The following is a 57,671-nucleotide window of genomic DNA, read 5'->3' as shown; positions in this document are numbered from 1 at the left end:
CACCCTCGGCCCCGCTTGGTGGAACGCGGAACTTCTGGCCGGGCCCCGGCTCCAGCAGGCGCGCGAGGCGGTCCGCGTCGGCACCTGGGACCAGAACCTCCGCACGGGCGATGTGGTCTATGACGAGGCGACGCTGACCATTCTCGGCATCGACCCGGAGACCTTCGACGGACGAGTCGACACCGTTGTGGGGCTCGTCCACCCGGACGACCTGCCGCGTGTTGTGGCCGCGGTGGAGCAGGCCATCCGCCAGCGCGGCGAGTACGCAGCGGAGTACCGGCTGTGCCGGCCGGACGGCACCGTCGTTTGGATACAGGCCCGCGCCCAGGTCGTCCTCGGCGAGGACGGCGAGCCGGCTCACTTCGTGGGCACCGTGTGGGACACGACGCAGAAGCGGGCGGCGCTGGATTCGGTCGGCCATTCCCTGCTGCACATGAGCGATGGATTCCTCACGGTGGATACCGACTGGCGCATCGAGTTCGTCAACCTCCACGCCGAGCGCCTCCTCGGCCCCTCGCAGCAACTGTTCGGCCGCGTCCTGTGGGACGTTCCCGGTGCCCACGTTCCCGATCTGGAGGACCGCTGCCGGCAGGCCGCCGCCGCGGGCACTCCGACCGGCTTCGATGTCCAGTGGCCGACAAACCGGCGTTGGTACCACCTACGTCTGGTGCCTTCGCCAGACGGTGTGACGGTTTACCTCACCGATGTGACCGAGAAGCGACTGGCCGACGAGCAGCGTGAGGCAGCACAGCGCGCCGCCGCCCAGCGCACCACGTACATCGGTCACCTCAACGCGGCGCTGACCGAGGCTGTCACTGTGAGCGACGTCGTGGATACCGTTGCAGAGCGTGTCCTGCCCCTCTTCGGTGCCACCGGCCTCGTTGTGCAGCTCGTGGACGGCGAGAGCCTCCGGGTGGCTGGAAGCGTCGGGTACCGCCAGGAATTTCTGAACAGCTTCCCCGACAGGATCAGCCTGGCCGATCACAGCCCGCTCGCTGACGCCATCCACCACCGCGCCCCGCAGTACCTCGTCTCCAGGCTTGAATTCCGCGAACGCTACCCAGAAGTCGCCGACCTCGCATTCTCGGGAGGGAAGCATGCCTGGGCGTACCTGCCCCTGATCGTCTCCGGTCGTCCCGTCGGCTGCCTGGTCATCTCGTTCTCACGGCCGCGTCGGTTCAGCGAGGAGGACCGGGCCCTGCTGACCGCGCTCAGCGGGCTGGTAGCCCAAGCCCTGGAACGGGCCCGCCTGTACGACGCCGAGCACACCCGCGCCCAGGAGTTGCAGCGCGGCCTGCTCCCGCTGGTTCTGCCCTCCCTGCAGGCCGTCACGGCCGCGGCCCACTACGTGCCGGCCACCGAGGGTCTGGAGGTCGGCGGCGACTGGTACGACGTCATCCCACTGTCTGCCGACCGAGTGGCGCTCGTCATCGGCGACGTCATGGGCCACGGATTGTCCGAAGCCGCCACCATGGGGCGCCTGCGCACCGCAGTACACACGCTGGTAGGCCTCGAACTGCTCCCCGACGAGCTGTTCTCCCACCTCAACGACCTGGTCAGCGACCTTGGCGACGACTTCTACGCCACCTGCCTGTACGCGGTCTACGACCCCACCAACCGCGTTTGCACCATCGTCCGGGCCGGGCACCCCCCGCCTGCCCTCGTCCAGCCTGACGGCACCGTCCACTTCCCGCAGCTGCCTCAGAACCCGCCGCTCGGCGCGGCCACGCCACCCTTCGAGACTGCGGAGCTGACGGTGCCCGAAGGTAGTCTCCTCGTGCTCTACACCGACGGCCTGGTCGAGTCTGCGACTCGCGACATCGACAGCGGCATGGCCCACCTGGCCAAAACGCTCACCACCGCCCAGATTCCCGATGGGCACGATCTGGGCGCCACGATCGCCGACCGGGATGCCGACGCCCGGCGCCTCGACCAGCTGTGCACCGCGCTCGCTTCCACTCTCCTCCCTGCCAAGGAGCAGACCAGCGACGATACCGCGGTGCTCGTGGCCCGCACCCACGCTCTCGCCGCTCGGGACGTGGCCTTCTGGGAGCTTCCCGAGGATCCGATCGCCGCAGCCCAAGCCCGCGACCACATACGACAGCAGCTCACCGACTGGCATCTGGACGACCTCATGTGGACCACAGAGCTGATAGCCAGCGAGCTCGTCGGCAATGTCATCCGTCACGCGAGAGGTCCCACGGGGCTGCGCCTCATCCGCAGCCGCTCGCTGATCTGCGAGGTCACCGACGGCAGCCTGACCACCCCCCACATTCGCCGCGCACTCGAGACCGACGAAGGCGGCCGCGGCCTGCAGCTGATCGCCGCACTCTCACAACGCTGGGGAACCCGCTACACCTCCACCGGCAAATGCATCTGGACCGAGCAGCTCCTGCCGTAGTCAAGTCGGCGATGTGCTCGTGGACCCGAGCGCAAGGGCCGGGAGACAGGATCTCTGCACGCCGATCACCAGCACCCGCTGCTGGTACTGCGAGGGCACCGCGACGCCAGGCGGAAGGTGGGCGTGCGTGAGCCACAGGGCTCCGAATCTAGCCGTAGACCACCGACCACGGGCGCGGGGAATCATCCGGTGGGCGAGGGACGCCCTCGCGCCGCGAGGCTGCGGTGTGGTCGCGGGCCAGGACGTCGGCCGCGAGTTCCGCGAAGCGGCGGGCGGCCGGGTGAGCTCCGCGCCCGGAGGGCCAGGCGCCGCTGATGCGCAGGGTGAGGGGACGGTCGGCCAGTGGCCGCCAGGCGACGCGGGGCTCCTTGCGGGCCACCGGCCCCTGGTCGAAGGCGACTCCGTGCCCGGCCGTCACCAGGGCGAGCAGGAACTCGGGGTTGGAGGCGTGTCGAAGGCGGCCGGGGACGAAGCCTTCGGCGCGGCACACGTCGAGGATCCGGTCGTACCAGCCGGGTGCGTGCCCTTGCGGGCAGAGCACCAGGTCGTGCCCGGAGAGCTCGCCGAGCGTCACCTCCGGCAGCCGGGCCAACGGCGAGGTACGAGGCAGGACGACACCCAGGTCCAGTGAGATCTCGGGGCCGAGCTGCAGTTCGGTGGCGTCGACGGGATGGTGCACGAGTCCGACGTCCAGGCCGCCGGAGGAGAGCAGCCGCACCTGCTCCTCGGTGGTGACCTCCTGCAGGTCGACGGAGAGCCCCGGAGAGTGCTCCGCGCAGGCGGAGAGCAGCGCGGACAGCACCGCGGCCGTGGTGTCGGGCGGTACGCCCGCGCGGAGCGTGCCGAGGCCACCGTCGGCGGCGCGGCGGGCCAGCGTGCGCAATCTCTGCTCCCGGGCGAGGAGTTCGTGGGCCTCCTCCAGAAGCGCCGCCCCAGCGCGGCTCAAGCGGACGCCGCGCTGCGAGCGGTCGAACAGCTCTGCCCCGAGCTCCCGCTCCAGCCTGCGGATCGCCTGGCTGAGCGGCGGCTGCGCCATGCCCAGCCGCTCGGCTGCCCGACTGAAGTGCAGCTCGTCGGCTACGGTGACGAAAAGACGCAGGTGGCGTAAGAGATCCACGGTCAAGGATCCTACGTGAGCACCGCTGCGAGGGCGATGGATCAGTTGGCCGGGGCCGACGATCCGATGACGGGACGAACCAATGGCAAGGGGGAAACAGTGATCGAGGAGCGGATCCGACAAACCTTCGCCGATGCGGGGGCCGAAGGACAACTGCACGCGATCCCCGTTCACGTGCCCACGGGGGGCGACGCAGAGCCGGGTAGCCGTGAGGTCGCCGTGGGCGCTGACGACCCCGTTGTGATCGCCTCGATCTTCAAGGTGCTGCTGGTGCTGGAGTTCGCCCGGCAGGTCGTCGCCGGCCAGCTCGACCCGCGGGAGCGGGTGCGGGTGACCGCGGCCGACCGGCTCGGTGGCTGGGGAACCGCCGGCTGTCTGGACGACGTCGAGCTGTCGCTGCGCGACCTGGCCCACTTCGCGATGTCGGTCAGCGACAACTCGGCGGCCGACCTGTTGCTGGCCCGCGTCGGCCTGGACACCGTACGACTGCTCGCGGAGGAACTCGGACTTCACCGGACCCGAATCGTGGGCGGACCGCGAGATCTGCTGGAGTCGATGCTCGCGGAGGTCGGGGCACGCGACGAGCGGGAGTTCGCCGTCCACTACCCCGCCCTGCCGAACGACCGCAAGAGACGGCTGGCCGTCCTGGATCCCCGCCACACCACGGCGAGCACGCCCCGCGAGATCACCCTGCTGCTCCGGCTCATCTGGAGCGATGCGGCGGGGCCGCCGGAAGCCTGCGCGATCGTACGTGACTTGATGGGCCGCCAGGTCTTCCGCCACCGACTGGTGTCGGGCTTCCCGGACGACGTCACGGTAGCGGCCAAGACCGGAACCCTGCCGGGGCTGCACATGGAGGCGGGCGTCGCCCGCTACCCCGACGGCGAGTGCTACTCGATCGCCGTGTTCGCCCGCACTCACGACCTGGCCGCATCCCGCCCCACAGTGGACGCCGCGATAGGCAAGGCCGCAGGAATGGCGGTCGGCTTCCTTCGCGGTGGCGGCCGGTGACCAGATCACATATGCGTTCGCATATCACCAGGGCCCGATTCTGGTCTTGGACAGGGGAGTTCACGCTTTGATCTCCTGACGCCATGACCCAGGACACACATGTCACGGACGGATCAGTTGCGCCCTCAAGCCGCGGGCTCAACCGTCGTACGGTGCTGCGCGGTGCCGCCCTCGGTGCGGCCGCCCCGCTGATCCCGGCCACGGCCGCCACTGCCTTGGCCGGTGACCGCGGTCGAGGCAATGGCGCAGCCGCGGGTTCCGCATCGTTCCGCTGGCTCGGCACCGCCGGCTGGCGCATCGACGTCGGAGACCGGACCGTACTCTTCGATCCGTACCTCACCCGCTTCACCACGGGCCTGTTCGACGGCGGCTTCGACGCGCGCACTCCCCTGCAAACCCGGCCGACGGTCGTGGACGCGCACATCGGCCGCCCCGAACTCGTCCTGGTCAGCCACTCCCACTGGGACCACCTCGCCGACGTGCCCCACATCGCCAAGACCACCGGCGCCCGCGTCGTCGGCACCGAGACCACGTACCACCTGCTGGTCGCCCTGGGGGTCGACCCGGGACAGATCTCCGTGGTGAAGGGCGGTGAGGTGCTGGACTTCGGCGGGATCACCGTCGAGGTCGTGCCGAGCCTGCACAGCCGCAACAAGAAGTGCGCCTACTTCGCGCCGGGCACGCTGAACGCCCCGCCCGCCACGGTCCCGAGCACCATCTCGGACCTGCCGGAGGGCGACACCCTCGCTTTCCAGGTAACGGCGGGGGACAGCGGCCCGTCGGCGTTCCTCATGGGGGCCAGCGACTTCTCCGAGCGGGCTGTCAGGGGCCTGCGCCCCGACCTCGCGATGGTCGCCGTACCCTCCAGCACCGCCACCCACCAGTACGTACCCCGACTGCTGCGCGCCCTCGACACCCCTGGTGTCGTCGTCCCCGTCCACTGGGACAACTTCGAAGTGCCACTGAGTGGTTCCCCCGTACGAGACCCGTCGATGGACTTGGAAGCGTTCCTCGCCCAGGTCGAGAAGGTGGCTCCGGCAACTCGGGTCGTCTTCCCGGACTACCACACCGTGTACGACGGCGACATGCGCTCCGGAAGCGACTGAGCGAGACCGAAGATCGGAACAATCGTCCGGAGCCCTGCGGCAGTGATCGATGGCGAACAGGTACGACATGGCTGAGCGCGCCTGTGCCGCGTACGGCCGTTCGGTCACCTGCCGGAACAGCCAACAGGAGAATCGCGATGACTTCATCACCCCGCCACGAAGGCATGACCGGTTGTCTCACCAGGCGTCGCTTCGGCCAACTCGCCGCTCTCGGACTCGTGGCCGGTGTCGGCTCAGTGGGTCCCATCTCCTCGGCCGTGGCCGCCGGAGCGGACGCGCGGGTTCACTACGACCGAGCCCGCAGGCTGGCCGGCAGCGACCCGGTCCTTCGGGCCCTCGTGGCGGCGCTGACCCCTGGCTTCGACTTCCCTCGTCCGCCCGCGCCGGCACCGATCAAGCTTTTCGACAACCTCGCCATGCTGAGCGTGGGCTGGGTCTCCGCGATGGCGGTGCTGACCGACGACGGGATCGTGATGATCGACGCGCTCACCTCCCCCGCGGAGGCCGAGAGCGTGCTCGTCCCCGGGTTGCGGGAGTTGGGAGCCGATCCGGAGACGATCAGGTATGTCGTCGTCACCCACGGCCACGGGGACCACTTCGGAGGAGCGCAGTATCTCGCCGACCACTACGGAGCACGTGTGCTGATGTCGCCAGCCGACTGGGACCTCGTCGCCCGCACCCGGCCCGCCAACGCCCCCACCAGGGACCTGGACATCGCGGACGGGCAACGTCTCACACTCGGCGGTACGACGATCCAGCTGCACCACACTCCCGGTCACACACCGGGCACCGTCTCGCCGATCATCCCGGTTCGGGCGGGCCGTGAGCGTCACACGGCCATGCTGTGGGGCGGCACCAACCCGCTCACCACGCCCACGGAACTGCGCACCTACCTGGGCTCCATCCACTCCTTCCGGGCGCGGATGAGGCAGGCGAACGTGGACGTGGAGTTGTCGAACCACCCGGGCGACTACGGCCTCCAGCGTGCTGAGCAGCTCCGCAGCCGGCCGGGCAGGGCGAATCCCTTCGTACTTGGCCGACCGCGGACGCAGCGGTTCATGGCGGTGATGGAGTCCATGCTGCGTGGGCGGCTCGCCGACGCCGAAGCGGGCAACGCGCGAGGCGCCTCACGTTCGCACGGCGGTGCGGTGCAGGGGTGCTGCTGAGCACTGCCCTGGATCCCGGCGATCGCGGCGCGGCGCAGCAAGTGAGCGGCAGCGGGGCGAAGTCATGACTCTCCCGCAGGGGGAGACACGAAAGTGGGGTCATGGACGGCGGCACGCTCTACTCGATCGGTGAACTGGTCTGGCGCACCGGGCTGGTGTGGTGAGTCTGTGTGGCGGGGTTTCCGCCCCAGTGGGCGTGTTGGGGGACTTCTTCGCCTTTCATGAGGAAGGAGTCGGGGGCGAGGACTGCGCTTTCGCCCATGGTGACGCCGTAGTGGACGTGGGCGGCGACTCCGAGTGTGGATCCGGGGCCGATGGTGCTGTGGTCGGATTTGAAGGTGCCGTCTTCTTGTGAGTGGCATTGGATTCTGCTGCCTGCGTTGAGGGTGCAGTCGTTGCCGATGGTGGCGAGTGTGCGGTCTGTCAGGTAGCAGCCGTCGTCGAAGACCCTCTTGCCGATGCGGGCGCCGAGCAGCCGCCAGGCCAGGGGCTTGAACGGAGTGCCGTTGAATACGTGGAAGAATTCGACGGGCAGCTTCCACAGGCGCTCGTGCAGCCAGAAGTCCGGGTGGTAGATGGAGCACAACTGCGGTCGTGGCCTGCGGAACGCCACGATGGCACGCTCCACGAGCACGAGGTAGACGGCGGTGAACACCAGGGCGAGGGCCGAGGACCCGGCGACCATCACCTCTCCTGCCACACCGCGCACCTGGACGGCTGTCATACCGAGCACCGTGACCACGAAGAAGTCGAGCCATCCCACGACCAGGAACAGGGCCATGGTGCGCAGGTTGTAGCGGTTCTTGGCGGCGAGGTGGCGGCGCAGCCGGTCCCCGGCGCGGAGGTGGTCGAAGCGGCTGTCGCGCTCCACCGACCGCGGGATCTCGAAGGGTGGCGAGCCCAGCAGACCGATCCCTTCGCGGACCTCGCCGTCGAGCGGCACCATCACTTTCGTCGCCAGCAGGCAGTTGTCGCCCGTCCTGGCGTCGGAGGGAAAGGCGATGTTGTTCCCGATGAAGTTGTGCGGTCCGATCGCGGCAGGGGAGACGCGGAAGGACGTGCTCGAGTAGTCGGCATTCACGATCGAGAGGCCGTCGGCAACCATCGTTCCCGTGCCCACATGGCTCAGGAACGGTGACTCGTGGTGTATTTCCGTCCCGAAATTGGATCCTGTCTGCTCCACCGGGGACAGTTTGTATCCGAGCCCTCGCAGATAGTGAACGATGTAGGAACTGTCGCCGAAGAGGCGCTTGAAGAACTTGATGTTCGTCATGCGTGCGATCGCCCGGTGAGCGGAGTACTGCAGGCCGTACAGCGGATAGACCGTGTGCGGTTTGATCAGGCGGGCCAGCAGGCGTGGCACGGTGCACAGCACGACGACGCCCATCACGACGAATCCGAAGAAAAGCAGAAGGGACGTGCGCGCCGCGCCCAGGTAGAACTGCGACGACATGCCCCCCGCCGTGTCGTGGCCGGCGCCCAGTACCTGGTCCGCGGCTGGGACGGTGGCGAGCAGCATGTACGAGCCCCCGACGGCAAGCGGTACGACCAGGCAGAAGATCTGGAGCAGGGTGACGAGGCCGTAGATGGCACGGCGGGGCGTGCCGCAGGCCGCCGGTGGCACCCTCACATGGTCGGTCTCCGTGCGTTGGGCAGGGGAACCGTGCCAGCTCTCGCCTGTCGGGACCACCTGGCCGCTGTGCAGCGATGACGCATGACCGAGTTGGGCTCCGTCTCCCACCGCCGTGTCGATGTCGAGCACGGTCTTCTCGCCGATGAACGCGTTCCTGCCGATGGTGACCCTGCCGGTCTGGATACGTCCCGCATGTGCTCGGTAACAGAGGAAGTACGTGTCCTTGCGGATCACCGTGTTGGAACCGATGGTGAGCAGGTCGGTGCAGACCGGGACATGACGGGAGAGGATGGTGACGTTCTTTCCGATCCGCGCGCCGAGGGCCCGCAAGTAGAGCACATGCAGTGGATTGCCGATGAGGAAGAACATCGGATTGGCGTGCAGCAGCACCTTCACGGTCCAGAACCGCAGATAGGTCAGCCCCCAGATGGGGAATTGACGGGGTGTCCAGCGACCTATGAGGATCCATTTGGCCACGATCGGGAAAAAGCACAGCCCGAGGAAGCCGGCGCCGCCGACGAGGACTGACCGCAGATAGATATCGGTCAAGCTTGAGCCGGCGGCGACCCATTCGTAGCACCGGGTGGCCACCATCCCGGCGACGAGGACGTATGCCAGGAACACCAGCAACTGCAGTGCCCCGCACAGGATGTAACGAAGGGCACTCGCCTGTGTCACCGCTGGGACCGGTTCCGGGGGAGACGAGTCCGAGGCGGGCGAGGCATTCCCCGCAGCCCTGGCCAGGCTGCGAATTGTCGGATTCCGGTAGATGTCCTTGATGGACACGGGCGGCAGGTCCGCACACTTCCTGACCCTTGCGCAGAACTGCGCCATCACCAGCGAATTGGCACCGAGGTCGTCGAAGAAGTGACTGTCGACCGACACCTGCTGCACGCCAAGGACCTGAGCCAGCACCTCGGCGAAACGATACTCAGGTCCTGCCTTCCGACTGGTGTACACCCTCTCGCTGATCGGGGATTCATCCGGCTCGTTCGTCGAGAATTCGAAAATTCGCTCCACCATACGAGCCCCTCGAGATTGGCGACCCCCCTATCGACCCAAGCGGCTGCCCCTGGCGTCCTCTCGTCGCGGCAATGGCCGAAGAGCGAGCCGTTCGCATACCGTAAGGCCGCGGCCCTTCACTCCTGGCCGCGCACGTTCTCCAGTCTCCGACGCCTGCTGCAGGGCGGCTACTCGAACGGGATATCGTCCCCGGCACGGTGAGCACATGCTGCGTTACCGTGTGTGGGCACCGCGGCAGCTGGCCAACGTCAGGGGCCCGCTGCCACGGTCGTGCCAGCCGGGGCCGAGCACGGACCAGATCAGCTGGCCGTGCAGCGGACCTGCGCCATACGTTTCCGGCTGGTGCTCGACGGCTCTGCACCTTCGCTGTGCGGGCAGGTGCGCAGGGGCAGCATGCGGCCGGCCCCTGCCACGGGGCGACCGCCGTAGCCGCCACGGCCCCCGTGCCGGCGAGTCGGAAAAGCCGAGGGCCTCCCAGGAGGCAGGGGCGTGAGGCCCCAGGGTTGGTGGCGCAGCGCGTCGAGACTGTACGGCCGGTCGCGCTGCGCGAGATGTGCCGGCTACTGCGTCCGGGCGGGCGGCTGCTCGTCGCCGACTTCCGGCCGCCGCGTACCCGACCCGTCAAGACTGTGATCGCCGCGATCACCGGGCTCCTCATGGCGTACTACCACGTGGACCTGCTCGAGGGGCTGATCCGGGACACGGGTTTCGCTGTGGTTCACCTGCGACACAGGGTTCGCAGCACCGTGGCCAGCCGCTGCCGTCATAGGGCGCCTCGCCAAGGGGTAGAAGCGGAGCAGGACCCGAGGTGAGGACGGACGCGATGCAAAGGATTCCCGGCTGGGTCTTCCAGGCGGTTGCGCTGGTGGCCGCTCTGGCAGTCCTGCTGTGGCTGGCGACCGAGCTGGTGAAGAACTTCTGACGGATCAGGATGGAGTGCGGGCGTCGCGCCACCTGGGCGGGCCGGCATGGGCCGCCGCTGTCCGCGCCTCCCGTATCACCGTCTGCGATGCGCTCATGTGATGTGTGCCCTGGTCGCCGCCGCCGACGGCACGCACGGTGCTGCAGGAGATCGCCAAGGCGAAGCAGAAGCCCGCCGAGGCGCGTGCGGTGATTCAGATCGGCATCGTCATAGGCGGCGCGGACGGCCACTTCGACAAGGACGAGCAGCAGGTCGTACGCGAGGCGTGCTATGCCCTCGACCTGCCCCGCACGAGTGCGCCCTTTGACCGTCCGAGCCGGGCCGGGCCCGCTGCCGTCCGCGGCGGGCCCGGCAGGTCAGAGACGGGACGGGCGCTCGCCGTCCTCCACGATCTGACCGGACACGATCCGTGTGCCGGGCTGCGATGCGGAGCCCTGACCGGGTTCGTCCTGCTTGAGCGCCTTGGACTCGCTCTTGAAGATGTGCGCCGTCTTACCCGCCGAACGCGTCAGGTCCGTCAGTCGCTTCACGGCGAGGACCGCGGCCAGCGCGAGGAGGATCAGGTGACCGGGTGCAGTGCGGCGCGCGGGAAAGGCCGGTCGCGGTCGGTGGCGCCGAGGGTGTCCTTGATGTGCAGGTAGCCCAGCAGGGAGCCCTGTTGCCCAGTGACCGGGAAGCGAGTACTCGGCCTCGGCCGCCGCGCGCTCCAGCTCGGCGCGCTCCACGGTGGTCAGCGAGAACTCGGAGGCCAGAACACCGCGCACGCGAGGGTCAGCAGCAGGGCAAGGAGCAGCAGCAGGACCTCGGTCACCGTGCCACTCCCCGTCCCTGGGTTACATGGGGCACGCGGGAGGTGGCACGGCTGGTACTGGGAGACGTTCCGTCCTGGCCCGACCCTGAGACGACCCTGAGATTCCCCTCACCCGCCCCCGACATGTGTCAGGTTTCTTTGACAGGTGTCCGGTGCGGCGGTCACCGTAGAGGGCATGAGCAAGGCTTCCGCCCCTTCGGGGGACGAGCTCCTGAAGGTGCTCTCGGCGCTCGGCAATCCGCACCGGATGCGGATCATCGCCGCGCTGAGCGAGGGACGCAATTACGTGAGCGCCCTGGCTCGGGAGATCGGCATGGGCCGCCCTCTGCTGCACATGCACCTGCAGCGGCTGGAGGCCGCCGGTCTGGTGACCGGCTCGCTCGAACTGTCCGAGAGCGGCAAGGCGATGAAGTACTTCGAGCTGAGCCCGTTCTCGTACGTACTGACCCCCGATGCCGTCGCCGAGGCGGCACGGACACTCACAGAGGACGAGAAGACAACGGTGAAGGAGAGCGCGTCATGAACGGCGAGGACTGGGCGGGAGTGGTCGGCGCCGGCGGTGTCTTCCTCCTCCTCATCGTGGTCGTCTGGCAGCTCGCCGCGACCTGGCGGGCGCGGATGCTGGCGGCCCGCGAGGAGCAGTACAAGCAGATGGCGCTGAAGTACCAGCAGCTGCTCGAGGACAACATGGAGATCCAGCGCCGCTCCATGGAGGACCTGACGCAGGCGCGGATCTCGCTGGCCTCGATGGAGAAGATGATGCGCGAGATCGAGTAAGCACCTTGTGCCGTATGGCGGTTGGGGCGGGAGCGGCAACTCTCGCCCCCACGAGCGCCGCGGATCATGCGTACGGCCGGGAGCGGCAACTCCCGGCCGTACCGAACGGAAGCAATTCCCGCGAGCCCATCGCAGAGAACCCACTCCCCACTGAAGGAGACCACTCATGTCCGCTTGGATCAAGCGGCTGTTCACCGCGCCCGGCGGGCGCCGCAGCAAATGGCTCGTCCTGGCCGTCTGGCTGATCGTCGCCGTCGCGCTCGGCCCGCTGGCCGGAAAGCTCGGCGAGGTCGAGGAGACCGGGCCCAACGCCTTCCTGCCGCGCGGAGCGGAGTCGGCGCAGGTCAACACGGAGCTGGAGAAGTTCCGTACCGACGAGCTGATGCCCGCCGTCGTCGTCTACACCGGCGAGAGCGCCGGGCAGCTCGCCGAGGCCGAGCAGGGGGCGTTCGCGAAGTTCGCCGCCGAGGGCGAGCGGGTCGCGCCGCCGGTCCCGTCGGAGGACGGCAAGGCGTTCTTGACCGTCGTACCGCTGCAGTACGAGGACGGCATCACCGACAAGGTCGACGAGCTGCGCGACGTCGCGGGCGCCAACGCACCGCCCGGTGTGGACGTCGAGGTCGGCGGACCGGCCGCTTCCCTGACCGACTCGGTCGCCGTGTTCGACTCCCTCGACTCGACGCTGATGATCGCCACGGGTCTCGTCGTGGCCGTACTGCTCCTGATCACGTACCGCTCCCCGATTCTGTGGCTGTTCCCCCTGTTCGCGGTCGGTTTCGCGGCTGTGCTGACCCAGGTGGTCACCTACCTGCTCGCGAAGTACGCCGATCTGCCCGTCGACCCGCAGAGCGCGGGCATTCTGATGGTGCTGGTGTTCGGCGTCGGCACCGACTACGCCCTGCTGCTGATCGCCCGCTACCGTGAGGAACTGCACCGCCGCGAGGACCGGCACGAGGCGATGCGGATCGCGCTGCGCCGCTCGGGCCCGGCGATCCTCGCCTCGGCCGGCACCATCGCCACAGGGCTGGCCTGCCTGGCGTTCGCCGACATCAACTCCTCGCGCTCGCTGGGCCTGGTGGGTGCAGTCGGTGTCGTGTGCGCTTTCCTTGCCATGGTCACGGTGCTCCCCGCGCTGCTCGTGATCGCCGGGCGTTGGGTGTTCTGGCCGTTCGTTCCGCGTTACGGCACCCCCGCCCGCAAGGCGCACACCGTCTGGTCCCGGATCGGTGAGGCCGTGGCCCGGCGCCCGCGCTGGTCGTGGCTGATGTCCGTCGCCGTCACGGGGGTGCTCGCGCTCAGCGCGTTCGGCATCACCATGGGCCTCACCCAGGCCGAGATGTTCCAGGACAAGCCCGAGTCGGTCGTAGCGCAGGAGCGCATCTCGGCGCACTACCCGTCCGGTTCCTCAGACCCGGCGACGGTGATCGTGCCGACGGGGAAGGCGGAGGAGGTCGAGAACGCCGCCTCCGGCACGCCGGGTGTCGCCGCCGTCGAGACCGGCTACCGCACCCCGGACGGTCAACTGACCTCCTTCTCCGTTGTGTTGAAGGAAGCCCCGGACAGTCAGGCCGCCAAGGACACCGTCGATCGGCTGCGTGACGCCGTGGGCCCGTCCGGTGCGCTGGTGGGCGGCACGACCGCGGAGACGCTGGACACCCAGCGGGCGGCCGACCGCGACCTGCGGACGGTCATCCCGATCGTGCTGCTGGTCGTCTTCGGGGTGTTGGTCTGGCTCCTTCGGGCTCTGGTCGCCCCGCTGCTCCTGCTGGCCACGGTGGTGCTGTCGTTCTTCGCGGCTCTGGGCGCCTCGAATCTGCTGTTCGAGCACGTCTTCGGCTTCGCGGGCGTGGACTGGGCGCTTCCGCTGATGGGCTTCGTGTTCCTGGTCGCCCTCGGTATCGACTACAACATCTTCCTCATGCATCGGGTGAAGGAGGAGACGGCCCGCCAGGGCCACACCCGCGGCATTCTGGAGGGCCTGACCAGCACAGGTGGCGTGATCACCTCCGCGGGGATCGTGCTCGCAGCGACGTTCGCGGTGTTCGCGGGGCTGCCGCTCGTGACGATGGCGCAGATGGGTGTGCTGGTCGGTATCGGCGTACTCCTGGACACGTTCCTGGTGCGTACGGTGCTCGTGCCTGCCCTTGCCCTGGACCTGGGCCGGTGGTTCTGGTGGCCGGGATCCTTGTTCAAGGCCGGGCGGCGGGCTTCGCTGCCGGACCAGGCGCCTTCGGCCCGCGAACAGGCCCGCGTCTGAGGCGGTCGTAGAGCGGGGTGCCCCACCACTGCGTGGGGCACCCCGCTCTCGAACGCCCACAGTGTGGGGCATGCCGCCCCTCGAACTTGCGTGCAGCCACACCCCGCCGAATTTCGCGAACCACTGGGTGCTGACGCTCTCCACCTTGCCCGGAGCATTGATCACCCACTGGAACGGACCATAGATTGCGCTCCATGACGACGTTTCGGATCGGCGTGATGTACGACCGCGACTGGGCACCGGAAGGGCTGCCCGAGTTCGCGCGGGAGGTCGAGGCACTCGGAGTGGACGATCTCTGGGTGGTCGAGGACCTCGGATGGAACGGGGGTGTATCGGCCGCATCCGTGGCGCTGGGAGCGACGGAGCGTCTGCGTGTGGGCATCGGCATCACGCCCGCTCCGTTGCGCAGTCCAGCGGTGCTGGCGATGGAGCTGGCGACGCTCGCGCGGGTGTTCCCGCGACGGCTGGTGGCCGGAATCGGCCACGGGGTGCCGGAGTGGATGGCCTCGGTTGGCGTTGCGCCACGGTCACCGCTCGCCCTCCTGGAAGAGACCATCACTTCCGTGCGGGCGCTGCTGCGCGGAGAGCGGGTCGAGCTGGAGGGCCGGGAAGTGCGACTGGACGGCATCCAGTTGGTACATCCGCCCATCGAGCCGCCGCCGGTCGTCGCCGGCGTAGTACGGCCCCGCTCCCTGGAGCTGTCCGGGCGAGTCGCGGACGGCACGCTGATCGCCGAGGGCCACGGGCCGCAGGACGTGGAGAGCGCTCGCGCGTTGACGAGGAAGGGCGGAGCCTTGACCGACCACACTCTGACCGTGCTCGCCTTCTGCTGCGTGGGCGACGACGCCGAGCAGGTGGCGCAGGCGCTGCAGCCTCATACAGAGGGCCATGGCGCCTGGCTCGGCCGCCCGGCGCGGCAGGTCTTCACCGTCTCCGGCAGGGCTGAGGAGGCGGCCGAACGAGTCCGCGAGCTGGAAGCGGCCGGAGCGGGCACGGTCGTACTGCGGATGATCGGTCCCGAGCCCGCACAGCAGCTCGGGACCGTCCTGAAGGCCCTCGGACGCTAAGCCCCGGGCCCGCGTGCTCAGCGCCAATCTCGGCAATGGTGGGTCCGCGCGGGGTGAGTGGCGGGATTCGCGTGATCAGCCGGGTGTGCGGCGTGGGTCGTGACCGTAGGCGTATTCGGTACGAATCTGCTCATCGCGGCCGTGGACCGTGATCCCCGTCGCGATGTTGCGGAACGCCACACTCTTCGCCGCGTTCGGCAGCATGTCCACCGTCCTGATCACCAGAGGCGACCAGGACCACTTCTCGCTGCTGGTGGCTTCGCGGTCACTTCGATGACGGACGCGGACCATCGACAGCAGTTCTTCGCGCCGATCACCGACGAGATCGAGCACATGCTCGCGGTGCACGCGGTGTACCTGGCCGTGCGCGAACCGGCCCCGGCCGCGCCCCAGGGCCTGGGCATTGGATGACCTCTGGGCCGACCAGGGGCATCACTCAGCGCCGCAACGGCGGTTCCGGCTGTACAACCTGTCTGCCGAGCACGGCGCCTTCCGTACCGTCCGAGCTCCAGCGGAGCGTCAGCGGTGACGGCTCCCGGTGATCGCCGGCAGAGCCCCGCTCAACCGCCCGAGTCACGGCCGACAGTTCACAACGATGGAGTCAATCGCCTGCCGGCAGGGACGTGGGCTTGCGCAGCAGCCACTGTCCGAAGGTCCGCCGTGCGGGCCGTACCACGACGCGGCCGTGGGTCGTCGTGCCGACCAGCTCCACGCGCAGCGTGATCGGTGTCTCGTGGTCTGGAGCCTGACGAATCTTGATCTTACTGTGTACGAGGCTAAGGGCACCGGCATCGACCACGATGCCCGGCTTGGTGATCAGCGTCAGCTTCTTGCCGGCCGTGTTCATGTCGATCCGCAAGGTGTCCTGCGTGATCACTGCCTGAGTGAAGTCGAGCGTCACCTCACACCACGCAGTGGACAGCTCCAGCCTCCGCGGCACAACCCAGCGCCCCACGCGTTTGACCGCACCACTGTGAATCCCCTCGATCCGGAGTACGTCCTTGACCTCCGCTACGGCCGTGCCTGTCGAAGCGGACACGGCCGGCAGGTCAGCGGTCAGCGCGGTCAGCTCGCTGACGGTACGCGCCGAAAGGGCAGCTTCAAGGCGCTCGTCCAACTCGTCCGCGGTCAGCAGGCCCTCCCCTGCCGCGATACGCAGCACGTCCACCACCCGGTCCCGGTCCGCATGAGAGGCCCTCAGCTCGGGCGACGAGTCGAGGCCGGAGTCTTTCCCGGTGGGCGAAATCTCTCCCGACATACTTCCGTCCTGGTCCTGTCGAACGTCTCCGCGCGACGCAGGCAGCGGCGCGAGAAGAAGACTAACGCTATATCGCGACATGGATCCCGGCTTGGCCCCATCACGGAGAGGCGATGGCCGGCGTCGATTCACGGCATGCGGCATCCATCATGCCGAGGCCCGGTCTCGACGTACATGAGGGAGCGTCACATCTGGCGATATCCGGTACGGCGCGCCCTCAGCGCAGACGCGGGAATTGAACCCCACTCTCACTGACCGTGACGGCTCTCCGTGATCGCTGACAGAGCCGTTGAGTGGCTCCATCGTGACGGCTCGAGGTGACCCCGCCCGTGGCGGGACGGCTTCAGCTGGCCCCACCGGATTCGTGCTGTGGCTTGCGGTGGGGCTGCCTCATACCGTCATTGATCTTCACGCATCGGGTCCAGTTCGGGCCGTCACGCCGGGGCCGATTGACGACGTCATAGCCAGACATCAGGCCCCGGAACAACGCAGTTCGCCTGAAGGCAGGAACGCCCGCGGCGTCCCCGAGACCATCCACAGCTCTCGGGGGCGCTCGCCCATGCTTCACCTCACGCAGTACACGCAAGCGCGAGAAATCTGAAACAGACTGACTTGACGGGGAAGCGCATCGGTTGGGTTCGTCCGGCCTGCGCCGTGCGGCAAGGGTGCCCGGACGGGGAGACGGATGCCTTCGTGAGCGGGCGCAAACTCGGGTGAGTTTGGCGCAGTGATGCGGATCACTCGGGTCGACCGATGAGTTGTGCCGGGCGTGCTGGTCTCTATGGATGTCACCATCCATGTCGATGCCGGCAGCCTTTGGCTGTGAGGCGTTTGTGATCCGTCAATCCCAGTGAGGTGCCGCTCATGTCAGCTGCGATTCAACAACGACCGGCCGTGCGGGCGGGTGGCACACCGAGTGTGGTGCGGCTGCTGGTGCTGGCCACGTTCGTGGTGATCCTGAACGAGACGATTTTGATCAACGCTATCCCGCGGTTGATGGATTCGTTGCGCATCTCCGAGCAGTCGGCGCAGTGGGTGTCCACGGCGTTCATGCTGACCATGGCCGCGGTGATTCCGGTCACCGGCTGGTTCCTGCAGCGGGTCACCACCCGTCAGGCTTACGCCATCGCGATGGGCGTGTTTCTCACGGGTACCGTCCTGTCAGCCGTCGCGCCGTCCTTCGAGGTGCTCTTGGCGGGTCGGATCGTGCAGGCGGCAGGCACAGCTGTGATGATGCCCCTGCTGATGACCACGTTGATGATCGTGGTGCCCGAGCATGACCGGGGCCGGGTGATGGGCAACGTCACGCTGGCGATCTCGGTGGCGCCCGCGCTGGGACCTGCCGTGTCCGGGCTGATCCTGCAAGTCGGCTCCTGGCGGCTGCTGTTCGTGGCCGTCCTGCCGATCGCGGCTGTGGTGACCGTGCTGGGGCTGCGTAAGGTGGACAACATCAGCGAGCCGCAGGTGAGCTCCATCGACTGGCTCAGCGTCGCCGTGGCGGCGCTCGGCTTCGGCGGCCTGGTGTACGGCCTGAGTCTCTTCGGCGAAGGCGACGGCAGGGTCGGGCTCGGCATCGGCATCGTCATCGCCGGGGTCGCGGCAATCGCGGTTTTCGTGATCCGCCAGCTCACGCTGCAACGTACCGGTGTGCCTTTGATGGACCTGCGTACCCTCGGGCACCGCACCTACGGCCTGTCCTTGGCCCTCATGTCCATCGGGTTCCTGGCGATGCTCGGGTCGATGATCCTGCTGCCGCTGTACCTGCAGAACCTGCGCGGGCTCAGCCCGCTGCAGACCGGCCTGCTGGTCATGCCGGGCGGTCTGGCCATGGGCCTGCTCGGACCGGCCGTCGGAAAGGTGTTCGACCGGTTCGGCAGTCGGCCGCTGGTGCTGCCCGGCTCGATCGGCATGGTGCTCGCCCTCGGCGGGTTCATCCAGGTCTCGATGACGATGCCGTACTGGCAAGTGCTGGTACTGCACGCGCTGCTGATGGTGAGCCTGGCGGCGACGTTCACCCCCGTCTTCACGCTTGGCATGGGCGCCCTTCCCCCGCACTTGTACTCGCACGGCAGCTCGATGCTCGGCACGTTGCAGCAAGTCGCCGCAGCTTTCGGGACCGCGCTTGTGGTGACCGTGATGTCCGTGCGCACCCGCCACCTGGCCGCCGACGGCGTCGCCGCCGTGCCCGCACAGCTGAGCGGGATGAAGCTGGCCTTTGGCGTCGTGGCCGCCCTCGCCCTGGTGACGATCATCTTTGCTGCGAAGCTGCCGCGCCGGATCGCCTCTCCCGCGTGACGACTCCAGGGGTGCAGATCTTCTCAGGCGCCCTGGGTTTTCCGGCACTTCACCCGCCTCACCCCGGGCGAGACCAGCTCGTCTCACCGTTCGCCGGCTCCACCGGCAACGCTCCGCGCATGCGCTCAGCCTTCCGCAACAGCACACGTCCTCGACGGCGACCGGGCCTCATCCAGCCGCGGCCCCGTCAGCCCTGAGCACGCACGTCTGGCCTACGTTGCGGTGCGCCCGGAAACACCTGGACCTCCGAGGCCTTCCCGCATCAATAACACCCCCGACGCGCTCACCGCTGCGCCGGAAGACCTGTTTGCGCGGCCGCCGGAGCCGCGCAACACGCCGTCACCCACCCGCAGCCGCGGTCGCGTCACCACCGGGCTCTGATGTGGCTGCGAGACTGGCTTGTTGATCTTGCTGGTGGCCTGCTGTTGCTCGGCCTGATGCAGGGATGGGTTGCCGTGGTCGATGGCCGGTGCGTAGCTCGCAGCGGCCCACGGCACTGAGTTACGCCTTGACCAACTCGGCCCGTGCTGTGCCCGGGCCACACAGCACGGGCCAGGGGCCCGCGGCCCGGGCTTTGCCATGCCCACGTGACGGCCGATGCCGATGCCGATGCGGGTCGATTCCTTCGAGCAGGCCCACTGGCCTGGCGCTGGCGGTGCTCTACGACCCAGCCCGTGCCGGAAGCCCGAGGCGCAATGACCGTAGCCGTCCGCAACACCACTTCATCTGACGGTCCTTGCTCACTGGTCAGGGGTGGTGCCGCCGTGTAGCGTCGCTGGCAGATGTCGTGGTTCGCAGTACCTGCCCGCGCCGTGGTGCGGGCGTTTTGCTGTGCAGTGCCCCAGGACCAGGACGACCACCTCCGGGTCCGCGCGGTGCGGATCCGTCATCGACTGAGAGGCACCGGCATGGCCAGCGGAACCGTCAAGTGGTTCAACGCCGAAAAGGGCTTCGGCTTCATCGCGCAGGACGGAGGCGGCCCCGACGTCTTCGCGCACTACTCCAACATCAACGCCAGCGGCTTCCGCGAGCTCCAGGAAGGCCAGGCCGTCACCTTCGACATCACCCAGGGCCAAAAGGGCCCGCAGGCGGAGAACATCACTCCCGCCTGACCGCCGTCAGGACCGGCACGGTGCCAAAGGCGCACTCACGCCCCAAAGCACCGTGCACCGCGGCCCATGATGAAGGTTCCGACTCCCTCGGCAGATCACCGGCGTGAGTGGTTTCTGAGCGGGGAGAAGGCGCCCGTGTCTCGGCTTCGGGATGGTGGACGGATCCGACGTCTACGAGGCGATCGAAGCGGGATGGTATCGGTGCCATGATCGCGGATCTATGCACGACGAGCCGGTCCCGTTCGGAGAGCTGCCTGGGTACTGCTGGCCCGGTGGCTGTGCTGGACCGCGGAGGCGTCCGCGAGGGTCAGCCGTTCATTTTGGCAGGGGACGGGTCGTACGACCTGCAACTGAACCGTTTTCTGCATGAGCTGCCGAGTCGGGGTGTGCGTGCCGAGAACAGCGTTCTGGGATACGCCCGGGACGTGATGCTTTTCGTCCGGTTCCTGGAGACCTCGTGGCATGGCAAGCCGATCTGGGTGTGCGACGGCGATGATCTGCGGGCTTACAAACGGGTGCGGTTGTGGTGTGGCGGGCCGGGTGCTGTGTCGGTGGGGACGTGGAACCGGTCGGTGGCGGCGCTGGACAAGTGGGTGGCGTGGTCACTGGATGCGGGGCTGCTGAAGCGGGCGCCGTTCCGGTACGTCGACCTGCACCACTCCAGGGTGCATTTGTCCGGCCCCTCCCGCGCCGAGCCTTGACCCGTCCCCCGGCCCAGGACGTCAGGGGGTGAGCTGCTGGTGCCCTATGACGGAGAGCAGTTCGAGCTTGCTGTGGCTCTCCGTGCCGGGGCGAGTGGTCAGCACCACCAGGGTCTGGGCGCGGTTCTCGGTGAACAGGACCTGGGCGTCGACATCGATGCGGCCGAGTTCGGGATGGAGGATGGTCTTGCAGTCGTCGTAGCGTTGGGCGACCTCCTGAAGTTCCCACATGCGGACGAACTCGGGGCTGTGTTCCTGGAGTTCGGCGAGGATCCGGGCGGCTCGGGGGGTGTCGCTGCCGGCTGTCAGCGCGGCCCGCAGGCGTGCTGCATGGGCGCGGCCGTGGTGTTCGTGGGTCTCCTCGGGATACACCAGACGCTCGGCTGGGTCCATGAACCAGCGGTAGTAGCCGCTGCGGGCCAGACCGGTGTGGCGGGTCAGGTCGCCGACCAGCGCCACGGCCAACGGGTTCATCGCGAGGGTGTCGAACAAGTCGGTCTGCACCAGGGCCGGGGAGTCGTCCAGGCGGTCCAGGACCCGCATCAGCGTCGGGCTGACGTGTTCGGAGCGGTGGAAGCGGGCCGGGGCGTTGTGGCCGATGAGGACGAAGAGATGGTCGCGTTCGTCCAGGGTCAGCCGCAGTGCCCGGGCGAGAGCCGTGGTGATCTGGACGGAGGGCTGCGGAGCTCGCCGCTGTTCCAGCCGGGCGTAGTAGTCGGTGGACATGCCGGCGAGCTGCGCGACCTCCTCGCGGCGCAGCCCCTGCGTACGCCTGCGCGGCCCCTCGACCAGCCCGACGTCGCGGGGGCGCAGCGTCTCACGCCGGTGGCGCAGGAATTCCGCCAGTTCCTTCTTGTCCATGCCCCCATCCTCGCCGCATCCCGCCGGACTATCCAGAGACCGCCGGTCCATGGCTGAGCCCTCCTCTCCCACCCCCGCGAAGCCGCCCGCACGGCCGACGCCGAGGGCGCTCGCAGTGAGACGACCCGATGGTCACCTGACATGCATGACCCGCTGGGAAATTCGCCGGCTGTCGGCTGCGCCGCAGGCCGTCGGCATGGAAGACGGCCTGCGGCGACGGTCCTCCGTCGAGGACGCCCAACGCTTGGGACCGGCCGACCACCCCGAGGCGGGTCCAGCTCGCGTTCCTCGATGATGTGGCCCAACAGGACCCGCCAGCGTGCCGTTGTTCCGCGTCGGTCATTACAGGTCGGTCAGCTGCCGCTGATCATGGCGAGGACGTCGTCGTAGGAGCCGTTGGCCTCCGCGTCGCGGATGAACCTGGCGCGCTCGACGACAAGCTCCTTCCCATCGGGCTTCTCGCGCAGCAGGTCGAGGGTCTCGGTGAGGAAGTCGTCCAACGGCATGGACTGGTCGCTGTCCTGCTGGCCCAGCAGGGTCGTGCGCACGCCCGGCGGGACCACCTCGATCACCTGGACACCGGCGCCAGCACCGGCGAGCTGGATGCGCAGGCTCTCGGAGAAGGAGTGCAGCGCGGCCTTGGTCGCGCTGTAGGTCGGGGTGCTCGGGTACGGTACGAACGCCAGCGACGAGGTGACGTTCATGACGACCGCGTCGTCCTTGCCCACCAGCAGCGGCAGGAAGGCGTACGTCATCCGGATCGTGCCGAGCAGGTTGACCGTGACGTGATCCTCGGCGACCGGGAGTCCGGCCGGGTCGAGGAGGCTTTCCCGCAGCATGATGCCGGCGTTGTTGACCAGGACGTTCAGCTCCGGGTGGCTCGCCGCCACGGTCTCGCGGGCCCGGGCAATCGAGTCGGGGTCCGCGACGTCGAGGACGAGCGCGTCGATGCCCGGGTGCTCAGCCGTGATCTCGTCGAGGAGTTCCTTGCGCCGGCCGGCGACGACCACTTTGTTGCCGGCCTCGTACAGGCGCAGGGCCAGGCCGAGCCCGATGCCCGAGGTTCCGCCGGTGATCAGGATCGTGTTGCCGGTCATCTTCATGGGGGTCTCGCTCCTTCGTTACGGCGGGCCGGTGAGCGCCCGCAGCCTCGACCGTAGGGGCGCCCGCGCAGGGGCGGGAGAGGAAGGTTTATCCATGGATCGGCGGTCCCTGGCTGGGGCATAGAAGACGCCACAGCCGGTCAGCGCCTCCAGACCGGGCGCCGCGAGCCGCCGGTAGGAGACCCCGGTGGCCAGGATCATGGTCTGGGCGGTAATGGCGGATCCGTCGTTGAACCGCAGCACCCGCGCGGACCCGGCCGGCCAGCCGCGTCAGGGCAGGAAACGCCCTACTGCGGCCGAGGCCGTAGAGGGGATCGGGGCTCTCGTACGGTGTGTCGGAGTGACCGTGGGTGACCTCGTCCCGGGTGCGGCGCCCTGCCAGGCGTTGGCCGGGGCCTCCGCCGTCCAGCCAAGCGCATGCGGAGCCGGGCTGACCGCGGTGCTTGAGGTGGAGGCGGACGGGGACAACACGGGCCACGTCCCGGTCGAGGACAAGTCACCTGAGACACCAAGCACCTGAGACACCCGTGCAGGTCACATAACACCGTCGATGACGGCGTCGTCGCCCAGCACCGCGGCGGCCGGCGCGATCTCTGGGAACGCCGTGGTGAGACGCGGCCGCTGCGCGACTGCAGAAACACCTCGCCGTCGGCGGCGGCGAACACCAGAAGCCGGAAGCCATCCCACTTGGGCCCCCACACCGTCCCGCCCGGCAGCGCCACGCCGCGGCAGCTCTTGCGAGACCTGGGCCAGCATCTGCGTCACCGGAGGAACAAGAGTCATATAAGTAACGTGCCTGGACAAAAAGTGAAGAATCTATTCATCGGAAGGAAGGCAGGAAGGAAGGGCGGCGGTGAGCCGTGGACCTGGAGAGCATCGCCGACGAGCTGTACGGGCTGCATCCGACGCAGTTCGTTGAGGCCCGTGCGATACGGGGGGCCGAGGCCCGCAGGGCGGGCAAGGCGAAGCTGGCCGCCGAGATCGCCGCGCTGCGCCGGCCGACGCTGTCGGCCTGGGCCAGCAACCTGCTGGTGCGTTCCGAGCCCGTCCAGGTCGCCCGCCTGCTCCGGCTCGGCGAAGGCCTGCGCCAGGCTCACCAGGACCTTGCCCGCGAGCGGCTGAAGCGCCTGAGCCGGCAGCAGCACACCCTCGTGGGCGTCCTGTCACGGCAGGCCCGCACCCTGGCTGCCGAGGCCGGGCATCCCATCGGCGAGGCCGCGCAGCGCAAGATCGAGCAGACCTTGCACACGGTCCTGACGGATCCGGCGGCGGCACAGGAATGGGCCTCCGGCCGGCTCGTCAACGCTCTCGTTGCTCCGGTCGGATTCACAGCGGCCGCCGTCGCCGACGTACCCGTCCGTCCAGCCCTCACAGCACACAGTGCACGACGGCGGAAGACGCCACCGGGACCGGACCTACACGTCATCAGCCCCAAGACCGCCCGCGAGAAGCGCCTCGAGGACGATCGGCGTAGAAAGCTTGCCCAGGCCAACCGCGAGGCGGAAGCAGCCGAACAGCACGCCCGGCGACGCGAGGAGGAACACCAGAAGGCGCAAGCGGACGTCGAGCGCGCCGAAGCATCACTCCACGAACTCGAAGAGCGCGCGACCGAGCTGGCCCGCCAACTCCACGCCACGGCGGAACTGCGACGCCGGGTCCGAACCGAGCTCGACAACGCACGACATCGGGCCACGCAGACCGCCCCGGCCGCACGGCATGCGCGCCGCGCCGCCCAGACGGCACTCGCCCGCCTCGAGCGCTTGGAGACGTGATTCCTACCGTCGGTGTTCCTCATCTTCGGCGATGCGGGAGCGTGCTGAACATCAACGCGAAGTCGAGGTGGAAGTACCGAACCGGCGTCGCGAGCGGCCCCTCCGGCCGTGCCGTCGCGAGCACGCACATGTTCTGCGACGACACCAGATTGAGTATCCGCTCCTCCAAATGCAGCCTGTCCATGCGGGTCCAGTCCTCCACCAGCACAGCGGCCCCGCGCCGACGATCAGCGTAGCCACTGCGCCCATGCGGCACAGGGTCCGTTCGTGCGGGGCGGTCACGCACAGAGGCGGTGTGCTGGTCGGCTACATCTGCGAATGCATGTTCGGGTGATGCCGATGTCCGGTCAGGATGGGTAATGAACAGGTGAGGCGTGGTCCGGCGCGGGGTTGGACTTATCGAGTTCCAAGGAGGCACCTCGTTCGGGAGGTGTCTTCACGGCCCCAGGCCGCTGACCCCACGACGTGTGGAGATGCCCAGGGTCAGGACACCTCTCCCTGACCTGAGGGGCAAGGGGGCTCGGCAGCTCGCCACCGAGGAGACGGTCCAAGTGAACGTGGAGCGCCATGCACACGTGCTGGGAAGAAGCCGGGCAGCGGTGTCCGCCCTGGTGGCACCTTTGGTTGCTGCTCTGGCGCTGGTGCCGTTCCGTACCACCTTCCCCAGCAACGACGCGGCTCTCGTACTGGTGGCGGTGGTGGTGGCTGTGGCCGCCCAGGGGGACCGCATCGCAGGCCTGATCGCGGCAGTCTCGGCCACCGTCTGGTTGGACTTCTTCCTGATACACCCATGGTTCACGCTCTCCATAACAGGTGCCGAGGACCGCTGGACGGTCATCCTCCTGCTTGTCATCGGTGCCGCTGTCTCGGAGCTGGCCATCCGCGGCCGCCGCCAACGGGAGCGGGCTCAGGCGGCTCATGGCCGCCTGGATTTGCTGCACGACGCCGGCATGGCCATCGGTGCCAGCCTCGATGTGGAGCGGACCGCGCAGGAGCTGGCGCGGGTGGCGGTGCCCCGGTTCGCGGATTTCGTCACCGTGGACCTGGCGGTGTTCGTCCTGCGCGGAGAGGAGCCGGCGGTCCACGGGGCGGAGATGCGCCGGGTTGCCGTCGCGGGCATCCGGGAGGACCACCCGTTCCACCCGGTGGGCGAGCTGGTCACAACCGCCGTGTCTGCTGCGCGCGCCCGCAGCCTCCTCCGTAGTGGGCGTGCGAGGATCGAGCCCGACCTGCGAGCTTCCACCGCATGGCGGTCTCTGGTCCCGGATCATGCCGGGCCGGTGCTGGGCTACGGTATCCACTCGCTGATCACGGCGCCGCTGCGGGCGCGGGGCGTGCCGCTGGGGATGGTCAGCTTCTGGCGTGCCGGGGGAGCGGAACCCTTCGAGGTGAGGGATCTGTCCGACGCCGAGGAGCTGGCCGCCAAGGCTGCCGTGGCCATCGACAACGCGCGTCGTTACACCCGTGAGCGGGCGACCGCGCTGGCTCTGCAGCGCAGTCTGCTGCCGCAGCGGCTGCCCCGGCAGACGGCTGTGGAGGTGGCGTTCCGCTATCTGCCGGCCGGCTCCCAGGTCGGCGTGGGTGGTGACTGGTTCGACGTGATCCCGCTCTCCGGCAGCCGGGTCGCCCTCATCATCGGAGACGTCGTCGGCCACGGCATCAACGCGTCCGCCACCATGGGACGCCTGCGCACCGCCGTTCGTACCCTGGCCGACGTCGACCTGCCGCCCGACGAGCTCCTCACCCATCTCGACGACCTGGTCATCCGCCTGACCGGTGACGAGCAGACCGGCACCGCAGAAGGCGATGTCGCGGCGGCCGGCGAGCTGGGAGCGACGTGCCTGTACGCGGTCTACGACCCGGTCTCCCGGCGCTGCGCGCTGGCCTCGGCCGGCCATCCGCTGCCCGCCCTGCGCACTCCCGACGGGGCTGTGGAAAGTGTGTCCGGGTTTGTAGGCCCGCCGCTCGGGCTGGGCGGCCTGCCCTTCGAGACCACAGAGCTGACCCTGCCCGCGAGCAGCGTGCTCGCCCTCTACTCCGACGGTCTCGTCAAGTCCCGTGAGCGCGACTTCGACGAGGGCCTGGACACGTTGCGTGACGCGCTGGCGGTGCGGACACCGTCGCTGGATGCCGCCTGCGACACCGTCATCCAGAGGTTGGTGACTGATCGCCCCGCCGACGACGTCGCCCTGCTCCTCGCCCGCACCTGTGTCCTCGCCTCCGACCGGGTCGCCATCTGGGACATCCCCGCTGACCCGTCCCTTGTCGAGCGCACCCGGAAGGTGGCCGTCGAACAGCTCGACCAGTGGGGACTGGCAGACGCGACATTCACCACCGAGCTACTCGTCAGCGAGCTGGTCACCAACGCCATCCGCTACGGCGACTCCCCGATCCAGTTGAGGTTGATTCGCGACGCCACGCTGATATGCGAGGTCTCCGACGCCAGTAGCACCGCGCCGCACCTGCGCCGGGCCCGGGTCTACGACGAGGGCGGCCGGGGCCTGCTCCTGGTCTCCCAGCTCAGCCAGAGCTGGGGTACCCGGCATGCCACGGTCGGAAAGACCATCTGGTGCGAGCAGAAGCTTCCGACCGGCTGAACGGGCGCGCGTACCACTTCGCCGAAGGTGCCCCTCCGACAGTCACTCCACAGTGCCGGGGGTGGCCTCCTGGGCCCGGGTGGAGCATGACCAAGAGACCGTACAGCGGCCTGCGAATCGGGTCGGCTGCTGCCCGCTCCATTCGGCACGTGCATGACAGACCTGGCTTTCACCACGCACGCCAACCCACCACTCTTTCCAGCTCCCATCCCGTTTGCCGTCGACCCACATAGGCGTTTCTTCGTCTCGGCGCCTGAGCGCCCGCGCCGGAACATCACTGCCGTGACGCCGGCGGCGTGGCCTGGTCGCGGCTGGCGTGCAACCCGTCCTGGGTGGGCTGGTCAGGCTGGGCGGCAACGAGCGGCAACGAGCGGCACCGCGGGCAGCGGGTCGAGCTTCGGGCAGGCCCAGGGACTCGCGTACCGCCGCGTTGTCGCCGGTCGCATCCGCGAGCCGGGCGGCCTGGTTCGAATGCCCGCTGTTGGATGCGTTCGATCTCCTCGGCGACATCGTCGATGGAACAGCCCGCTTCCTGCAGCATCCGCACGCCGGTCTCCGGGGAGAACACGCCCGCCGCGTGGCCCTGCGATCGATGGGCAGTCTCGCCCCGGCGAGAGCCACGATCGGCGTGCCCGTGGTCGCCGACGCGGACGCGCTGTCGGTGTCGGTGTCGGTAGCAGCGAGCTCGTCCAGCAGCTGCAGCACCGTCGCCAGAGACGACTTGCCCCACTGCTCGCCGCCGCCGACTGGCAACCCGGCACCCACGACTGCCAGCAGCGCGCTCGCACCTGGCAGCGCCCTACGGCGCGTCGTTCAACGCGGAGTTGCAGCAGTTGATCAATACGAAAAGTCCGTCCTCACGTTCCTGAGTCCGTTCGACGTCGCGCGATGAAGCGGCGGCGAACCTCACGGGCGTATTCCGCGTTCTTGGCCGATCGCTGCCGTGACTCCTCCGCTCGGCGCTCGAGCCACTCCTGGCGCTGCGCGGTGAACTCGGCCATACGGGCGTCGCGCTGCTCGTACATGGCTTTGCGCAGGTCGTCGAGGCGGCCGCGGTCGGGGGCCGGGAGGTCCTTCATCGAGGGGCTTTCCCAGCGGCGTGGGAGGCGCTGGTCGGCCGGAGGGACATCGAAGCGAGGGCCGGGGAGGGTCTGGTACCAGTAGGCGGTCGAGGCCCAGTCGTCCGACAGGTGGTTGGCGTGGCCGTGCTCCATGGTGACCTTGATGCGCTCCTCGAAACGGACCGGGTCGGCCAGGTGCCAGCGGTAGCTGATCTGGTAACCGGGAACGTCGTCCTCGTGGATGATCGTGCCCTGGAAGGGATAGTTGATCTTCTGCATGCCCCAGCCGTGACTGAAGTAGTCCTCCCCTCCGGTGCCGTGCATGCTGGGGGGCCAGCTGGTGCTGCCGTCGGCGCGGAAGTCGTCGTCGATCCAGATCATGTCGTCGCCTTCGCCCCACCAGGTACCCGTGAAGTGGGTGACCGTGTGGTTGCAGCCGATGTAGTTGCCGGCGCCTTCAGTCTCGAGGATGACGTAGTTGTCCTTGCCGTCGAGGTTGGGGACCTGGGTCTCCAGGCTGTTGACCTGGAGGTCCGGCCCCCAGCCGTCGCACGGGTTGTTGCGGCGCCACTGGGCGTGGAAGTAGAGGGTGTCCTCCGGCAGGTCCTCTGCGTAGAGCTCGTAGTCGACGTAGAAGTACTGCATGTACGCCGCGTCCCCCTGGTTCTCCACCTCGATGCGGGCCCGGGAGTTGAAGGGCATGGGGAGGAAACAGTTGAAGGCGGCGGGACCGCCGTACTTGCGCTCGGAGTCCTCCTTGACCGAGACGGTGAAGGGCAGGGACTGGAAGCTCGCCGGCATGGAGTTCCCGACGCAGAAGAAGTCGCCGAGCGGTGCGACGACGCTGGGGTGCTCCTGGTCGTCCCAGTACATGCGGATGATGACGTTGCGGTAGTAGTCGGCGTCGTTGATCTCCCAGTTGTAGCCGAGAGCATTGTTGAACTCGACCATCGCGGTGCCGGCCTGCCGGGCGTCGAACAGTCCGGGGCCGAGGACGAGGCGGCATCCCTGGACGAACCAGAGGTGCGTGATGGCCCCCGGGCCCTCGAGGTCGGCCAGGACTGCCGTCTCGCCCGGCATGACGACGAACGCGTCCTCGTTCAGGCCGGTGTGGTCCCAGCTGGCCACGCGTGCCGAGCGGGCGCGGCGCCGCTTGGCGGCCCGGCCGAGCAGATCGTCGCCGAGGGAGAAGGAGGGAACAGACATGGGCATGCGTCTCTCCGTGAGGTGGTGGACAGGTGCGGTGCGGTTGATTTCGCGCGGCGGGGCGGTTCATTCCGCGAGGCGGGCCGTCCGTAGCCCTCGCGGCGGGCAGTCCGTCGAAGACGGTCCACCGCGAGGGGAATTTGGCCCTCCGTAAGCGCGGCTACGCGATGCCGAGTGCGGCGTCCAGTTGCGCCCGGGTGGGGGAGTGGGCACCGGCGTGTTCGCAGGCGAGCGCGCCGGCGGTCACGGCCTGGTGCAGCAGTCGTTCCAGGTCGTCGTGGTCCTCGGGCAGGCGCACCCGGTGCGTGCCGTCCTCACTCGGCTGCAAGAGGGCAGCGAGCAGCGCAGCCTGGAAGGCGTCGCCGGCGCCGATGGTGTCGACGACCTTCACCGGCGGTGCTGCCACCATGACATCCGCACCGGCGACAAGTCCGCGGGCACCCTTGGCGCCGTACGTGGTCACCACCAGGTGCGGGCCCATGGCGAGCAGGTCGCGGGCGGCATCGCCGGGCAACCGGTCGGGATACAGCCAGGCCAGATCCTCATCGCTCGCCTTGACCACATCGGCGGTCGACACGATCCGCTCGACCGCACCCCGGTAGGCGGCCCGATCCGGCTGGACACCGGGGCGTACGTTGAGATCGACGGCGACCGCGCCGCCGGGCCGGGACCGGACGTCGTGGCAGGCCTGCCGTACCCGCTCCGCGCCCGGCTCCACCACAATGGCCAGCGAACCGGTGTGGAGGAGCGTCACGTCAGGTGGCAAGGCCAGCCGCAGAGGGTCCCAGCTCGCCAGGAAGTCGTACGTGGCGGCCCCGGTGGCCTCGTCGACGTACGCCAGGGCCAGAGTCGTGCGGCCCGAGGCCGACTCCGCGCGGTCGATGGGCACACCGGTAGCGTGCAGATACTCGCGCACCAGCGCGCCGGGCGGATCGTCACCCCAGCAGGCAGTGAGGCGGACGGTCCGCTCCAGGCGGTGCAGGCCCACCGCGACATTGGCCGGGCTGCCACCCGGGACGGGGGAGACGGAGGCGGCGCCGGTGCGCCACACGAGATCGACCAGCGCCTCACCGATGACGATGGCGGTCATGACATCCGCTCCGATTCCGGCCGCTTGTCGTGGATGGGCAGACCGGCGAGGTCCCATGCCTCAACTGCGTACGGAACCGGCGCGGTTCCGGCCGAGACGGCCTGCAGGCGCCAGGGGGCGTCGCCGACCGGATAGAGGCGCAGCGTGAGCGCCTGACCCTCGTCCGTGAACATCTCGGCCACGGAGTGGTCGAGCACGATACGGAGATCCACTGGTCCTGCCTGCGCGGGAAGCCGCCAGCTGCCGCCCTTGGCCCTTCGGTCCAGCGAGGCGTGGGTTCGGTCGACGACCACCTCGCCGGTGGCGGGGTCTCGGACGATGTCCAGGTACTCGCTGCCGGCCACATCGGTGATCAGCCGCAGTCCTCCGGCGGTTTCCAGGCGAACGCTGATGTCACAGATACGTCCGATCTCGCCCAGGACCGCGGGCTGGTCCGCCCGCGCTTCGCCCGTTGCGCCGATTCGCCGTTCCCCCCGCATCCGCTCGACTTCCCGTGCGGGCCGCTGCCGTACCGTCCCGTCGTCGCCGAGCGTCAACTCGCGCGGCAGGGACAGCATCCCGGCCCATCCCACCTCGTCCGTCCACTCACTGCGGGCGCCGACGCGCTCCTCGTCCCGCGCTTCCCAGATCCAGGCCCACATCAACCACCGGCCGTCAGGGGCAGGCAGCAGCGCCGGCGCGTAGAAGTCCGGTCCGTGGTCGAGACGCTGGGGAGAGCCCGCGACGAAGCTCCCGCCCTCCTCGTGCCCGGGCCAGGCCACCGTGCAGAGGGCCCCTTCGTGCGGGTTCCAGGCACTGATCAGCACCGCGCCGCGGCCGTCGCCGAAGTGCGCGTACTGGGCGCACTCCCAGCCCTGCGCGGTAGTGCCGCCGCCGGGCAGCGGCTCGGGAGCGCGGGCGAGGAAGATGCCCTGGTACGCCCAGTCGGTCAGGTCGGTGGAGGAGTACTGCACTGCTGCGCCGCGGCCGTCGTCCAGGGCGGCGCCGACGAGCATGCGCCAGCGCTCGCCGTCCCGCCAGACATAGGGGTCGCGGAACATGGTGGCTCCCGCGGGAGGCTCGGCGACGATCAGCCGCTCGTGCTTGGTGAAGGTCAGACCGCCGTCGCGGGAGACGGCCCGGGCCACCGGCTGGTACCAGCGCCCGGGGTGCTTGGCGGAGTAGAAGGCGATGAGTTCGCCGTCCGCTTCAACGGCGTTGCCGGACCACACACCCTCGGCGTCCTCGCCGCCGGGGGTGGGGGCCAGCGCGATGGGCAGCAGTTCCCAGTTGAGGAGGTCGGGACTGCGGAAGTGCCCCCAGTGCATGTCGGCGTGGCGGGCGCTCAGCGGGTTGTACTGGAAGAAGACGTGGTAGTAGCCGTCGTGGAAGACCAGCCCGTTGGGGTCGTTCAGCCAGTGGCGGGGCGGGCGCAGGTGGAGTGCGGGAAAGTGCGGGTCCCGCGCTTGGGTGGACACGGCTCGGTGCCTTTCTGCGTCGTGCACGGGGTCAGCCGCGAGCGCGTTCGTTGTAGCGGTTCCGTACATCTGCCGCCTGCTTGGTGTTGGCTTCGGACTCCTGCAGCGAGCGCTCGCCGCGCAGTCGTGTGCGCTCGGCGAGATGCTCCATGTGCCGCTCGAAGCGGGCCCGGTACCGCTCGCGCATCCCGGCGATCTCTTCGGCGACGACGCCGCTGCGGGGGGCCGGGGCGGGCATGGGCCGGCCGACCGGACGGACGGGCAGGCGCTGTTCGAGCGGGAGAATGGTCGCCTTCGGCGAAGGAAGAGTCTGGTACCAGTAGGCGGTCGAGGCCCAGTCGTCGCTCAGGTGGTTGCCGTGGCCGTGCTCGATGGACACCTTGATGCGCTCCTCGAAGCGGACGGGATCGGTCACATGGAAGCGGTAGTTGACCGAGTAGCCCGGGACGTCCGCCTCGTGGAGGATGGCGCCGTGGTAGAGGTAGGCGTTCTTCTGCATGCCCCAGGCGTGGTTGAAGTAGTCCTCGGTACCGGTGCCGTGCAGGGACGGTGGCCAGACGGTGGTGCCGTCGGGGCGGAAGTCGTCGTCGATCCAGATCATGTCGTTCCCCTCGCCCCACCAACTGCCCTGCCGGTGGTGGACGGAGAGGTTGCAACCGACGTAGTGGCCGGTGCCCTCGGTGTCGAGGATGACGTAGTTGTCCTCACCGGTGACGTCGACGATGTTCACTTCGGGGCTGTTGGTCTGGATGTCCGGGGCCCAGCCGTTGCACGGGTTGTTGCGGTTCCAGCGGGCGTGGAAGTAGAGCGTGTCCTCGGGCAGCGGTTCGGGGAAGAGTTCGTAGTCGATGTAGAAGTACTGCTGGATCGGAAGGTCGTTCTCATTGACCAGCTCGATCCGGGCCCGCTCGTTGAACGGCATCGGCGCCCAGCAGTTCAAGGCCGCGCTGCCGCCGAATATCAGCGACTCCTCCGGCTTCGCCGAGACGGTGAAGAGCGCGGACTGGTAGCTGTTGGGCATGCAGTGGCCCACTCCGAAGAAGTCTCCGAGCGGGACCAGGACGGCCGGCTCTTCCTCGTCGTCCCAGGTGATGCGGATGAGGACCTTGCGGTAGTAGTCCGGGTCCGGCTCCTCCCAGTTGACCCCGAGCGCGTTGTGGATCTCCATGACCGGCGCGACGGTGTCGGCCTCCAGAGGGTCGATCAGACCGGGGCCGAGCGTCTTGCGGCAGAACTGTGTCATCCAGATGTGCGTGATCTGGCCCGGCCCTTCCAGGTCGGCGAGAACGCGGCTGGAGTGCGCCGGGGTGGTCCAGTAGTCCTGGTTGCGGCCGCGCTGGTCCCAGCTCGACGTACGGGCGCTGCGAGCCGCCTTGCGGCGGGTCAGATCACTAAGAGGGGAAAACATGGGTTTGTACCTTCCGGTGATGTCAGTCGCTGATATCAGGAGGTGAGGGACTGGCCTCCCTCACCGCCCAGGGACTATCCGGTGCTACAGCCGCACGACGTGCGATAGATGATGCGCGGCTCGAGGCGGATGACTTCGTCCTCGCCGTAGTTGTCACCGTTCACGCGCCGCAGCAGCAGAGACATGGCGGTGGCACCTATGTCGAAGGCCGGTTGAACGACGGTGGTGATGCGTGGCTCGAAGAGGTCGGACTGGGGGAAGCCGTCGAACACCGCAAGCTTGAGATCGTGCGGGATACGAAGGCCGATTTCGGCGGCGGCCTCCATGACGCCCACGGCTGTTTCCGTGCTGGCGCAGGCCACCGCTTCCGGCCGCCGTTTGCCCGTGAACAGGTTGAACGCCGAGACGCGTGTGTCCGCGGCCAGCCCCGAACCCGTGATCACGAGCTCCGAATCCGCCTCGAGGCCGGCTGCCCGGAGCGCCTGTGAGTAGCCGCGGTGACGCTCCGCCATGGTCGAGACCGCGAGGTCTCCGGCGGCCAGGGCGATGCTGCCGTATCCATGTCCGAGCAAGTGCTCCACAAGCTCGCGCATGGGCTTGGTGTTGTCCACCCCGACCTGGTCGCCGGATCCGCCGTTGCCGAGCCGGTCGAGGATCACCACGGGTGTACCGCTTCTGCGCACCGCGTCGGTCTCCCGGCCCGTGGATCGTGCGGCCGGGGCCACGATGAGGCCGTCCACGCGCCGAGCGGCAAGTGCCTGCACCGATCGCCTCTCCTGGGCGGGATCCTCCCCGGAATGTGCGAGCAGGAGGGTGTAGCCGGCCTTTGCCGCCTCGTGCTCCACACCCCTGACCATGTCGGCGAACGTGGGCTGTCCGGCATCGGAGACCACGAGGCCGATGGAATCCGTGCGTGAGCGGCGTAGCGACCGGGCGAGTGTGTCCCGGCGGTACCCGGTCTGTGCGATGGCCTTCAGCACCCGCTCGCGGGTCCTGTCCGCCACCGGCCGCGTCCCGTTCATGACGTGCGAGACCGTCGAGATGGACACTCCGGCGAGTTGCGCCACATCGACGATGGTCGCCACGCGGACCTCCTTTCCCTTTCTTATCGAAACGTTTGCGCGAAACGTTTGCGTCGATTCTTGTGGCCGCCCGTGTGGGTGTCAAGGTGTTGAAGGCCTCAACTACCTTGCCCGTCGACGGCTTCCGCTCGGGAAAATGCACAGGTCGGCCCCGTCATGCCTCTGCATGACTCCACCAGCGGCCGGCGGTGGCGAACAGGGGCGGTGGCGAAAGCGGCTGTGGGGGCATCAGCCGGAGACAACGAGGCCCGGCCACGCCCGAGGGAGCGCGTTTCCACAGGTGCCCGGCCGCGGGCGGGCGTCACGCTGCCGCGGAGTACGGTCGCTGGGCGATGGGCACCACAGCACCGGGCCGCGGAACGTGCTTCACCCGTGCACTCCGGGCGACTCGGTGGGGGCCGGGCAGATCCTGCGGCCGTGGTGGTCGAAGACATAGAGACGCGCTAGGTCTACGAGGACCGGTATCTGGGCGCCCGTCCGCAGCCGCAGGTCGGGCCCAGTTCGGACCACCAGGTCGCCGACAGTGATGGTGGCTCGATCCTGGGTGTAGGCGCCTGGCGCCTCGGCTTCCGACCCGTCGAGCGTGGCCGTGGGCGCCGTTGCACGCACAGTGGCCCGCTCCTTGATCCGCGCGAGCACGCCCGGCCCGCGGCTCCGGCGGCTGCGCCTGGGCCGGGCTGACTCCAGAAGGGGTACGACTGCGGGGTGCGAGCCGGTGTTCAGGTGCACCAGCACCTCGTGGCCCTGGTACTCCACATGCTCGACGACGCCGGTCAGCGGGACCTCCCCAGGACGGGCCTGGCTGGGCGGGGCGATGCGGGCGGCCTCGGAGCGCAGTCCGACGATGATTCGCAGCCCCTGCTGGATGCGGAGCAACTGGTGATCGTGGCTGAGCGGTTCGGGCAGCGGCAGCCGTTGCCGGCCGAGGTCGATCCACATCCGTCCCTCGAGCGGCGCGTGCACGACGGCCTGGAGCAGATTGATGCGCGGGGTGCCGACGAAGGCCGCGACGAAGACGTTCGCGGGCAGGGCGTAGGTGTCCCGCGGAGTGCTCACCTGCTGGAGCACTCCGGCGCGCATCACCGCAACCCGGTCTCCGAGCGACATCGCCTCGGCCTGATCGTGCGTCACGTAAACGGTCGTCACGCCCAGATCGCCGGTGAGTTTCGCTATTTCGGCCCGTAGGCGGTTACGGAGCTTGGCATCCAGGTTGGACAGCGGTTCGTCCATGAGGAACACGGACGGACACCGGGAGATGGCTCGGCCCATTGCAACGCGCTGACGCTCGCCGCCGGACAGCCGGCTCGGGTAGCAGTCCAAGGTGTCGTCGATCCCGAGCATCCGGGCGGTGGCCTCGATCCGCGCGCTGTTGTCCTGGTGCGGGTTCTCCAGCTTGAGAGGGAAGCCGATGTTGTCGCGGCTCGTCATGTTCGGGTAGAGCGCAAAGTTCTGGAACACCATGGCCATGCCGCGTTCGCGAGGCGGCACATCGTTGGCGTACTTGCCGTCCAGGAGCAGCTCGCCCCCGGTGATGTCCTCCAGGCCGGCGATCATGCGCAACACCGTTGACTTCCCGCAGCCCGAGGGGCCGAGCAGGACCACGAACTCGCCCGGCCTGATGTCGAGTGAGAACCGTTCGACGGCCGGGGTGGCGCGAGCGTAAGTCTTGCTGACGCCGTGCAGGGAAATGGCGCGCGTCATCTGCTGCCGCCTGGTGACGCGAGCCCGCCGCCGGCCGTCGTCCAGCGGGTTGGATCGCCAAGAGGAGAGGGCACTGTCATCTGCCTTTCCGTGATGTCAATGTGATATCGGGCGGCGGGGGACTTGCCTCTCCCGCCGCTCTCTGGCTGCTGTCCGCCCCCTCACTCTCCGGCCCCTGTCGGGCGCTGTGCTCGTACGGGCCGGGCGGCAGGCGATGTGGCAGTCGGGGCCCTCCGAGCCGGACCGGTGCCTTGGCTCGGGCTCGACGCTTGGTAAGAACCCGGCTCGGCCCTCTCGTTGTTGCTGCCCGTTCCCACCCGCATGAGGGTGCGGCGGGCCGACGGGCGCCGGGCGAGTCGTGTCCCGCACTCACGTGAAAAACGAAGGGCGCCCTGTCAGTCCGGGCAGCCGCACGACTCCCGATAGGTGATCTCGGGCGCCAGCCGGACGGAGCGGTAGCTGGTCTTCGGATCGTCCTCCAGGCGGCTGAGCAGGAGCTGCATGGCGGTGCTGCCGATTTCGTACGCGGGCTGGGTGATGGTGCTGATCCGGGGATGGAAGAGATCCGCGTGCGGAAAGCCGTCGAACGTGGCGAACGCGAAGTCGCGGGGGGTCTTCAGATCCAGGGCCCCAGCCGCCTCCAGTACGCCGATGGCCGCCTCGGTGCTCGCCGCGACCACGGCTGTCGGGCGGTCCGGCTCCTGGAGAAGCTCCGTCATCCGTCGGCGGACATCCGCCGCGAGACCGCTGCCCATGAGGACCAGCGAGTCGTCGGTCTCGATGCTCGCCTCGGCGAGCGCGTCCAGGTAGCCCTGGCGCCGCTCGGAGATCGTCGAGACCGCTGCATCGCCGGCCGCCAGTGCGATCCGCCGGTGACCGTGCTCGATCAGGTGCAGCACCACGTCCCGCATGGGGAGGACGTTCTCCACCCCCACCTGGTCGGCACGGATGCCACCCAGTCGGTCCATGAGGACCAGTGGGGTTCCCCGCTGCTGGATCTCCGTCATCTCCTTGCGATGGGAGCCGCCGACCGGGGCAATGATCAGGCCGTCCACCCGGCGCTCGGTCAGCACTCGCAGCGCGCGCAGCTCGCGCGAGGGGTCCTCACCCGAGTTGGCGAGCAGCAGTGTGTGCCCCGCGGCAGCCGCCTCGTGTTCGACACCCCGGACCATTTCGGCGAAAGCGGGCTGGGTCACATCCGATACGACGAGGCCGATCGAGTCGGTCCGCGATCGGCGCATGGCACGGGCGACGCTGTCCCGCCGGTATCCCGTCGCGCGGATCGCTTCCTCCACGCGCGCCCGGGTGTCCTCCCGGACAGGGCGCGTTGCGTTGAGGACATGAGAGACGGTGGACGTGGAAACTCCCGCCAGTTTTGCGACATCGACGATCGTTGCCACTCGTATATCTCCGTCTACGAAATCGAAACGTTTACGCCACGATGTCACGCCGCGCTCAGCGTCGTCAACGGGACGGAAAGTCCTTGTGCAGAGCAGCGATGTCCCGCGCGGCGGCGAGCAGGTGTCGTGCCGCGTGAGCAGGTCTGCGCCTGGAAGAAACCTGGTCGGCACACTGTCTTGACACGGGTACCCGCCCGAGTATCTTTCATCGAAACGTTTGCCTCATGGCCGGGCGGGCTCCACACATGGGCCTCGCCCCAGCCGTGACCGGCCCTCTCCAGCAGCCGATCCGGCCGCTCATCTCGGTGAAGTCAGCAGACCAGCGGCAGAAGATGTCAGCGAAAGGTGCAGCAGATCATGTCAACGATGACACATGAGGCCGGCAGTCCTCGTGCCACGCGGTTCCGTGGGCTCGCGAGCAGTGTCACGGCGACCGCACTGGTCGCCGCCATGGTGACGGCGTGCGGGTCGGACTCCTCCGGCGGTCCGTCCGCTGAGGGGCTGATCACCCTGGCGATGCACAATCCGAACATCAAGCAGCAGGACCCCGCGACGTACGAGCTCGTCCAGGCGTTCAACTCGAAGAACCCGACGATGAAGGTCAAGCTCGTCGGACGGCCGATGGAGCAGCACCAGCAGCAGATGACGATCGCGGCACAGAGCGACACGCTGCCCGAGGTGTTCTGGGTCTACAACGCGTTGGCGAAGACCATGACGAAGAACGGCGACCTGCTCGATCTTGGGCCGGTGCTGGGGGAGAAGAACCTCAAAGGCAAGTTCGCCCCGCACATGCTCTCGGGCTTCAAGCAGGAGGGTGTCCAGTACGGAGCTCCCTACCAGGCCCTGGTGACCGGCTTCTACTACAACAAGTCCATCCTGGACAAGCAGGGCATACCCGTCCCCGAGACCTTTGGCGACCTGCTCAGCGCGGTCAAGAAGCTGAAGGCGAAGGGAGTTGTGCCGATCGCGAAGGGTGCGAACAACTCCTCGTTCAGTGTGTGGGCCTTTCTTACGATGCTCGACCGCTTCGGGTACGAGGAGAAGTACCAGGCGATCCTGGACAAGAAACTGAGCTACGACAACCCCGACTTCCTGCGCCTCTACCAGCACATCGAAGAACTCGCGGAAGCCGGTGCCTTCCCGTCCAACATGACGACGCAGACTTACACACAGGCCGTCGCATCGTTCACCGCAGGACAGGCCGCCTTCCTGGACTCGGGGGTGTGGGACGCGGCGAAGATTCAGAAGAGCCCGATCGGCAAGAACGTCGGGTTCTGGGCCGGCCCCACCTTCTCCGACGGCGTTGGCAAGCAGAAGTTGGTGATGAACGCCCCGTCGGCTCCACTCGTCGTGAGCGCCAAGGTCAAGGAGGACCCGAAGAAGTAAGAGGCCGTCAAGAAATTCCTCCAGTTCTACTACAGCGACGAGGGCCAGCAGATCCTGGTCAAGAACGACCAGCCGCCTGTCACCACGTACGTGCCGGCCGTGGACAAGGGCAAGTCCTCTGTGTTCTCAGCCGTATTGAAGGAAGCCGCCAAGCCTGACCTGTCGAGCCCCAAGGCGCAGCCCGACCTGGTCGTCTCCGCGGAAACCGCCAACGCCATGTACGACAGCATGTACGGGGTCATGTCGGGCGCGATGAGCCCCAAGGAGGCCGTACAGCTCGTTCAGCGGACCCTCAAGTAGCCGACGGCACACCGTAGCCGACGGCGAACGCCGTCCGGTGACGACCAGGGTCTGCCGTGGCCCGAATGGCAAGGACAGCATGAACTGGCTCACCACACGTCGGACTTTCACCCTCATGATCGCGCCGGCGTTGCTCATCTACACCGTGTACATGGTCTATCCGATCCTGTACTCGATCTATTACAGCTTCACCAGCTACGACGGTGTTTCACCGGCGACGTTCACCGGACTCAGCAATTACCGCGAGATGATGCAGGACACGGTCTTCAGGACCTCGGTCCAAAACACCGGCATCATCCTCGGCATCGCCGTGACGCTTCTGGTCCCCTTGGCCTTCCTGCTGGCGGTCCTGCTCAGCGGCAACGTCAAGGGGAGCGCGATCCTGAGGCCGCTCGTCTTCGCTCCGGCGATCGTGGCGCCGATCCTCGTCGGGCTGATCTGGATCTTCATCCTCGATCCCAAGATCGGCCTGGTCAACGCGCTGCTGCAGGCTGTGGGCATAGCGATCCAGCCGCAGTGGGTCGGAGGGAGCACACTCAGCCCTTACTCGATCGCATTCGTCTATCTGTGGCAGCAGATCGGATTCATCGTCACCATCCTCTACGCAGCCATCCGCATGCTCCCGCGTGACGTGATGGAGGCCAGCACCCTCGACGGGGCGACGCGTTTCCAGCAGCTCCGGTACATCACGGTACCCATGCTGCGCGAATCGTTCGGGATCTGTACGGCCCTGGTCGTGACGGGCGTCTTCAAGATCTTCGAGCTGGTCTATGCGCTGACCGGAGGCGGTCCGGTCCATCTGTCCGAGGTCATGGTGAGCTACATGTACTACGTCACGTTCACGACTCTGCAGTACAGCTACGGGATGGCGCTGGCGGTCGTGGTCTTCGTCATCGGCGCCGTCGCCGCGGTCGTCACCCTGTTCGGCATGAAGAGGAGGGCTGCGGCGTGAAGACGACGAGTACACAGCGCACCGGATCGCACACCACGTCTTTGCCCGGCCGGCGCCCACGCCGCGCTCGGATCATCGCCTCGGCCGTCGCCTATCTGATCACTTTCGTGATCCTGCTCCCGCTGCTCTGGATCATGCTTCTGTCGTTCCAGACCAACGAGAACATCCTGGCGCGCCCGTTCTCCCTGTCGGATCTCAGTCTGGCCAACTACCGGCAGGCCCTGGAAACGCTCGACCTGATGGTCATGTACAAGAACACGCTGATCCTGGCGGTCTTCTCGGTGACCATCGGCCTGGTCGTCTCCTACATGGCTGCGTTCGCACTGACCCGGATGGTCTTCCGCAACGGCAGGCGCGGCGTACAGAACACGATCAGGTACTACATCCTCGCCGGCCTCGCCGTACCCGTGTACATCCTGCTCTTCCCGGTGTACCGGCTGGACATCGCGCTGAACCTCTTCGGCACGCACGCCGCGCTGATCCTGCCCTACATCGCGGTCTCGATACCTTTCAACACCCTTCTGCTCACGGGGTTCCTCCGCGAATTCCCCGAGGAGATAGAGCAGGCGGCGATCATCGACGGGGTCGGCCTGCGGTCGATGGCCTGGCGCGTCGTCTTCCCGCTCATGCGTCCGGTCGTCGCCACTCTCGCGATCCTCAACGTCATCTACGTCTGGAACGAGTTCCCCTTCGCCGTGACTTTGATCAACAAGCCGGAGCTGACGACGATCTCGCTAGGAATCTCCCAGTTCCAGGGCGTCTACAGCGTCAACTACGGCGCGATGATGGCATCCGCGACCCTCGTACTCGTCCCCCAGCTGGTCATCTACGCGGTCTTCCAGCGTCAGGTCATCTCCGGCATGACCGCAGGGGCGATCCGCTGAGCCGACGAGAGGGGCCGATCTGCACGACCGTGTGCTTGGACCGGTGGGGGCATCTGCGCTCGCACCGGAACACACGGCTCACCATCTCTTCGTCCAGGAGTCGATATGCATCAAGGGAAGCCGCGCATCTCACGTCGCACCGTGCTGGCGGGCCTCACCGCAGCACTGACGACGGCGGCGTCATTGAACGCCGCACGGCAGAGCACCGCGCAGGCCGCCACAGCCACCACGGCCACAACGTCAGCACCGCACCCGGTATACCCGCCCTACCACTCCATCGTCGGGCTTCTCTGACCACAGGACCAATGCGGTCGTTCCGAGGGACCGTTGAGGAAGGACAGAAATGGCAGACACTGTCTACGACGTCACGACGTGGGCCGGAGCGACGGTCTCCCCGTACGTGGACATCGGCGCGGTGATCAACCAGATCATCGCGGACATCAAGTCGAAGCAGACGACGCAGACCACCAGACCCGGCGCGGTCATCTACATCCCGCCCGGCCACTACGACCTCCTGACCCGGGTCGTCATCGACATCAGCTTCCTGCAGATCAAGGGATCCGGTCACGGGTTCCTGTCCGAAGCCATCCGCGACGAGTCGCCAACCGGATCCTGGGTCGAGACACTGCCGGGCGCCAGTCACATCCGGGTCAAGAACAACGACGGCCACAAGGAGGCGTTCCTGGTGAGCAGATCGGGTGCGCCGTCGACGGTCGGCCGCCTGAACAGCATCGTCTTCCAGGACTTCTGTCTGGACGGCGTGGGCTCCACCAAGCCCTACACGCCAGGGAACTCCAAGATCGGAATCTCGTTCCAGTCGGACAACGACGCGGTGCGGATCGAGGGTATGGGCTTCGTGTACCTCGAGCACGCCATCATCATCAAGGGTGCCGACGCTCCCAACATCACCAACAACTTCATCGCGGAATGCGGCTACTGCATCGAGCTGACCGGAGCATCGCAGGTCGCCAAGATCACCAACAACTTCCTGATCAGCGCGTGGGGAGGCTACTCGATCTTCGCCGAGAACGGCGAAGGGCTGCAGATCTCCGGCAACACCGTCCTGTGGGCCTGCAACATAACGCTCAACAACGTGAACCGCGCGTCGATCACCAGCAACAAGCTGCTCAGCAACTTCCCCAGCATGATCGCGCTGCTGAACGGAAGCTCCGAGAACCTGATCGCAAGCAACCACTTCCGGCGCGTCCACGGCGACGGCACCAGCACACGCTTCGACGACAAGTTCGGTCTCGTGCACATCGCGGGCAGCAAGAACACACTGACATCCAATCAGTTCTCGTTCTCCGTCCCCTCGGGGAACATCACCCCCGCGGGCGCGGACCCGACCATCGTGCTGGTCAAGAGCGGCGACAACAACTACCTGGCTACCAACCACATCACCAGCAACCTGCCGGCCAAGGTCGTCCTCGACGCCAGCACCACGGCCACCAAGGTGCTTTACAGCGCCACGAGCGCACAGTTCGACGCCTATACCTCGAACCACTCGATGGTGCCGACTCCCTGACACGCAGAACCTCGGAATCACCGCTGCCCGACCGGCCCGCGAGACCATGGGCCGGCCGGGCGGCGGGGGGCGCTCGGTAACCGTGGGGACTACTGGCTCGTCCTCACAGCGTCACTGGATGACGACGTTGACGTTCTGGAACTCGCTGGTGCCGTTGAAGGTACCCGCGCGGAAAGAGCTCCGTCCACTTCAAGAACGTCAACCGATCCGATCATCATCCGGGTCGAATCCGGGGATGGGAACCATATCTCGAACAACCGGGCCATCAGCAATGTGACGGCAAAGCGAGTCCTGCTCGCGGCCGCCGCAACCGCCACAAAGGTCCTGGACAGCGCCACGGTGTCCGAATTCCAGGCCGAGACGTCGAACCATACATTGCGCGCCACCCCCTAGTGCGCCGGGCGCAGCGTCCGAACCCTGACTGGTGACGCCCACTGCCGGCGAGTTCCCCCTTCCGTTTCGCAGCAGATTTCGTCGCGCCATGAAACCCCACCCCTCACCCGGAAGTTGCTTTTCAACGTGAACTGGAGCGTGTCATGAAGAATTGGGTCCCAATGTCTGGTGCCGCGGAAATTCAGCGCCGGAGCGTCCTGAAACTGGGAGGTCTGGCAGGTCTCGGCATGCTGACCGCCACCGCCTGCGGCGCCGGCGGCATCACTGACGACTCGTCCGGCGGTTCGGGCTCTCTGCGAGTGCTGTGCGAGGCCGGTGGCAAGCAGGAGCTGCTGAAGATCGCGGAGCTGTTCAAGAAGAACACCGGCACCTCGGTCACGTTTGTCGAGCTGCCCTATGACGGGCTGTACAACCGGGTGCTCGGCGAGTTCAGTTCCGGAGCGGTGAGCTTTGATGTCGCGGCCCTCGACGCGATCTGGCTGCCCACGTTCGCCGAAGGCGTCCTGCGGCCTCTCGACGAGCTGTTCACCGCGGACGTCAAGAAGGACCTGTTCCCCTCCCTCGTCCAGGGCGCCCAGGTCAAGGGCAAGTTTCTCGGGATGCCTGCCTGGACCAACTCCGAGATCCTGTTCTACCGGAAGGACCTGTTCGAGGACGCCAAGGAGCAGGCGGCCTTCGAGAAGGAGTACGGCTACCCGCTCGCCCCACCGACGACGTGGGAGCAGTTCTCCGACGCCGCGGCCTTCTTCACACGCGACACCAAGGGCAAGAAGGCCCTTTACGGCACCGACGTGAAGGGCGCGGTCGAGACCGAGTGGCTGGCCCACGTCCTGCAGGCCGGCTCCCCCGGAGCGGTCCTCGACGATCAGGGCAAGGTGATCATCGACAACAGGCAGCACGTGGACGCACTCCGCTTCTACAGCGACCTCAACAACCGGGCCAAGGTCAGCCCTCCCGGTGCGAAGCAGCTCGACTGGGGCGGCGCGCAGAACCTTTTCAATCAGGGCAAGACGGCCATGATGCGGTTCTGGGCACACGCCTTCCCGCTTGTGCCGAAGGACTCACCCGTCTATGGCAAGGTGGGCGCGGCTCCCATGATCGCCGGTGCCGGGGGCATGGCCGGCATTCCGGGGCCGTGGTACCTGTCCGTACCGGAAGCCACGAAGAAGGCAGATCTGGCAACGGAGTTCGTCAAGTTCTGCTACGACAACAACGCGCTCGCCATCCAGTCCTCGCTCGGCCTCGCCGCCCGCACCTCGGCGTTCGAGCAGTACCAGGACAAGACCGGCCACGAACACTTCAAGCCCCTGGTGCAGACCCTGTCCGCGCCCGCCACCCGCTCCCGCCCGGCGACACCGAAGTGGCAGCAGATCGTCGACACGGTGCTCATCCCCACGATCCAGAGGTCGTTGACACCGGGAGCCGACTACGAGGCGCTGCTGAAGGGAGCTCGCTCCGATGTCGAGCGTCTCATCGGCTAGCCGCGAGCGTGGTCGGACCGTCCTCTCCCGGTCCAGCCACGCCCCCGGTCGTCCTGGTCGTCGCAACGCCCGATCGGTGCGACTCACCGACGGGAGATTCGCCCTCCTGCTCATGGCGCCGGCCGCCGTATTCTTCGCCGCCTTCGTCCTCTGGCCGCTGGCGAGCCTGGTCATCGACAGCTTCTACGACATATCCCCGATGGCCGGCGAGCGCCGGTTCGTGGGACTCGGCAATTATCGAGACGCGTTCGGATCCGCCGAGTTCATCAGCGCCTCGCTGCGCACCGTGCTCTACACGCTCCTCGTCGTCTCGGCCGAGTTCGTGCTCGGCCTGGCGGCCGCCCTCATGTTCAACGCCCTGGGGCAGCGCTCCCGGGTTCTGCGTACGGTGTTCCTCTACCCGCTGATGATCGCGCCGGTCGTCGCCGGTCTGCTGTGGCGCTTCCTCGTGATCGACAACTTCGGCATCGTCAATGAGCTGCTCACCAGTATCGGGATCATCGACGACCCGGACGCCATCGGCTGGCTCAGCGACCCCGACATCGTCCTCTTCTCGGTCGCCCTTCCCGACATCTGGCTGACCACTTCCTTCATGGCTCTCGTTCTCTTCGCCGGCCTGCAGAACCTTCCCGGTGACGTCCTTGAGGCGGCCCGCCTCGACGGTGCGGGCCCGGTCCAGATGCTCCTGCGTATCATCCTGCCGCTACTGCGTCCGGTGATCGCGGTGGCCCTCATCGTCCGGGGAATCGATGCCGCTCGCGCCTTCGACGTCATCCTCATCCAGACCAACGGCGGTCCCGAGAACGCCTCGCAAACACTGAGTCTTCTGATCTACCGGACAATGGTCCGATTCGGCGATCCCGGACTCGCCTCGGCAATGGGAACCCTGTATCTACTGGCGATGCTTGCCGTCGCCCTGGTCGCGGTCGCCACGATCTGGCGTCCCGGGAAGGCGTGAGCGTGAACAGCCTGGAAGTCCGGCGACCGGCCACCCGCGCGCTGCTGTGGGCACTGCTGTCCGCACTGATCGTGCTCTATGCGTTTCCGTTCGCTTATCTGGTCCTCACTTCGCTGAAGAGCCCGAGCGAGGCCATCTCTGTCCCCCCGAGCATCCTTCCCCGCACCTGGAGCGCGGAGAACTACTCAAACGCGCTCGCCGAGGCCGGGGTCCTCGCATCCTTCATCAACAGCATCACCACGGCGTCCATCAGCACCGTGCTCTCGCTGGTCCTCGCCGTACCGGCCGCCTACGCCGTCACTCGTTTCAGGACACCCAGTGGACGACTATTCGTCCTCGCCGCCCTGGTCACCAGGATGGTGCCGCCGGTTGTCGTCGGCGTACCACTCGTCGGCATGATGAAGACGCTACATCTGACGGACACGCCCTTCGGGCTGGCGCTGGCTCACACCACCGTGTCGCTGCCACTGTCGATCTGGCTCATGACAAGCTTCCTCGAGGCTGTGCCCGGCGAACTGGAAGAGGCCGCCAAGGTCGACGGCTGCAACCGACTCGAAGCGATGCTCCGGGTGGTGGTGCCTGTGGTCTCCGGCGGGATGGCGGTCACAGCGATCTTCGCCTTCCTGGCCTCGTGGAACGAGTTCCTCTTCGCGCTCCTCCTCACCGCGGTCAAGGCGCAGACGACCCCGCTGGTCATCGCTGAGTTCCAGACACAGTTCGGGCTCCAGTGGGGCTCGATGACCGCCCTGGCAACGATCTACTCCATCCCGGTCGTGCTGCTCACACTGATTCTCCAGCGACGCATCGTCGCCGGTCTCACGCTAGGCGCCGTCAAGAGCTGACGGAAGGAGCTGCCCCACACTTCAAGGGGCATGTTTACCCCAGCAGCGACGGTGGGGCGACGGTGAGCCGGCCGTTCGAGGGGCAAGGGCACTTGGTGAGACCCAGCTCCCCCTCACGGCGGACGGACATACAGAAGAGACACACCCGCGAGGAATCGCGCACTCCCGAAATATTGCCCCTTTCCCAGTAGAACGGCGACGTCGAAGCCGCGGAGTACCGGTGCCACGTGCGGCCGGTCGACGGCGTCGACTACGCTGAGTGAAGACCCAGAGCAGGCCCGAGGCAATCGCCAAGGAGCTTGGCGAACACAAGAAACTAATAAGGCGCCGGGCAAGCTGCGGATCACCTGGCGTGCGGATGATCCCGAAACCGGGCCTCGATGAGGGCGTCGAGTTCGGCGATCTCCTCGTCGAGGGCCGGCCACCATGGCGGCGGCGGATTTCTCGCCGGGCAGCGCGGTGTGCTGGACATGGGCTGCCTCGACGGCGATGCGAGCGAGTGGGGCCGCGCCTTCGATCCTGCGGTTCTTCAGCCGGGTCTCGATGCGCTTCGCGCCCGTGCGGCTGATGGCAGCCAGGGGTCTGGTTCCTCAGGTCGAGGTTCCGCTCCAGCGCGGGGAAGATCTCCAGGAGCTGAGCGCGGAGTCGATTGATCTGCCGGGGGGCGGTCGAAGACCAGGCGCCGGGTGGTCAGGGTGCGCAGGTCGACAGCGATCTCGTCGCCAGGCCGCAGCAGCCCAGGTCCTGGCGGAAGCGGGCCTGGTCGGCGATGAGAAGGCGTCCCTGGGTCCGGACACAACCGGCCTGGTTTCCGCAGCCGAGCGTTAATCGACTCGATCAACTTCGTGGAATAGACCACCTTCCCTACTCTCCGGCGGGCAGGCCAGAGCGGATGTCCCGCACGCTCATGCCGCGGGCGTACAGCAACAGGATCTGCTCATGAACCGGGCCAGTCGCCTCGCATGCTTGGGCACCAGCTTCGGCTCGGAGGAGCCGTTGCGGTCGCGGAATGGCCACCGTGAACGGCCATGCGTCGGTCAGCACGGTCTTCGGCGAGGTCCGTGCGGCTCTTGCTCGAAAGTGTGCTGACGATCATCGTTGAGACCCCCTGGGTGTTCGGACATTTCGACGTCCAAGGCCCGTTCCAGCACGGTGCGAGTGACCTGGGTCAGCAGTCCGCCGTCGCCGAGCAGGGTGGCGGCTCCTGAGGCGTCGGCGCGGCCATCAGCCGCTCGACGACCTCGTCCACCCAAGCCTGTCCTCAACAGGCTTGGCGGACGGGTTGTCCGTCACGCTCGTCCGTCCCGGCCGGTCAAAGCCCGAGGCTGGGCCTCGGCGAGCCTGTCACATCACGGACTTACATGATCTTTCAGACCCTGGACGGCGGCTGAGGCTGCCGCCTGATTCGTGACGAGTGCATGCTGTAGATGCCGGGGCGGGTTGGCGGTGGGTTGCCTTGAGAGGGGACGCGCAAGCCAAAGTCCTGAGGAACGAGCAGCCAGCTGGTGCCGTGCTGAGTGCCTCGGTGCCATTCTGGTTGTGAGTCCCTTCACCATATGGAAAGGTGCGCCGGCTGAAGCCTCGTCATCGACTGTGAGACAACAGAGGCGGCACCTGCCAGCCTGCGCCCAGCAGGTGAGGGAAGCGATGGGGTGAGTCGATGTCCAGCGCAGGCGAGGACGGCTTCCCCACTTCGGAGCGGCATGACGGCTCGCCGACCGTGGTGCGGAATGAGGACCTCCGAGACCTGGGAGAACCGGGGACCGCGGTGGAGCAGGTTCGCGCGGTAGCGGGTGCCGCACTGGCTGCTGCCTACCTGCTGGGCCCGAAGGCTGACGAGCTGCGACTCGCCGACGCCGTCGGAGGACCTGTCGGCCGGTTCGGGCTCCCGACGGCCTGTCCTCTCTCCGGTCACTTTTCTGTCGCTGAGGCGGTCCGCTCGAATCGGCCGCTGTGGCTGGGTGCCACGCAGGTGGCCTCCGACAGCGAGAGGGCTTCGGCTGAGCCGGGAACTGGCCTTTCGCTGGGCGTGGTGCCGCTGAGCGCGGTGCCGTCTATGGCGGGCGGGGTGGCTCGGGGGTGCCTGGTCGTCGTGCGGGAGGGCCCGGAGGGGTTCGACTTTGACCGGCGCACGCTACTGGAGCTGTACGCCGAGCAGCTGTCGGCAGGCATGGAAGGAGGCTGCCCCCGAGCCGACGAGCGGGCCGGGCGCGGAATGGGTCGGGGCCAGGGGCTGCCCTCGCTGCCCCGCGTCCGCATCGGTACGTTCGCCCTCGACCGGAACACCGGCCGTGTCGATGCGGATGCGACGCTGCTCGAGCTGTTCGATGTCGCTGCGGAGACGTTCGACGGGTACGTGGAGAGCCTGATGGCGCACACGCTCCTGGACGACCTTCCCGTGTTGATGTCCATCGTTGGGCGCAGCGGGGCGACCACCGGGGTGCGGGACCTTATGTTCCGTGCCCGCCGGTCGTCCGGCGAACCGCGTTGGCTGCACCTGCGCTGCAAGGTGCTGGCCGACAGCACGGGCAGACCAGGGCGCGCGCTGGGGGTCGTCGCTGACGCCCCGCCCCTTCCGCCCGGCGGTGCGGAGGTCTCCGGGCTGCAGGAGCTGTCCACCGCTCTTGCGGGTGCCACGACCGTGCAGGAGGTAGGCCGGACTGTAGTGGAGGGCCTCAGCGCTTGGTTGGGAGCCGACCGGGTGGCATTCGCCGAACTCCGCGGCAGGCGCCTGGTGGTCACCGTCCTGAACCCGCCGACACCGGACAGCTGGCCGGAGATCTGGCGGCCGGACGGGCGTACTGAATGGCTCGACGCGTCCTTGCACGCCCTGCCCACCCTGGAGGCCGTGCTGCAGGCGGGCCGGACGAGCGTGTGGCCCCCGGGCAGCGCCCTCGAACCCGGCCTCGCAGGGGTTGGCCCGGGATGTCTCGCCGCCTTGCCACTGTCTGCCGAGGGGCGGGTGATCGGCGCGTGCCTCGCCGGTTGGGACTGCCCGCACCAGGTCAGCGCCGGGGAACGGTCCTGGCTCTCCGTGACCGCGGGACGCGCCGCAGAGGCCATGGTCCGGGCCCAGGCGTTCGATACCGAGCGCGAGCACGTCCGCATGCTCCAGACCAGCCTGTTGCCCCGCGAGCTGCCGGAGCTGGCCGGTGCTGTGGCCGCCGCCCGTTATCTGCCGGCCACGGCGGGCGTCGCGGTGGGCGGCGACTGGTACGACGTGATCACTTCCGACAGTCACCTCGCGCTCGTCATCGGGGACGTGCAGGGGCACAACGCCGAGGCCGCCACGATCATGGGCCAGGTGAGTACAGCGGTCAGGGCCTACTCGGCGGAAGGCCATCCGCCCGACGTGGTCCTGGCCCGCGCTAATCGCCTCCTCGTGGGTATGAAGACGGAGCTCTTCGCCACATGCTGCTACGTCTCTTTGGACATCGAGGAGGGCAGCGCCTGGTTCGTCCGAGCAGGGCACCCGCCTCCCCTCCTGCGTCAACCGGACGGCGTCACCGAGCAGGTGGCCGTCGCAGGAGGTCCGCCGCTCGGAGTTCTGGAGGACGCGGATTTTCCCATCACCGTGGTCGACGTCGCCCCGGGTGCGGTCCTGGCCCTGGTGACGGACGGCCTGGTGGAGTCCGCGGATCTTGCCATGGATGAGGGGTTGTGCCGCATGGGCGACGTGCTGGGCGCCGCCGATCCCTCCGACGTCGGCCGGGTGGCCGACGTCCTGATCAGCGGCGCGAACCGACGCGACGACGCCGCCCTGCTGCTCCTGCGCTACGACGGGCTGACGCTGCGGCCGGTTCGATCCAGCTGGAGGGTGTGGCGGATACCGGAAGCCGTCATGCACGCGCGCCGTTTCACCGCCCGTACGCTGCGTTCTTGGGGCGTCTCGGAGGAGGACGATGTGGTAAAGCTCGTCGTCTCCGAACTAGTCACCAACGCCGTGGTGCACACGCAAGGCGATGTTCGCCTCGACCTGACACTCGCCGCAGACCGGCTGCGCGTCGCCGTGACCGACTCGATGCCGCGAGCACCCGTCAAACCGAGGACCATGGACTGGGAGTCGACCGGCGGCCGCGGAATCATGCTCGTCGAGGCCATGTCGACGGCCTGGGGCTCTGTGCCGGTGGGCGGCGGCAAACAGGTGTGGAGCGAGATAGCCCTGCCACCGAGGGAGATCCCCGGCCCAGACGTCACGGCCGACGAGGCCGGCCCTGCTGAGGTGCACCTCCGGGGCCCGGCGGTACCGGTGCCGGGTGCACGCAGGTAAGGGAGGCCGCGACGTGAAGACCCGCCTGCGTGGCCCCGCCGTCACCGCGGCGGCGGTCTCCGTGACCCTCGTGCTCGCCGCCTGCGGGCAGACCGGCCGACCAGCCGGTCCACCTCGCAGCGCCTCGGGGAACGGAGGCTTCACGATCGGCGTGTTGATGCCCGACCAGAACGCCACCCGCTACCAGACCTTCGATAAGCCGCTCATCGAGAAGAAGGTCAAGGAACTGTGCAGCGGCTGCACGGTGGAGTACGCCAACGCCCAGAACGACGCCTCCACCCAGCGCCAACAGATGAACACCATGCTCAACAAGGGGGCCAGGGTCCTCATACTCGACCGCGTCGACGCTGGGGCACTGCGCCGCTCGGTGCAACAGGCCAGGGACGCAGGCGTCCCGGTAATCTCCTATGACCGGCTCGCAGACGGACCGGTCTCCGGTTACGTCTCCTACGACGATTACGACATCGGGGTGCTCCAGGGCCAGGCACTCATCCAGGGCATGGGGAACAAGGCGCACGGCGGCCAGGTGGTGTGGATCGACGCCACCGAGCCCCCTTCCCCGATTCCCTCGCGCCGGACAGGTGGGATGTCCGTCCTCAAGGGCAAGGTCGACATAGAGCACGTGATCACCAACGCCACCATCAGCCCACACGACGCCTACGCCACGATGTCCGCCGCCATCGCCAGGCTCGGCCCCCACAGGATCGACGGTGTCTACGCCATCAACGACGCGGTCGCCGCCGGGGCCATCTCCGCCCTGAAGGCCGCCCATGTCACGCCGCTGCCTCCCGTCGTCGGACAGGATGCCGAACTTTCCGCCATCCAACGCATCGTCAGGGGTGAGCAATACATGACCGTCTACAAACCCTACGAGCCGGAGGCCGACGCGGCAGCGGAGATGGCCGTGGCACTGGGCCGGGGCGAGAAACTCGACGGCATCGCCAGGACCACAGTTGGCAACTCCACGACGAAGGACATCCCAGCGGTCCTACTCACCCCGGTCCCGGTGAACGCCAAGAACGTCAAAGCCACCGTCGTCAAGAACGGCATGTATACGATCAAGCAGATATGCACCCCTGAAGTCGCAGCGGCGTGCAGGAAAGGCAGGCTCACCTAGGAGAGTTCCGCGTGTCCGAGCGTCACGCGATGTCACGGGTGATCAGGCGGTGAAGGAGAAGCAGATGACTCAGGTCTCGGACCCGCCCCTGTTGTCATTGCGCGCAGTCTCCAAACGATACGGCGCGGTCCAAGCACTCACCGATGTGTCCCTGGAGATCAACTCGGGCCAGGTCGTCGCCCTCATGGGCGACAACGGCGCGGGAAAGTCCACGCTCATCAAGCTCATTGCAGGCGTCGAGCCCGCCGACGAAGGCGTCATCGAGTGGAAGGGCCGCAGCGTCCAGCTCACCCAGCCGCACGACGCGCAGGCACTGGGCATCGCAACCGTGTACCAGGACCTCGCGCTGTGCGATGCCCTGGATGCCGTCGGAAACCTGTTCCTCGGCCGCGAGCTTCGCCGGGGCCTGGGACTCAACGAGCCGGAGATGGAGCGCCGGACCCGCGAACTGTTGGACACCCTGTCACTTCACATCCGCCGCCTGCGTGCTCCTGTCTCCACCCTGTCGATAGGACAACGGCAGATTGTCGCGATCTGCCGTGCACTGCTCGGCGAGCCCGAACTCCTTCTCCTCGACGAACCCACCGCGGCCCTGGGGGTCAGGGAGACCGCACAGTTCCTCGACCTCATCGAGCAGCTGCGCGACCGCAGGCTCGGTGTGCTGCTCGTCAGCCACAATCTCGGAGACGTCAAAGCCGTCGCGGACTGGGTGGCGGTGCTGCGCCACGGCCGCAACAACGGCTTCTACGACGTCAACATGGCACCCCACGAACAGATCATTTCCTCCATCATCGGCGCCACGGAGAACGCTGTCACCATGCGCACGGCAGAGGCGGAGGAGGTGGGCCTGTGAGCCGGTCAGAAACATCAGAAGAGAGCTCCACCAGGGCCGTGCCCGAGCCAGTGCGCCACACGGCCGGGTCGCGCCCGTCCGCGTACGCACGGGGACTCCGTCGCTGCGGGCACGCACTGAAGGTCCGTGCGCTACCCGGCGAACACGGCCGGGCCTCGGTGGTCCTCGGGCTTCTCGTGGTCTGGCTTGCCTTTCAAGCCGCCGACAGCCACTTCCTCTCCCCCCGCAACCTGTCCGGCATCAGCGTGGACATGGTAGGAATCGGGATGATCGCGCTGGGCCTGGTCTTCGTGCTGGCCCTGGGCCAGATCGACCTGTCGCTCGGCTCCGTCGCGGGACTGGCAACAGTCGTGTTCACCGTCCTGAACGTGCACGTCGGCGCCTCGGAGGGGATCGCAGTCCTTCTCGCGGTGCTCTCCGGCGCGGCGATCGGCACCCTGCAAGGGTTCATCCACGCAAAGTCTGGGATTCCGGCGTACGTCGTCACCCTCGCCGGACTGCTGGGCTGGTACGGCCTGACGCTCTACCTGCTGGGCTCGAGCGGCACCATCAACTTCAACGACACCGGCCTGGTCGCCTCGTTGACCAGCAGCTACTTCAGCAATCCCGCTGCGGCGTACGGCCTCGCGGCAATCGGCACCGCCGCGTTCCTGCTCATCTCCTGCCAGAACCGCAGACGCCATAAGGCAGCCGGAATGCCTTCCAGACCCCTCCGCACCATCCTGCTGCGCACGGGGGCGCTCGCGGCCGTCGCGTTCGCGGCCGCCATCGTGCTCAACGCGTTCCAGGGGCTGCCGTTGGCCCTCCTGATCTTCCTCGCCGCTGTCGCTGTCGTGGACTACCTTCTTCGCCGCATGCCCTACGGACGGAAGGTCTTTGCACTCGGCAGCGCAGCCGAGGCCGCCCGCCGCGCCGGCATCAACGTGGCATTGGTCCGGATGTCCGTCTTCACGATCTCAGGCACCATGGCCGCGATCGGAGGGCTGTTCCTGGCATCGCCGACAGCCTCGACGATCCAGCCCTCCAGTTCACCCACCCTGCTGTTGAGCGCGCTGGCCGCAGCAGTCCTCGGCGGCGCCAGTCTCTTCGGAGCACGCGGCACCAGCTGGTCGGCACTGCTGGGCATTCTCATCATCCAGTCGATCGCCTCCGGTGTGGCACTCGTCGGCATCCCCGCAGCCCTCCAGTTCATTATCACGGCAGGGGTGCTCCTCGCCGCCGTGCTGATCGACTCCACATCGCGGCGCACACAGCGGGCCCACGGCCTGGCGTGATTAGGCTGGACTGCGCCCGGTCGCCGAACTTCGGCTCCCTGCAGATGGGCAAAGCGGGCCGGGTCTGGTCGTCATGGCCAAGCGCCCCGCCTGAGGACCAGGCGCCGGAGGCGGCACAGGGTCTCGTGCCGGGACCCGGCATTTCCGTTCGGATACTCCCCAGGGGCCGGCCCGCCGCGAGTACGCGAACCGCGTCAACGCCCTCGGGCCGACACCCAGTGCTGATCGACTCGTTGCCCCTTCGTCGCGTATCTCGGCGACATCCCGTGTCCATCTAGGCCGAGCGCGGCCTTTACGCGGACTGGGAGAAATGCACCCTCGACGTGGTCGGGCACCTGCGCCTGGCCGCCGGCAAATATCCCGAGGCCCCCCGCCTGGCCTCGCTCATCGGCGAGCTGGCGATGGGCAGCGAGCGCTTCCGCCGCCTCTGGGCCCGCGCGGACGTGCGCGCCCGCACACATGGACGCAAGGCGTACCGGCACCCGCTGGTCGGACTGCTGGAACTGCACCAGGAGAACTTCGCACTACCGGACGAATCAGGCATGGAGCTGCTGGTGCTGTCCGCGACCCCCGGCAGCCCCGCCGAGGACGGGCTGCGCCTGCTCGCGGGCCTGGGCGCGGACAGCGGTGACCCGCATCCCACAGTGAACGCGCAGGTCCGCGAGTAACTCAACGACGCCCACCCACCGCCGGGAACGCCTCAACACTGACGGCTTTCCGGCCCCCGGCCTACTTTGCGGCTGGTGACACGTTTCTTACCGACACGTCGGCCGTGAGTTCAGCGTGACTGAGGTGCTTTCGCTGGGAACCCACGGCGTCTTCGGCAGGCAGGCATGAAAGTGCGGTGGGTCCGTTGCCGCTGAATCGACAGGTCTTTCACCACTGGTCTCACTCGGCGCGCTGTCCGACACGCAGGACGCTCAAGTAACGGCGTGATGCTCGATCGCCCATCCGCGTGCGGATGCGCTCGGCGATGGCGTCGAGCAGAGGCTCACGGACATCCCGGTCGAGCCTCCGATAGAGCGACTGTGAACGGAGGAGATCGGCAAAGCCGTCCCCGTTGAACCACTGAACGGTTGGATACCAGCGCACGATCGTTGGGCCGAACAATCCTCCGGGATCGTCGACCAGGCCCCACCCCTCGTCGGTGGTTCGCACGTCGTCCTCCAGCGGTGGATGACCCCAGCCGGGGTTCCCGGGGCAGAACCGCTCGTGGAGATCGGCGGTCTCGGCGTACACCTCCGCCTCTCCCGGCAGGCGGACAACGACGTGGCCGAGCAGCGCCATCCATCCTCCGGGACGGAGCACGTCGTGCGCTCGCTGCCAGCCAATCGAGGGGTCGACCCAGTGCCACGACGATGCAGCCACAAGAACATCGAAGCGTGCACCGCGGTCGTCCCACTCCTCAAACGTCGACGTCTCAACTTCGACGTTGCGGAAGGAGGCGATCCGGTGGCGAGCGAGTGCGGCCATCTCTGCGCCCGGCTCGATGGCGGTCACTGAGCATCCGAGCGCTGCCAGCGAGCGCGTCGCCTGACCGGTACCGCAGCCCACTTCCAGCACCGACGACCCTTCGTCCATGCCGGTGATTGCGCCAAGGTCCGCGAACAGCTCGTCGGGGTATCCCGGCCTGACCCGGTCGTAGAGCTCCGGCACCTCGTTGAACACCCGACCAAGGTCATGTCGATGCGGGCGCATCTTCGGGTCATCAGTCACGAGCGCACAACCTATGAGGCTCGTCCACGGGGACGCCACTGGTTTAACGGCAGCTCCTCGACAGCAGCGTGCCGGTCTTTTCTGCCTGGTCAGCCAGCATCGTTCGGTCGGAGATCCTCTTACGGGCAGCCGTTAAGAACGATCAGATGGAAGTCCGCCAAGATGCGGTCGGAAGGGAGAGCGGGCGCTCGAGCAGGTTCTGGGCGATGGTCGCGTAGCGGCTCGCGGCGGTGGGGGACAGGTTGAAGACCAGGGCGAGGTGCAACGGGTCGGCGCCGACGGTCAGTGCTTCGTGCAGTACCCGGTCGCCGCGGAGGCGTTCGAGGTAGACGCCCTGGTGCAGCAGGTGCCGCTTGAGGCATTCAGTACTGACAGGCCCGGTTCCCAGGGCCGTCTTCGCGTTGATCAATACGTGCCGGTTGGGAGTCTTCGACCAGGTAATGCGACGCTGGGCGAGCCAGGCCAGCAGGGTCTGATGAGACAGTTCGCCAAGCCGCTGGGCGTGTCCGGCGATGGTGATCCGGCGGTTGGGCAGGTCGAGGTCGTCCAAGGTGAGGCGTCGGATGGCCGTAGCGCGGGCGGCGTGGACGGCGGCCAGGGCGACGATCAGCCGTTGAGCCGGGGCGGCGGCGGGGGTCCTCCGTGGTTCGACGGACGCTCCCGACCAGGCCCGGCAAGCCCGCGTCACCGGCGTCCGCACACCATGACGAGCCCTCGAAGCGGCGCGGGCCCGTGCCCTCGACACTTCAGGCGCGCGCCAGGGGCGACGAGTCCAGAAACACGATGCCGGCCACGGCGATGGCCGCCCCCAGCGCCTGTACGGTCACCGCCCAGGTGGACGAGGCGAGCTGGTCGCCGAAGAGGGCGACGCCGATCGCCACGGCACCGATCGGCTCCAGGGTGTCGATGATCGGGAGGCTGATGGCCAGGGAACCGGCCTGGTAGGAGCTCTGCGACAAGATCAGGCCCAGCACGCCGATGAGGATCAGCGAATACGGCTCCCAGTGTGAGAACGCGCCGACGCCGTCGGCCCGGAACCGGCCGGCCGCGCTCTTGGTCAGACTGTCGAGCAGCGCGAACAGCAGTGCCGCCGAGATCGCGTACATGGCCGTCCGCGTCCGCCCCCGGTTCCTCACCCCAATCGGCACCAGCAGCGCCACCGCACCGCCGATGGCAACGAGCACCGGCAGCCAGTCAGCTACCTCCGGAACCGCCGTCTCTGCGGGCACCGGCAGCACCGTCAGGAACATGGCCACGCCTCCCGCCGTACAGGCGATCCCGATCGCCTCGCGGTGAGTGAGAGGCATACTGCGGCGCCAGGCCAGCAGCGGCAGGGCGAAGACGAGATCGGTGGCCGCCAGCGGCTGCACCAGGATCAGCGGACCGAAGGCCAGTGCGAGGCCCAACAGCACGTAGGAGGAGATGGTCAGACCCATCCCGGCCAGCCACTTCGGCCGGCGGGCCAGGTCGAGCAGGAGCCGAAGCCGCAGCGACTCCCGCGCGGGAGCCTCGCGCGCCGCCTGTTGCTGAACCACCGACCCGACCCCGAAACTCATGGCCGACAGCAGGGCGGCCAGCACCGCGACAGCGGCATTCATGGGGCAAGGATCCCCGCACGGGAGCTCAGCCGCATCCGACACGGGAGCCGGTCAGCGCCAGCGCTGCCCTTGGAAGCCGCCGACGAGACCGGGCCCCCCGAGTGGACCCTGGACACACTCACCGAAGCCGTCCGGGAGCAAGGCATCGACGTCCACCGCAGCCAGGTCCGCCGGATCCTGCTGGCCGAGGGGGTCCGCTGGCGGCACCCCCGCTCCTGGGTGCGCAGCACCGATCCGGAGTGCGCCCCAAAGGGGCGGCCGTCGTCGCCCTCTACACCGACCCGCCGCGCTCCACGGTGATCTGCGCAGACGAGCTCGGCCCTGTGATTCCACGCACCTTCGCCCCCGCCCTGGGCTGGTCCCGGGACGGGCACCGGATCAAGGCGCCGCTGGAATACGCCCGCGGGCGGGAGAAGACCTGGGTCTACGGGAGCTTGCGCGTGGCAGACGGCCAGGAGGTGACCTTCTGCGCGCCCTCCCGCAACACCGCCGGCTGGCTCCGGCTGCTGCAGGAGATCTTCCGGGCCAACCCCCGCGGACAGGTCTACGTGGTCGCTGACAACTCTCCAGCCACGCCAGCGGCCCCATCCGCAGATGGTGAGGAAGCATGCGAGGGTCCATCAGGTCTTCATCCCGGAACGTCAGCGAGGGCAGGTGCGAAAAGCGGAGAAACACATCAAGGGAGAGACACATCCTGGGAGTGAACTCTCCCCTCTTCTCCAGGTGC

Annotated in this window: 45 protein-coding genes and 4 pseudogenes (1 of these 49 running past the window's edge); 29 read left to right on the top strand and 20 right to left on the bottom strand. The window is 67.8% G+C overall.

What is annotated here, in order from left to right:
• Positions 1-2,401: the 3' portion of a SpoIIE family protein phosphatase gene (locus tag H1D24_RS32910; protein WP_258564488.1), read on the top strand. The gene continues 524 nt to the left of window position 1, outside the view; the window shows 2,401 of its 2,925 coding nt (coding positions 525-2,925); the start codon falls outside the window, past its left edge; it ends in the stop codon at positions 2,399-2,401.
• Between the two features lie 148 nt (positions 2,402-2,549).
• Here H1D24_RS32910 and H1D24_RS32905 read toward each other — a convergent pair whose 3' ends face one another.
• A complete protein-coding gene (locus tag H1D24_RS32905) occupies positions 2,550-3,518 on the bottom strand; it encodes a LysR family transcriptional regulator (protein ID WP_181661384.1) in 969 nt (322 codons plus the stop codon).
• A gap of 99 nt (positions 3,519-3,617) precedes the next feature.
• Here H1D24_RS32905 and H1D24_RS32900 point away from each other — a divergent pair, with 99 nt between their 5' ends.
• The 3 genes from H1D24_RS32900 to H1D24_RS32890 all read left to right on the top strand — a co-directional run bounded on the left by H1D24_RS32900 (position 3,618) and on the right by H1D24_RS32890 (position 6,801).
• Positions 3,618-4,529 (top strand): serine hydrolase, encoded by a 912-nt coding sequence (locus tag H1D24_RS32900; protein WP_181661419.1) that lies wholly within the window; start codon positions 3,618-3,620, stop codon positions 4,527-4,529.
• An 83-nt stretch (positions 4,530-4,612) separates the two neighbouring features.
• Positions 4,613-5,635 (top strand): MBL fold metallo-hydrolase, encoded by a 1,023-nt coding sequence (locus H1D24_RS32895; protein WP_181661383.1) that lies wholly within the window; start codon positions 4,613-4,615, stop codon positions 5,633-5,635.
• 137 nt (positions 5,636-5,772) lie between these two features.
• Positions 5,773-6,801, top strand: coding sequence for an MBL fold metallo-hydrolase (locus H1D24_RS32890; RefSeq protein ID WP_181661382.1), 1,029 nt, complete (start codon positions 5,773-5,775; stop codon positions 6,799-6,801).
• Between the two features lie 118 nt (positions 6,802-6,919).
• Here the strand turns inward: H1D24_RS32890 and H1D24_RS32885 are convergent, their stop codons facing one another.
• Positions 6,920-9,457: a Pls/PosA family non-ribosomal peptide synthetase gene (locus tag H1D24_RS32885; protein WP_181661381.1), complete on the bottom strand. Its 2,538-nt coding sequence runs from the start codon at positions 9,455-9,457 to the stop codon at positions 6,920-6,922.
• Between the two features lie 1,056 nt (positions 9,458-10,513).
• Here H1D24_RS32885 and H1D24_RS32880 point away from each other — a divergent pair.
• Positions 10,514-10,666: pseudogene (locus H1D24_RS32880) on the top strand (TerB family tellurite resistance protein); the annotation flags it as partial.
• 69 nt (positions 10,667-10,735) lie between these two features.
• On the opposite strand, the gene H1D24_RS43765 reads toward H1D24_RS32880, so the two are convergent.
• The gene (locus H1D24_RS43765; RefSeq protein ID WP_309484525.1) at positions 10,736-11,143 is read right to left on the bottom strand and encodes a Sec-independent protein translocase family protein; all 408 of its coding nucleotides are present in this window, start codon (positions 11,141-11,143) and stop codon (positions 10,736-10,738) included.
• 222 nt (positions 11,144-11,365) lie between these two features.
• Between H1D24_RS43765 and H1D24_RS32870 the strand changes: the two genes are divergently transcribed.
• From H1D24_RS32870 to H1D24_RS32855, 4 genes are all read left to right on the top strand, one after another.
• Positions 11,366-11,713 carry an ArsR/SmtB family transcription factor gene (locus tag H1D24_RS32870; RefSeq protein WP_181661380.1) on the top strand — a complete coding sequence of 116 codons (348 nt, stop codon included), beginning with the start codon at positions 11,366-11,368 and terminating at the stop codon, positions 11,711-11,713.
• Entirely contained in the window at positions 11,710-11,967 is a 258-nt protein-coding gene (locus H1D24_RS32865; protein ID WP_181661379.1) for a hypothetical protein, read from the top strand. Before H1D24_RS32870 ends, H1D24_RS32865 begins: the two co-directional genes overlap by 4 nt.
• Before the next feature lie 166 nt (positions 11,968-12,133).
• Positions 12,134-14,224, top strand: a complete 2,091-nt coding sequence (locus tag H1D24_RS32860; protein WP_181661378.1) for an MMPL family transporter — start codon at positions 12,134-12,136, stop codon at positions 14,222-14,224.
• A gap of 194 nt (positions 14,225-14,418) precedes the next feature.
• Positions 14,419-15,291: an LLM class flavin-dependent oxidoreductase gene (locus H1D24_RS32855; RefSeq protein WP_181661377.1), complete on the top strand. Its 873-nt coding sequence runs from the start codon at positions 14,419-14,421 to the stop codon at positions 15,289-15,291.
• A gap of 75 nt (positions 15,292-15,366) precedes the next feature.
• On the opposite strand, the gene H1D24_RS32850 is transcribed toward H1D24_RS32855, so the two are convergent.
• Entirely contained in the window at positions 15,367-15,624 is a 258-nt protein-coding gene (locus tag H1D24_RS32850; RefSeq protein ID WP_181661376.1) for a hypothetical protein, read from the bottom strand.
• Between the two features lie 268 nt (positions 15,625-15,892).
• Positions 15,893-16,549 (bottom strand): DUF1707 SHOCT-like domain-containing protein, encoded by a 657-nt coding sequence (locus H1D24_RS32845; RefSeq protein WP_181661417.1) that lies wholly within the window; start codon positions 16,547-16,549, stop codon positions 15,893-15,895.
• Positions 16,550-17,413: 864 nt separating this feature from the next.
• Here H1D24_RS32845 and H1D24_RS32840 point away from each other — a divergent pair.
• The 3 genes from H1D24_RS32840 to H1D24_RS32830 all read left to right on the top strand — a co-directional run bounded on the left by H1D24_RS32840 (position 17,414) and on the right by H1D24_RS32830 (position 20,657).
• On the top strand, positions 17,414-18,844 hold the full coding sequence (locus tag H1D24_RS32840; protein ID WP_181661375.1) for an MDR family MFS transporter: 1,431 nt from the start codon (positions 17,414-17,416) through the stop codon (positions 18,842-18,844).
• A 908-nt stretch (positions 18,845-19,752) separates the two neighbouring features.
• On the top strand, positions 19,753-19,956 hold the full coding sequence (locus H1D24_RS32835) for a cold-shock protein (protein WP_037751662.1): 204 nt from the start codon (positions 19,753-19,755) through the stop codon (positions 19,954-19,956).
• A 272-nt stretch (positions 19,957-20,228) separates the two neighbouring features.
• A complete protein-coding gene (locus H1D24_RS32830) occupies positions 20,229-20,657 on the top strand; it encodes a site-specific integrase (protein ID WP_309484523.1) in 429 nt (142 codons plus the stop codon).
• Positions 20,658-20,678: 21 nt separating this feature from the next.
• Here H1D24_RS32830 and H1D24_RS32825 read toward each other — a convergent pair whose 3' ends face one another.
• Both H1D24_RS32825 and H1D24_RS32820 read right to left on the bottom strand, forming a co-directional pair.
• Positions 20,679-21,518 carry a helix-turn-helix transcriptional regulator gene (locus tag H1D24_RS32825; RefSeq protein ID WP_181661374.1) on the bottom strand — a complete coding sequence of 280 codons (840 nt, stop codon included), beginning with the start codon at positions 21,516-21,518 and terminating at the stop codon, positions 20,679-20,681.
• A 353-nt stretch (positions 21,519-21,871) separates the two neighbouring features.
• Positions 21,872-22,621 (bottom strand): SDR family oxidoreductase, encoded by a 750-nt coding sequence (locus H1D24_RS32820; protein WP_181661373.1) that lies wholly within the window; start codon positions 22,619-22,621, stop codon positions 21,872-21,874.
• 346 nt (positions 22,622-22,967) lie between these two features.
• On the opposite strand from H1D24_RS32820, the gene H1D24_RS32815 reads away from it, so the two are divergent.
• Positions 22,968-23,141: a hypothetical protein gene (locus H1D24_RS32815; RefSeq protein ID WP_181661372.1), complete on the top strand. Its 174-nt coding sequence runs from the start codon at positions 22,968-22,970 to the stop codon at positions 23,139-23,141.
• Positions 23,142-23,481: 340 nt separating this feature from the next.
• On the top strand, positions 23,482-24,393 hold the full coding sequence (locus H1D24_RS32810) for a hypothetical protein (protein ID WP_181661371.1): 912 nt from the start codon (positions 23,482-23,484) through the stop codon (positions 24,391-24,393).
• A gap of 19 nt (positions 24,394-24,412) precedes the next feature.
• On the opposite strand, the gene H1D24_RS32805 is transcribed toward H1D24_RS32810, so the two are convergent.
• A complete protein-coding gene (locus H1D24_RS32805) occupies positions 24,413-24,577 on the bottom strand; it encodes a pyridoxamine 5'-phosphate oxidase family protein (RefSeq protein WP_181661370.1) in 165 nt (54 codons plus the stop codon).
• Positions 24,578-24,992: 415 nt separating this feature from the next.
• On the opposite strand from H1D24_RS32805, the gene H1D24_RS32800 reads away from it, so the two are divergent.
• Positions 24,993-26,990 (top strand): SpoIIE family protein phosphatase, encoded by a 1,998-nt coding sequence (locus H1D24_RS32800; protein WP_309484522.1) that lies wholly within the window; start codon positions 24,993-24,995, stop codon positions 26,988-26,990.
• Positions 26,991-27,847: 857 nt separating this feature from the next.
• On the opposite strand, the gene H1D24_RS32795 is transcribed toward H1D24_RS32800, so the two are convergent.
• From H1D24_RS32795 to H1D24_RS32765, 7 genes are all read right to left on the bottom strand, one after another.
• A complete protein-coding gene (locus tag H1D24_RS32795; protein ID WP_258564487.1) occupies positions 27,848-29,263 on the bottom strand; it encodes a glycoside hydrolase family 172 protein in 1,416 nt (471 codons plus the stop codon).
• 154 nt (positions 29,264-29,417) lie between these two features.
• Positions 29,418-30,347, bottom strand: coding sequence for a PfkB family carbohydrate kinase (locus H1D24_RS32790; RefSeq protein ID WP_181661369.1), 930 nt, complete (start codon positions 30,345-30,347; stop codon positions 29,418-29,420).
• Positions 30,344-31,804 (bottom strand): glycoside hydrolase family 32 protein, encoded by a 1,461-nt coding sequence (locus H1D24_RS32785; protein ID WP_309484521.1) that lies wholly within the window; start codon positions 31,802-31,804, stop codon positions 30,344-30,346. The genes H1D24_RS32790 and H1D24_RS32785 overlap by 4 nt, the downstream gene beginning before the upstream one ends.
• 31 nt (positions 31,805-31,835) lie before the next feature.
• On the bottom strand, positions 31,836-33,212 hold the full coding sequence (locus tag H1D24_RS32780; RefSeq protein ID WP_181661367.1) for a glycoside hydrolase family 172 protein: 1,377 nt from the start codon (positions 33,210-33,212) through the stop codon (positions 31,836-31,838).
• A gap of 74 nt (positions 33,213-33,286) precedes the next feature.
• Complete coding sequence (locus H1D24_RS32775; RefSeq protein WP_181661366.1) at positions 33,287-34,297, bottom strand: LacI family DNA-binding transcriptional regulator; 1,011 nt, start codon at positions 34,295-34,297, stop codon at positions 33,287-33,289.
• A gap of 363 nt (positions 34,298-34,660) precedes the next feature.
• Entirely contained in the window at positions 34,661-35,995 is a 1,335-nt protein-coding gene (locus H1D24_RS32770; protein WP_181661365.1) for an ABC transporter ATP-binding protein, read from the bottom strand.
• Positions 35,996-36,390: 395 nt separating this feature from the next.
• Positions 36,391-37,395, bottom strand: coding sequence for a LacI family DNA-binding transcriptional regulator (locus H1D24_RS32765; RefSeq protein ID WP_181661364.1), 1,005 nt, complete (start codon positions 37,393-37,395; stop codon positions 36,391-36,393).
• A 357-nt stretch (positions 37,396-37,752) separates the two neighbouring features.
• Here H1D24_RS32765 and H1D24_RS32760 point away from each other — a divergent pair, with 357 nt between their 5' ends.
• From H1D24_RS32760 to H1D24_RS32725, 9 genes are all read left to right on the top strand, one after another.
• Positions 37,753-38,781, top strand: coding sequence for an ABC transporter substrate-binding protein (locus H1D24_RS32760; protein ID WP_258564486.1), 1,029 nt, complete (start codon positions 37,753-37,755; stop codon positions 38,779-38,781).
• Positions 38,782-38,880: 99 nt separating this feature from the next.
• Positions 38,881-39,081, top strand: a complete 201-nt coding sequence (locus H1D24_RS42885) for a hypothetical protein (RefSeq protein ID WP_258564485.1) — start codon at positions 38,881-38,883, stop codon at positions 39,079-39,081.
• Positions 39,082-39,160: 79 nt separating this feature from the next.
• Positions 39,161-40,033, top strand: coding sequence for a carbohydrate ABC transporter permease (locus H1D24_RS32755; RefSeq protein ID WP_181661363.1), 873 nt, complete (start codon positions 39,161-39,163; stop codon positions 40,031-40,033).
• The gene (locus H1D24_RS32750; RefSeq protein ID WP_181661362.1) at positions 40,030-40,917 is read left to right on the top strand and encodes a carbohydrate ABC transporter permease; all 888 of its coding nucleotides are present in this window, start codon (positions 40,030-40,032) and stop codon (positions 40,915-40,917) included. Before H1D24_RS32755 ends, H1D24_RS32750 begins: the two co-directional genes overlap by 4 nt.
• Before the next feature lie 343 nt (positions 40,918-41,260).
• Positions 41,261-42,442, top strand: coding sequence for a NosD domain-containing protein (locus tag H1D24_RS32745; protein WP_181661361.1), 1,182 nt, complete (start codon positions 41,261-41,263; stop codon positions 42,440-42,442).
• Between the two features lie 114 nt (positions 42,443-42,556).
• Complete coding sequence (locus tag H1D24_RS44195) at positions 42,557-42,835, top strand: hypothetical protein (protein ID WP_181661414.1); 279 nt, start codon at positions 42,557-42,559, stop codon at positions 42,833-42,835.
• A gap of 227 nt (positions 42,836-43,062) precedes the next feature.
• On the top strand, positions 43,063-44,316 hold the full coding sequence (locus H1D24_RS32735) for an ABC transporter substrate-binding protein (RefSeq protein WP_220137514.1): 1,254 nt from the start codon (positions 43,063-43,065) through the stop codon (positions 44,314-44,316).
• Between the two features lie 76 nt (positions 44,317-44,392).
• Entirely contained in the window at positions 44,393-45,274 is an 882-nt protein-coding gene (locus H1D24_RS32730) for a carbohydrate ABC transporter permease (RefSeq protein ID WP_181661359.1), read from the top strand.
• 2 nt (positions 45,275-45,276) lie between these two features.
• Positions 45,277-46,116, top strand: a complete 840-nt coding sequence (locus H1D24_RS32725) for a carbohydrate ABC transporter permease (protein ID WP_220137513.1) — start codon at positions 45,277-45,279, stop codon at positions 46,114-46,116.
• 326 nt (positions 46,117-46,442) lie between these two features.
• Here H1D24_RS32725 and H1D24_RS44425 read toward each other — a convergent pair.
• Positions 46,443-46,890, bottom strand: a pseudogene (locus H1D24_RS44425) (IS110 family transposase); the annotation flags it as partial.
• A gap of 105 nt (positions 46,891-46,995) precedes the next feature.
• A pseudogene (locus H1D24_RS44420) lies at positions 46,996-47,409 on the bottom strand (transposase); the annotation flags it as partial.
• Between the two features lie 367 nt (positions 47,410-47,776).
• Between H1D24_RS44420 and H1D24_RS32710 the strand changes: the two are divergent.
• From H1D24_RS32710 to H1D24_RS32690, 5 genes and pseudogenes are all read left to right on the top strand, one after another.
• A complete protein-coding gene (locus H1D24_RS32710; protein WP_181661357.1) occupies positions 47,777-50,386 on the top strand; it encodes a SpoIIE family protein phosphatase in 2,610 nt (869 codons plus the stop codon).
• A gap of 13 nt (positions 50,387-50,399) precedes the next feature.
• The gene (locus tag H1D24_RS32705) at positions 50,400-51,503 is read left to right on the top strand and encodes a sugar ABC transporter substrate-binding protein (protein ID WP_309484520.1); all 1,104 of its coding nucleotides are present in this window, start codon (positions 50,400-50,402) and stop codon (positions 51,501-51,503) included.
• A 64-nt stretch (positions 51,504-51,567) separates the two neighbouring features.
• Positions 51,568-52,356, top strand: a complete 789-nt coding sequence (locus H1D24_RS32700) for an ATP-binding cassette domain-containing protein (RefSeq protein WP_181661356.1) — start codon at positions 51,568-51,570, stop codon at positions 52,354-52,356.
• Positions 52,353-53,630, top strand: coding sequence for a sugar ABC transporter permease (locus tag H1D24_RS32695; protein WP_181661355.1), 1,278 nt, complete (start codon positions 52,353-52,355; stop codon positions 53,628-53,630). Before H1D24_RS32700 ends, H1D24_RS32695 begins: the two co-directional genes overlap by 4 nt.
• A gap of 278 nt (positions 53,631-53,908) precedes the next feature.
• Positions 53,909-54,298 (top strand): annotated as a pseudogene (locus H1D24_RS32690) (MmyB family transcriptional regulator); the annotation flags it as partial.
• Between the two features lie 220 nt (positions 54,299-54,518).
• Here H1D24_RS32690 and H1D24_RS32685 read toward each other — a convergent pair.
• The 3 genes from H1D24_RS32685 to H1D24_RS32675 all read right to left on the bottom strand — a co-directional run bounded on the left by H1D24_RS32685 (position 54,519) and on the right by H1D24_RS32675 (position 56,944).
• Positions 54,519-55,298 carry a class I SAM-dependent methyltransferase gene (locus H1D24_RS32685; RefSeq protein ID WP_309484519.1) on the bottom strand — a complete coding sequence of 260 codons (780 nt, stop codon included), beginning with the start codon at positions 55,296-55,298 and terminating at the stop codon, positions 54,519-54,521.
• Positions 55,299-55,488: 190 nt separating this feature from the next.
• Entirely contained in the window at positions 55,489-55,896 is a 408-nt protein-coding gene (locus H1D24_RS32680) for a hypothetical protein (RefSeq protein ID WP_181661354.1), read from the bottom strand.
• Between the two features lie 196 nt (positions 55,897-56,092).
• Positions 56,093-56,944, bottom strand: a complete 852-nt coding sequence (locus H1D24_RS32675) for a DMT family transporter (protein ID WP_181661353.1) — start codon at positions 56,942-56,944, stop codon at positions 56,093-56,095.
• Positions 56,945-57,671 lie beyond the last annotated feature (727 nt).

This window comes from Streptomyces himalayensis subsp. himalayensis (assembly GCF_013778455.1).
Lineage (GTDB): Bacteria > Actinomycetota > Actinomycetes > Streptomycetales > Streptomycetaceae > Streptomyces > Streptomyces himalayensis.
The sequence above is the reverse complement of the archived record's forward strand: the minus strand, read 5'-3'. Positions and strand labels throughout refer to the sequence as shown.

Excerpts from the sequence above, each read along its gene's own strand:
- H1D24_RS32760 (WP_258564486.1), top strand. The coding sequence starts at position 37,753 with ATGTCAACGATGACACATGAGGCCGGCAGTCCTCGTGCCACGCGGTTC.
- H1D24_RS32745 (WP_181661361.1), top strand. The coding sequence starts at position 41,261 with ATGGCAGACACTGTCTACGACGTCACGACGTGGGCCGGAGCGACGGTC.
- H1D24_RS32825 (WP_181661374.1), bottom strand. The coding sequence starts at position 21,518 with ATGGACAAGAAGGAACTGGCGGAATTCCTGCGCCACCGGCGTGAGACG.
- H1D24_RS32885 (WP_181661381.1), bottom strand. The coding sequence starts at position 9,457 with ATGGTGGAGCGAATTTTCGAATTCTCGACGAACGAGCCGGATGAATCC.
- H1D24_RS32845 (WP_181661417.1), bottom strand. The coding sequence starts at position 16,549 with ATGTCGGGAGAGATTTCGCCCACCGGGAAAGACTCCGGCCTCGACTCG.
- H1D24_RS32890 (WP_181661382.1), top strand. The coding sequence starts at position 5,773 with ATGACTTCATCACCCCGCCACGAAGGCATGACCGGTTGTCTCACCAGG.
- H1D24_RS32855 (WP_181661377.1), top strand. The coding sequence starts at position 14,419 with ATGACGACGTTTCGGATCGGCGTGATGTACGACCGCGACTGGGCACCG.
- H1D24_RS32790 (WP_181661369.1), bottom strand. The coding sequence starts at position 30,347 with ATGACCGCCATCGTCATCGGTGAGGCGCTGGTCGATCTCGTGTGGCGC.
- H1D24_RS32805 (WP_181661370.1), bottom strand. The coding sequence starts at position 24,577 with ATGGACAGGCTGCATTTGGAGGAGCGGATACTCAATCTGGTGTCGTCG.
- H1D24_RS32840 (WP_181661375.1), top strand. The coding sequence starts at position 17,414 with ATGTCAGCTGCGATTCAACAACGACCGGCCGTGCGGGCGGGTGGCACA.
- H1D24_RS32700 (WP_181661356.1), top strand. The coding sequence starts at position 51,568 with ATGACTCAGGTCTCGGACCCGCCCCTGTTGTCATTGCGCGCAGTCTCC.
- H1D24_RS32820 (WP_181661373.1), bottom strand. The coding sequence starts at position 22,621 with ATGAAGATGACCGGCAACACGATCCTGATCACCGGCGGAACCTCGGGC.
- H1D24_RS32795 (WP_258564487.1), bottom strand. The coding sequence starts at position 29,263 with ATGCCCATGTCTGTTCCCTCCTTCTCCCTCGGCGACGATCTGCTCGGC.
- H1D24_RS32780 (WP_181661367.1), bottom strand. The coding sequence starts at position 33,212 with ATGTTTTCCCCTCTTAGTGATCTGACCCGCCGCAAGGCGGCTCGCAGC.
- H1D24_RS32710 (WP_181661357.1), top strand. The coding sequence starts at position 47,777 with ATGTCCAGCGCAGGCGAGGACGGCTTCCCCACTTCGGAGCGGCATGAC.
- H1D24_RS32755 (WP_181661363.1), top strand. The coding sequence starts at position 39,161 with ATGAACTGGCTCACCACACGTCGGACTTTCACCCTCATGATCGCGCCG.
- H1D24_RS32865 (WP_181661379.1), top strand. The coding sequence starts at position 11,710 with ATGAACGGCGAGGACTGGGCGGGAGTGGTCGGCGCCGGCGGTGTCTTC.
- H1D24_RS32735 (WP_220137514.1), top strand. The coding sequence starts at position 43,063 with ATGCTGACCGCCACCGCCTGCGGCGCCGGCGGCATCACTGACGACTCG.
- H1D24_RS32770 (WP_181661365.1), bottom strand. The coding sequence starts at position 35,995 with ATGACGCGCGCCATTTCCCTGCACGGCGTCAGCAAGACTTACGCTCGC.
- H1D24_RS32835 (WP_037751662.1), top strand. The coding sequence starts at position 19,753 with ATGGCCAGCGGAACCGTCAAGTGGTTCAACGCCGAAAAGGGCTTCGGC.
- H1D24_RS32895 (WP_181661383.1), top strand. The coding sequence starts at position 4,613 with ATGACCCAGGACACACATGTCACGGACGGATCAGTTGCGCCCTCAAGC.
- H1D24_RS32870 (WP_181661380.1), top strand. The coding sequence starts at position 11,366 with ATGAGCAAGGCTTCCGCCCCTTCGGGGGACGAGCTCCTGAAGGTGCTC.
- H1D24_RS32860 (WP_181661378.1), top strand. The coding sequence starts at position 12,134 with ATGTCCGCTTGGATCAAGCGGCTGTTCACCGCGCCCGGCGGGCGCCGC.
- H1D24_RS32675 (WP_181661353.1), bottom strand. The coding sequence starts at position 56,944 with ATGAATGCCGCTGTCGCGGTGCTGGCCGCCCTGCTGTCGGCCATGAGT.